The organism is Sulfitobacter sp., from assembly GCF_039977885.1.
Taxonomy (GTDB): Bacteria; Pseudomonadota; Alphaproteobacteria; order Rhodobacterales; family Rhodobacteraceae; genus Sulfitobacter.
In genome coordinates, this window is record NZ_JBDWCI010000020.1 from 223269 (window position 1) to 278713 (window position 55445).

Here is a 55445-nt window from a genome sequence, read left to right on the forward strand (position 1 = left end):
GCACCTCTTTGAGCAGAATATTCTTCTCACGCAGGCTATCTTCCTGCCGCGCCTCATCTTGCAGGATCGAATTTGCCATACCGCGGAACGATCTTTCCATCGCCACGATTTCCACCGGAAGGTTCTCTCCCAAAGGTTTGCGCGGCAAGGTCCGGTTCAGGGCAAAATGGCGCATTTGCCGCCCAAGCTTGCGAATATGCGCGATTGCAAGCCGGTTCAGCGCCCAAAAGGCAACAACAAGGCTCGCGACCCACATCGCAATGGGCAGAAAAGACGACAGCCGCCCAGTAAAATCTGTTTCAAGAATGGGCGTGTCCATTGGCCAGATGCTCATGGCATAAACCATATCAGGCACAATCATTGTCACGGCATAGACACGCTCAACGCCCTGCGCATTGGTCCCCGAAAAGACATGACGCCCCTGCGCCGGAAGATCGCGCAGCGCAACATCCGTCGGCAGCTCGTCATTGGTCACCGTATCCGATTGCTCGGTACTGATGATGTCGCCATTGGCATTAAAGGTAATCAACGAAAGGGGCATCACATTCGGCTCGTCCGCCTTGGGCTCGGGTGTTTCCAACGCCGCCCGATCAATCGATATAAATACAAATCCGCTTTTTTCGTGCTGGTACGTGACAGGTACGGTCACAACAACAACGCGCGCGCCCGTAATGGGCCCACGCTCTAGCGCGTTAATCGTACGCTCACCTTTTTCCAGAGCATTTTGCGCGATTGCCGAACCGCTCATGTCGAAGACTTCGTCGCGCGACGAACATTGCAAGATGCTGTCTGCTTGCACAAACCCCACCAGACGGTATCGGCTCACTTCATGCTGGTAGCGGTCGAGGAAACTTGAACATTCCTCTGCGTTTTCCCGCACCAATGTCACGACAGACGCCAGCGCACGCCCCGCCCCCAGTGCTTCTTGCAGCATTGTCCGTTCAATTGCCGCCGATTGATCCGTCACACCCAGCAACGAAAGCTCTGCCGCGCTTTTACTTTGCTTCGCAATCTGCTGGGTCTGGATGAATGCAACCAGCCCGATCGGCAACAGCGTCAGGGACAAAAACAAAAGCACGCGAAAAGCGAGCCCACCAAACAGGCTATGGCGTAAAAAACCCGACGTCATAGCCTAGAAACTTGACCCTCTGGAGGCCGACAGAACAGACATTGTTGCATCATCGGTCATCTCCATGGCCTCGTCATCGTTCAGTCCCATCAGTTCTGCAATCTGTGCACGCGCCCGGTTGGTCCGGCTTTTGATCGTCCCCACCGCAACACCGCACATTTCCGCCGCTTCCTCATAAGAGAAACCCGAAGCGCCGATCAACATCAATGCTTCGCGTTGCTCGTCTTTCAATTTGCCCAGCGCATCGCGAAAATCATTCATCTGCAAATGCCCGTCATGGGCGGGCTTCTCTGCCAATGCCTCGGTAAAAACGCCGTCCACATCCGCCACTTCGCGCTTTGCCTTCCGGCGGGAAGAGTAATACGTGTTACGCAAGATCGTGAACAACCATGCGCGCATGTTTGACCCTACCTCGAATTTCTCGATGTTTGTCCATGCTTTGACCAATGTATCCTGCACCATATCATCTGCAGTCGCGCTGTTGCGTGTCAATGATATTGCAAACGCACGCATGGCCGGAAGGTGTTCGACCAACTCGTCGCGTGGATCCTGATTATCCATTAGGATTTTTCCTGACCACTGTCTTGCTGTTTTAGCTGCTCAAGAAGGTTTTTAAAGCGATCCGGAATCCCTTCATCTACCGACTCTTGGAAAACACGACGGAGGTTTTCATCGATTACTCCTTCGCGATCTTTGCTTTGGTCCTGTCTCGACATAGAATCCCAATCACACAATATTCAAATAAGTTGTTCACGTTGGGAACCTAACGCATCGCAAAAGCGTTTGGTTCCAGAATAAGTCAGAGAAAGAGGAAAATCTCTTATGAGCGATACAGAAGCTGCCACGCCCGTCAGCGACCAGATCGGCGCAGTCATCCCATACCTGCGCCGCTACGCACGGGCACTGACAGGAAGCCAGACCAGCGGCGACACTTTTGCGGCCACCACCCTAGAGGCAGTTCTTGCAGATCGCTCAGCTCTTGAAGGGACAGATGTCAAAACCGGCCTTTTCCGCATTCTCTACGGAATCTGGGCCAGCGCCGGTGCCCCCGTCGAAGAAGGAGAGCAAGGTGCCAAGGCCAAGGCACAACGCCATCTTGCCAAGTTGACAAGCAACAGCCGCGAAGCGCTGCTGCTTTATACGATCGAAGGCTTCACCTATAGCGACATCGCGACAATCATGAGCACAGACGCCACCGAAGCCGAAGAGCTGGTCGCCGTCGCGCGCCGCGAAATGGCCGATAGCGTCACGGGTTCTGTGATGATCATCGAAGACGAAGCAATCATCGCAATGGATATCGAAAGCATCGTTGCAGACATGGGCCACCGCGTCACCGGCATCGCCCGGACCCGCGATGAAGCCGTTGAACTGGCCCGCGCCGATGTGCCTGACCTGATCCTTGCGGATATCCAGCTGGCTGATAACTCTTCCGGCATTGATGCCGTCAACGACATCCTGACCGAACTCGGCATCCGTCCTGTGATTTTCATCACTGCCTTCCCCGAGCGTCTGTTGACCGGCGACAAGCCTGAACCGGCCTTCCTGATCTCCAAACCCTACACCGAAGATCAGGTAATCTCGGCTGTGAGCCAAGCGATGTTCTTTTCGTCGACCGAAACATTGCACAGCTGACCCTTCGGCAAAAGCTACACCTCGAAGGCCTCGCAAGACTTGCGGGGCCTTCTTTGTTTGGGAACTTAGTCTGCGCTGCGCGCGTTATAGTTGTGAATGAAATAACGAAGGAGACAGTAGCATGACCAAATCATCAGGCCTGAACATCATCAAAGACAAAAACGTAACCGTAGAAGACCTGTCCGCGCAGATCGAAACACTCAAGAACGATCTGTCCGCACTCACGTCGAGCCTGTCGGAATACGGCGTAGGCAAAGCAGCCAAAGCCAAAGAAACAGCACAAGACCGCGCCGAAGCGCTGAAATCAGCCGCAAGCGACAAGGCACTCGAGGCGCAGTTGCATACTGAAGAATTCGTAAAAACCCAGCCCGCAACGGCGCTTGGCCTTGCAGCAGGTCTGGGCTTTCTTGTTGGCCTCGTAACGGCGCGTCGCTAGCATGTTCGACAGTCTCATCAGGCAAGCCCGCAATACCGCGCGCCGCTCTGCCCGAACAGCAGCCATTGGCCTTGGCGCATCCATTGCGCTGGCCGTTGGTCTGGCCTTCTGGACGGCAGCCGGCTGGTTCTTTTTGCTAACCCAGACCACAGCGCTCAACGCCGCTGTCATCATGGGCGCGCTCTACACAGGTGCCGGCCTTATCGGCTTTGCCGTGGTATCCATGCGCGGCAGCAAACCGCCTGAACCCGTCACAGCCCCACCGCAAAGCGCACCGACCGTAGAAAACCTTATCGCGGCGTTTATATCGGGAATGAATGCAGGGTCGCGCACGCGGTCTTGATACCGTCTGGCAACGCGGGCGGTGAAGACACCACAGCCCGTGTGCCCCCCCATCAGCTCCATTTACAACGGCAGCGTCAAGCGTTGCTGCAAATGGCGCATATACCCTTTGCAGCGCCAATAGACCGGCCACAATTACCGCCCCCACCCTACTCTACCCGATAAAACCGCGCGCAAATTGTCTGCAACTCATATCGGCAACTTCACAGGCATTACCTCTAATCTCAATAAGTTACGGCACATCGAAAGCATTGTTTTAAATGTCGACCCAATGTAAATATTGCCCGCTTAACCGAAAAGACGCCTTTGTCGATCTCACCCCCTCCGAAATCGACTTTATGCAGAAATTCAAAGTAGCCGAGCATAGCATCGACGCTGGCGAACCTATTTTGATCCAAGGCTCGGACGCGCCCCAGCTGTTTACCGTGCTCTCCGGTCTCGCCATCCGCGAACGCCACCTTCAGGGTGGAAAAAGACAGGTAATCAGCTTTGTCTTTCCGGGGGATTTCATCGGCCTGCAGTCAGGGTTTGCGGCTCAAATGGGCCACTCCGTCATAGCACGCACACCCATGCGCCTATGCGTTTTCAATCGAAGCGAGCTATGGAATTTCTTCAAATCCTACCCTGAACGCGCCTTTGACATCACATGGCACGCAGCCATCGAAGAAAGCTTCCTCGGCGAAAGCCTCGCCACATTGGGCCAACGCTCTGCGCTGTCTTCTGTTGCCTGGGCAATGGTCAAGATTTTCCAACGTGGTCAGACGCTCGGGATGACACAGGACAACAGCATAAGCCTGCCCTTTACACAACGCGACATCGCAGACGCCATGGGCCTGTCACTGGTCCATACAAACAAAACCCTCAACAAGCTCAAACACCAACAGCTCGCATCATGGTCCGACGGCGTTCTCCAGATAAACAACATCAAAGCCTTGGCCGACGTCGCCATGACCGAATTGCACGACCAGCCCAAGCGCCCGCTGATCTGATCTACGGCAGCGGGCTGGCCGGTGTCTCGTCGACGACATCTTCAGGGGTCGCCACAGGGCTTTCTTCAAAGGGTGACGCCCCCTCAGGGGTGCTTAGCCCATAAAAGTGCTTTTCCACCTGCGCGTTCACAACGGCACCCAACAGGATCAGAAAACTACTCAGCCAAAGCCAAACCAACATCGCGATAACCGCACCGATAGAGCCGTAAACCTGATTATAATTCCCGAAATTCGTCACGTAATAGGAAAACGCAATCGACAGGCAAACCCATGATGCCACGGCCACCAAGGCTCCCGCCTTTATGGAACGGCGCTGCGGCTTGCCGCGATTGGGCCCGAACCGGTAAAGCACGCTCACCCCACCCAGCAGAACCGAAACCGCAACCGCCCAACGCACCCCGTCGGCAAAAATCCCAGCCACCCCGCCAAGCGGAAAAAACGCCAGAACAATCGGCGCGACCACCAATGTAATTACCGACACAATACCCACTCCGACAAGCGCGAGCGTCAATAGCAGTGCCCGCAAGTAATGCGAGGCCGTTGCACGGTTCTTTTCTCCGTGCACAGCATTCAAACCCGTCATCATCGCCGCAACACCCGCCCGCGCCGACCAAAGCGCCGCAAGGATCGAAATCACACCCGCCCAGCCCAAAGTCTCCGAACGCGCCGTCACAAGGCTGGTGATCTGCGCGTTGACGATGTCATAGACGTCACGCGGCAAAATCCCCCGCATCTGTTCAAGCTGGGACAAAACAACATCAGGGTCCGCCACAAGGCTTAACAACGCGATCAACGCCGCAAGCGCAGGAAACAATGACAGCATCGCGAAAAAACCGACCCCTGCCGAAACAAGCGCAAGGCTGGTATCCCCGATCTGTCCGAAACCGCCGCGCAGCGCGCGCCAGACTTTGACAAATCCGCTTGTTTGTACCGCCACGGCGTCCGCTTGTGTCATATGCACTCCCTACTTGTGCTCAACGTCATCGCGCACCTGCCCCCAAGCTACCAGTGTAAATATCATCGTCCCTCCGATGATGTTGCCAACCAGCACCGGCAAAAAGAACCCGAACACCGCCGCCCCAAGCCCTAATGAACCCTGCAGCATCAAAACTGCCATCTCGACCGACCCTGCGACGATATGGGTAAAATCACCTGCCGCAATCAACCACGTGAATAAAACAATAATGAAAAGCCCCGACTCGTCGGCCTGCGGCATCATCCAGACAATCAGCGCCACAATGATCCCCGCAGGGATCGCACGCCAGAACCCCTCCCAAGCGGAAAACCCCATCGCATGTTCCGACAAAGACGTGAGCGACAGCATCAAATCCGCCGAAATTGCAGGCGTGAACACAAACAGCGATGACGCGGCAAAAGCCCCGACAACATTCGCCCCCAGCACAACGCCCCACAACCGCAACATGGCAACCAGCGATGCAGATGACCGCTCCAGAGTGACAGGCAAAACAGTGGTGATGGTGTTTTCCGTAAACAATTGCATCCGGCCCATGATCACAGCGACAAAACCCAAGGAATATCCCAAATTCTCAATAAGATAACTGCCCGGCACATCCGGCAGATAAGTCCGGAAAATCGCCTCACCCAGAACCGACAGGCTGATCAACATCCCCGCAGCAGTCCCCGACCAGAACAACGACCGGTTGCTGCGCGCCAGCTCCTCCTCGCCCTCCCGCCGGATGACCTCATAGATCATATGCGGTGCCAATGCCGCGGCCTGATTGACGCTATCTTCTTCGGCCACACTATGCGCGATGCTCGATCTGGTACCGGATTTGCTCATTTTTCATTCCCTACATTGGACGCGCCCATGGCCGCTCTATTCAAGCCTTGCACTTGATGCCCGTTCCGCAATGATGGAGACGAAAACACTCACGCTGGCGTGACCTAACGCGCGAACTGGCTCTTTCGTTCAATAAAGGATGCCCGATGCACAGCCCCCTTTCCGCAGCTATCACGGCAAAGCGCGACGATCTGATCGCATTGACCCAGGATCTGATCCGCATTCCGACCCTCAATCCCCCGGGTCAGGATTACCGCACAATCTGCGAATACCTCGACACCCGCCTCAAGGCGCATGGCTTTGAAACACAGCTGATCCGCGCCCACGGCACCCCGGGCGACAGCACGAAATATCCACGCTGGAACATCATTGCCCGCCGCACAGGCACCCGCGCCGGCGACTGCGTGCATTTCAACAGCCACACCGACGTCGTCGAAGTCGGCCGCGGCTGGACCTTCGACCCCTTCGCCGCCACCTTGCACAATGGCCGCATCTATGGCCGCGGTGCCTGCGATATGAAAGGCGGCCTCGCCAGCTCGATCATCGCCGCCGAAGCCTTTATCGAAACCCACCCCGACTTCGCCGGTGCCATCGAAATTTCCGGCACCGCCGATGAGGAATCCGGCGGCTACGGCGGCGTCGCCTACCTTGCCGAACACGGCTACTTCAACCCTGCCCGCGTTCAGCACGTCATCATCCCCGAACCACTGAACAAAGACCGCATTTGCCTTGGCCACCGGGGCGGCTGGTGGGCCGAGATCGAAACCAAAGGCGAAATCGCCCACGGCTCCATGCCCTTCCTTGGCGATTGCGCCGTGCGCCACATGGGTGCAGTCCTCAGCGAATTCGAAAACAAACTCTTCCCCGCCATGGCCAGCCGCACCACCGACATGCCCGTTGTGCCCGAAGGCGCACGCAGCTCAACCATGAACATCAACTCAATTCACGGCGGCCAGAAAGAACAGGATGATGACTTTACCGGCCTGCCCGCCCATTGCGTCCCTGACAGCTGCCGCATCACCATTGACCGCCGCTTCCTCGTCGAAGAACCCCTTGATCAGGTCCGCGGCGAAGTCACCGCCCTGCTCGAAGGCCTGCGCACCACCCGCCCCGACTTCGCATATGAACTGACCGAACTAAACGCGGTCCTTCCCTCCATGACCGACTGCGAAGCACCCATCGTGCAAACAGTCTCGCGTGCCATCAAAGACGTCATCGGAAAACAGGCCGAATATGTCGCCTCCCCCGGCACCTACGACCAAAAACACATCGACCGCATCGGCAAGCTGAAAAACTGCATCGCCTACGGGCCCGGCGTGCTCGAGCTGGCCCATAAACCGGACGAATGGATCGGCGTCGATGACATGATCGACAGCGCCTGCGTGATGGGTGCAGCCCTTGAAACACTCCTGCTGCCGCAGCCTTGACCCCTATTTTCTCTAGCCCGAAATACTCCGGGGGAATTGGCCCCATGGGCCAAGGGGGCAGCGCCCCCATGTCCCGCGTCAGGTAAACGCCTCCTCGGCGGCCAATCCCAACCCGTCCACAATCGCCGTCAGCGCCGCACCTGCATGCACCTGCGCCTGCGGGAACACAATGCCCAACGCATCGCGCGTGACCTGCATCAAGCTCGAGCCGCCAACAAAAACCAAATGCGTCACCGCCTGCGGTTCCAATTTCGCCTGCGCAACACATTCAAGCGCGGCCTGCCCCATCTGCGCGGTCAGCGGCGACAGCAGCACCTCAACCGCACCGGCATTGAGATCGACCTCCAGACCGCGCTCGACCACGGCCAGATCAATCTGCCCTGCACCGCTGTTGTTGGCCGCAATCTTGCCCGTCTCCACGGCAAAGGCGATGTCATGGCCCAGCTCGTCATCCAGAACCGAAACCAACCGCCCCAGCTTTTCCGGCTCCACCGCATATTTCGCCAGATCAGCCGCCAAACGCCTACTATCGGGCGCATAAAGAAACGGGATTTTCTGCCATGTGGCCAGATCGTTGAAAATCGTCGAAGGCGCCGCGTGGGTCTCGCCGCCAAAGGCATGTTTGATCTGACTGCCTCGCCCCAACAGCGGCATCACTGTCTCGATGCTCAGATGCCGGTCAAAATCCGTCCCGCCCAGCCGCACACCGTGGCTGGCCAGAATATCAATGCCCTCCGCCCCGTTGCGAAACAGCGTAAAGTCGGACGTACCCCCGCCAATATCCACGACCAGCCCCAGATCACCGGCCCTCAGCACCGCCCGATTGGCCAATGCAGCCGCCTCCGGCTCATACATAAATGCCACATCCTCGAACCCTGCACGCATATAGGCTTCGCGCAGATCCACCTCTGCCTGCGCATTGCGCGCCTCGTCAGGGTGAAACCGCACAGGCCGCCCCGACAGCGCATAGGTGAATGTCTCCCCGGCCTGAGCCTCGGCCGCTTTTTTCAGCCGCGTCAAAAATCGCGCCACAATGTCGATGAAATCCAGCTTTTCACCCAATATCATGCGCCGCTCACGCATCAGGGGTGCTCCCAGCAGGCTTTTGAGCGCACGCATATAGCGCCCCTCATCGCCCGCCAACAACGCCTTGCCCGCGGCCGAGCCAATGCGCATGACCTTCTCATCGAAATCAAAGAAAACCGCCGTCGGCAGCGTTTCGCCCCCCGATTCAAGCGCAATGCGCAAGGGCACACCCTCCCGCGACACCGCCGCAGCCGAGTTCGACGTGCCAAAATCTATGCCCAATACCGCCATCACCTGCCCCTTTGTGCATCAAAGTGACGCCCCTACCCCAGCAACATGACTGCCGCAAGCTTTCTCCTAGCCAACTCAAGGGAGCTCGCCTAATCTTTTTTCAACACAACCGAGGAAGCCTCTGATGATCCATCTTTCCCGCCTGTTTACCGCCTCTGCAACCGCTGTTCTGTTGGCCAGTGCCGCCAGCGCCAAAGACGATCTTACCCTCGCCATGCAGCTTGAGCCGCCACATCTCGACCCTACCAGCGCCGCCGCCGGTGCGATTGATTCCGTGCTTTATGCAAACGTCTTTGAGGGGCTGACCCGATTTGACAGGAACGGCGCAGTGATCCCCGGCCTCGCCAAAAGCTGGGAAATCTCTCAGGACGGGCTGACCTATACCTTCACGTTGAACGCGGGCGTGACCTTCCATGACGGCACAACCATGGACGCAGAGGACGTCAAATTCACCCTCGACCGGATCGGCGCACAGGAAAGCGCCAATGCGCAAAAAGCACTCTATGCCGCGATTGATCAGGTCACCGTCATCGACCCCACCACGGTCGAGGTAAAACTGTCCGAGCCCAACGGCAACATGCTGTTCAACCTCGCATGGGGGGATGCGGTGATCGTGGCCTCCGAGAGCATCGCAAACATCAAACAAAGCCCTATCGGCACGGGCGCGTTCAAATTCGACAACTGGACCCAAGGCGACAAGATCGAGCTGACCCGCAACGACGATTACTGGGGCACCCCAGCCAAGCTGACAGCGGTCACATTCAAATTCATCTCTGATCCCACTGCCGCCTTTTCGGCCATGATGGCCGAAGACATTGATGTATTTTCCGGCTTCCCCGCCCCCGAAAACCTGCCCCAATTCGAGGCCGATCCACGTTTTCAGGTGCTCGTCGGCTCCTCCGAAGGAGAGACGATCCTATCCACCAACAACAAACAGCCGCCCTTTGACAATGTTCTTGTCCGCGAGGCTCTGGCCCATGCCATCGACCGTCAGGCCATCATCGACGGCGCGATGTTCGGCTATGGCACGCCCATCGGCACGCATTTTGCGCCCCATAATCCCGATTATGTAGACCTGATCGGTCTCAGCACCTATGATCCCGAAAAATCCAAGGCCCTCTTGGCCGAGGCAGGCCTGCCCGACGGTTTCGAGACAACACTGTTCCTGCCACCCCCCTCTTACGCGCGCCGTGGTGGTGAAATCATTGCCGCGCAACTGGCCCAAGTGGGCATCACGGCGAAAATCACAAACGTCGAATGGGCGCAGTGGCTGGAATCGGTTTTCAAAGGCAAAAACTTTGGCCTGACCATCGTCAGCCATACCGAACCGATGGACATCGGTATTTACGCCAACCCTGACTATTACTTCCAATATGACAATGCCGAGGTCCAAGAGCTGATTGCGAAATTCAACGTGGAATCCGACCCTGAAATGCGCAGCACGATCTTGGGCGACGCCCAGCGCAAGATTTCAGAGGATTACGTGAACGGCTATCTCTTCCAGCTGGCCTTCCCAACGGTTGCAAAAGCAGGTGTAGAAGGCTTGTGGGAAAACCAGCCGACCCAAGCAAACGACCTGACGGCGGTCAGCTGGTCTGAATAAAACTGGTTAATAATTTGGGAAAACTGCCCCAAAATGACCCAACAAAGGCCCCGCCACGCGGGGCTTTTATGCGTTAAACTAAGTTTACTCAAACTCTCAGCGGACGTCATTTGATGATCTTCCTTGCCATAGCCCTTTGCTATTTCGTCCTGATCAACTGGCTGACCTATAGCGCCTTTGCCGTCGACAAACGCCGCGCCATCGCTAAGGAATGGCGGATACCGGAACGGCGGCTATTGGGTTGGGCAGCCATGGGCGGGTGGTTTGGCGCAAAATACGCGCAGCAGAAATTACGGCATAAATCCTACAAACAGCCCTTTGGTCGCCATCTGAACGAAATCGGGTTTATCCAAGGCATCACCGCTGCGACTTTGACCGCTGTTTTTGCTGCGTTGCTTATTATCCCGCTGCTCTTTCCCGCTACACCTGCCGCAGTTCAGGCCGCACAGATCGCCGCGCCAGCAGCGCAACCCGATCCCGTACCGCCGCTGAAATCTCTGCGCCCTCCTGTGGGCTATCGCGCAGGGTCGTGAACCAATGGGCGGGCGGGTTGCGCCCACGGCGGTTTCCCTCGAACGTCAGTGCGCGCAGCACGTCTTGCGCATCGCGTGTCACCGGACCACTGGGATCATAGCCATTCAAAATCCCCCAAATGCCGGCCCACATGCGCCCGACCGTCCACGGATTATAGCCACCGCCTCCCAGTACCAGCAGACGCGGCGCGCCCAGCGCCATAATCCCGCGCAGTACATCAAAATGGGCGTTATTGCTGAGCGAAAGATGCGCTTGAGGGTCGTCCTCTACCCCGTCAGCCCCGCAAAGCAGCACAATTGCGTCAGGCTCGAACTCGGCCACCTTGGGCAGGATCAACGCATCGCACACATGGGCCATCTCGGCATCATGAAACCCGCGCGGCACGGGCAGGTTGATCGCACTGCCGCCTGCGTCATCCCCCAACAGGCCCGTACGCGGCCAAAGCCCTTCTTCATGCACCGAAATCATCAGGCAGTCAGGATCGCCGTGAAACCCCTCGGCCACCCCGTCGCAATGGTGCGCATCAATATCGACAAAGGCAATCCGCCGCACGCCGTGGTGGCGCAGCGATAGCATGGCCAACACCGGATCGTTCAAATAACAAAACCCGTTGGCACGGGCAGGCATCCCGTGGTGCGTGCCCCCTGCGGGATTATAAACCACCCCACCCTGCGCCAACAGCTCTCCGGCAAGGATCGAACCGCCCGCCGCCGTGGCCGGACGACGAAAAATCTCTCCGAAAACCGGATTTGTGACCGTGCCGATGCCGAACCGCTCGCGGTCACCCGGCTCAATCGCCTGCGCGGCCTCGATCCGTTGCAACGCGGCGACATAGGCGGGGTCGTGCCACGCATGAAGCGCCTTGGGCTTGGCGCGGGGTGAGGTGATAAACCGGCGTTGCGGTAGCCACCCCATAGCGCGGCTCAGATCTATCGCCGTCGAGACACGCGGCACCCGCAACGGGTGATGCGCCCCATAGCTGGAGGTGCGAAAAATCTCATGTCCGATGAAAAGCGGCAGCTGCATGCCCTAACTCTAGCCGTGCCCCCCCGAAAGAAAAGACCCACCCCCAAATCGCGCTGGACCGCTTACCGTGCAGCCCCTAACCTCTGTGTAATGCTCCGCTATATCCTCAAAAGATTTCTGTCGCTGGTGATCAGCCTTGCCATCGCGTCGCTGGTGATTTTCGCCGTGATCGAGATCGCCCCCGGCGATCCGGCGACCTTCATGCTGGGCCTGAATGCGCAGCCCGAAACATTGGCCGCGCTGCGCAGCGAACTGGGCCTCGATATGTCCAAACCGCACCGCTACCTCGCATGGGTCAGCGGCATGATGACGGGCGATTTCGGCACGTCCTACACCTACCGCACGCCGGTTGCGGATATGGTGGCACAACGTCTGTGGGTTTCGCTGCCGCTGGCGGCTTATGCGCTGGCGCTGTCTACGCTCATCGCCTTTCCCGTAGGCATCTATGCCGCCGCACGGCGCGGGCGGCTGGGTGATATGGGCGTGATGGGCGCAACGCAACTGGGTGTTGCGGTCCCCAACTTCTGGTTTGCGATGATACTCGTGCTGCTTTTCGCGATCAAACTACGCTGGTTCCCCGCTGGCGGTTTTGTAGGCTGGGAGGATGGCCTGCGTGCCGGTCTGCATTCGCTCACCCTGCCTGCCATCGCCCTTGCCCTGCCGCAGGCGGCAATCCTTGCCCGGGTCATGCGATCGGCGCTGTTGGATGTGCTGGGCGAGGATTTCATGCGCACCGCCCGCGCCAAAGGCCTGACCCCGCGCCAGACACTTTGGCAGCACGGGCTGCGCAACGCGATGATCCCTGTTCTGACCATCATCGGGCTGCAATTCTCGTTCCTGCTGGCCGGCGCGATTATCATCGAACAGGTCTTCTTCCTCCCCGGTTTGGGAAGTCTGATTTTCCAATCCATCTCGGCCCGTGACCTGATCGTGGTGGAGAGCGTGACAATGATACTTGTCTTTGCAGTGATCTTTGTGAATTTTTGCGTCGATCTGGCCTATGCTGCGGTTGATCCACGGCTGAGGACGCGCCGATGATGCGCAATCTGATCCTTGGTGGCGCGCTTACCGCGCTGTTTATCGGCGCGGCGGTGCTGTCGTTTTTCTATACCCCCTATGATTACGCGGGGCTCAGCATCCCTGACCGCCTACAACCGCCGAACCTGACGCACCTGCTGGGGACCGATCACTTTGGCCGCGATATCCTGAGCCTGCTGATGGTCGGCGCGCGCACCTCGCTTGCGGTGGCGCTGGTGGCGGTGGGGATTGGCATGGGCTTTGGCATTCCGCTGGGGCTGTGGGCGGCTGCCCGGCGCGGGAGCCTTGTTGATGAGGTGATCATGCGTGCCAACGATCTGGTGTTCGCTTTTCCCAGCCTTGTCATCGCGATCCTGATCACGGCTGTTTTTGGCGCAGGTGCCGTCAATGCGATCATTGCCATCGGCATTTTCAACATCCCCGTTTTTGCCCGCATCACCCGCGGCGCGGCCCTGTCTTTATGGGAGCGTGAATTCATTCTTGCCGCCCGTGTCGCGGGCAAATCCGCCTTGCGCATCTCGGTCGAACATATCCTGCCCAACCTCGCCAACCTGCTGATCGTGCAGGCCACCATCCAGTTCAGCCTTGGTATTCTTGCCGAAGCGGGGCTGAGCTATGTCGGCCTTGGCGCGCAACCGCCCACGCCGTCATGGGGCCGGATGCTGGCGGATGCGCAAACCATGGTCAGCTTTGCGCCGCATATGGCCCTGATGCCCGGTTGTGCGATTATTCTGGCCGTGCTGGGCCTTAACCTGACGGGCGACGGGCTGCGCGATTATCTTGATCCACGCCTGCGAAGGACACGGACATGAGCCCGCTTCTCACCGTTCAGAACCTGTCCTTGACGATCCATGGGGATGAAATCCTCAAAGGTATTTCCTTTGCCATCGAGCAAGGCGAGATTGTCGCCATCACCGGCGAGAGCGGCTCGGGCAAGTCGATGACAGCACTGGCCGCGATGCAATTGTTACCCCAAGGCGCACAGACCAGCGGCGCGATCATGCTGCGCGGTTGCGACCTTACCGGTCTTGATGAAACCGCCCTTTGTGCACTGCGCGGCAATGACATCGGCATGGTGTTTCAAGAACCGATGACCGCGCTCAACCCCGTGCAAACCATCGGCGATCAAGTGGCCGAGACAATCGCGATCCACGAGAAAGCCAGCAAGGCAGATGCCCGCATCCGCGCGGCCGAAACGCTGGCGCGCGTGGGGCTGCCCCAGTCGCAATTCCCGCTGTCACGCTATCCGCACGAGCTATCGGGAGGCCAACGCCAGCGGGTGGTGATTGCCATGGCCATCGCCCAGCGCCCCCGCCTGCTTATCGCGGATGAGCCGACCACCGCGCTGGATGTGACCACACAGGCGCAGATCCTCGAGCTGCTGACACGGCTTGCACGCGAGGATGGCATGGGGTTGATGATGATAACCCATGACCTTGCCGTGGTGGCGGGCATGGCTGACCGGATACTGGTCATGCGCCACGGCGAAATTGTCGAACAAGGCCCGACACTAATGCTGCTTGGCGCGCCTGCGCATCCCTACACCCGCATGCTTTTTGCGGCATCCTCGCACAGCGTCACCCTCCCCGACACCACCGCTGCCGCACCGCTGCTCGAGGTCAACGGCATAAGCCGCGACTACCTGACGCCGCGCAAGACGCTGCTTGGCCCGCCGGGCAGGTTCCGCGCGGTGGATAACGTCAGCTTGACCTTGCACAAGGGTGAGCGCCTTGGCCTTGTGGGCGAAAGTGGCTGTGGCAAATCCACCCTCACCCGCGCCCTGCTGGGACTAGAGCCGGTGCAGGAAGGCAGCATCACATTGAACGGTCAGCCGGTTTTCTCTGAAGGACGCGCCAATATGCAGGTCCGCCGCCAAATGCAGGTGGTTTTCCAAGACCCCTTTGGCAGCTTTAACCCCCGCCACAAGGTCGCCCGCCTGATCGCCGAGCCGTTTCACCTGCTGGAATACCCGCCAACGGGGGATGCCCGTCGTGACGCCATCGCGCAGGCTCTGACCGCTGTCGGTCTGCATCCCGACGATGCTGATAAATATATCCACGAATTTTCCGGCGGTCAGCGCCAGCGCATCGCGATTGCCCGCGCGTTGATCATTCGGCCCGCCTTGATCATCTTTGATGAAGCGGTCAGCGCCTTGGATGTTTCTGTACGCGCGCAAATCCTTGATCTGCTGGCGCAGCTATGCACAGCTTACGACCTAAGCTACCTTTTTATCTCCCATGACCTACATGTGGTGCGGACCATCACCGACCGCGTATTGGTGATGAAAGCAGGCCGGATCGTTGAACAAGGCCCGACCAGCAAGGTTTTTGCCCAGCCGACCCATGCCTATACAAAATCGCTTATCAAAGCCGCCCCGGTGCTACCTGACCTGAAAGGTCCTACGCCATGAAAACCGTGAACCTGACCGAAAAACTATCCAAGATCACCACCCATTGGGACCCCCATGTGGTCGCCGATTATAACGATAACGATGTGATGGTTGTGAAATTTTCGGGCGAATTTCCCTACCACCTGCATGAAGATACCGATGATTTCTTTTATGTGCTTCTGGGTGAGATGACGATAGACGTCGAAGAAACCAGCCACACCGTAAAGACAGGCGAGCTGTTCGTCGTGCCGCGCGGTGTCTCCCACCGGCCCCGTTCGGTAAGTGAATGCCATGTTCTATTGATCGAACCAAAAGGCACCCCCAACACCGGCGATACCGAAACAGCTAGCGCCAAACCAAGGATATAACCAGATGCGTGTTGGCCCCACAAACAGCCTGTGTGACATCGCCGGCCTGCGGGTTGGCAATGCGCAGGACCCTGCGCTGAAATCCGGCACCACAGTGGTGGTGGGTGATGCGCCATTTGTCGCGTCGGTTGCTGTGATGGGCGGTGCCCCCGGCACCCGGGAGACTGACCTGCTGGCCCCTGACAAAACCGTAGCCGAAGTGGATGCGCTGGTCCTGTCGGGGGGATCTGCCTTTGGGTTGGATGCCTGTTCGGGCGTCATGGACGGGCTGCGGCGCGACGGGCGCGGGTTCCGCGTAGGCGATGCGCAAATCCCGCTGGTGCCCGGTGCGATCCTGTTTGATCTGCTCAACGGCGGCAACAAGGACTGGACTGAGAACCCATATCGCGCACTGGGGCTTGCCGCTTATGATGCTGCGGGCACAAACTTCGATATCGGGAGTATCGGCGCAGGGACAGGAGCGCTGACCGCGATGCTGAAAGGCGGGCTTGGCACAGCGTCGCTGATGTTGCCCGATGGCAGCACGGTCGCAGCACTGGTCGCGGCCAATCCGGTGGGAGCCGTGACCACGCCGGGGGATCGCCATTTCTACGCCGCCCCCTTTGAGATGGGAGAGGAATTTGGCGGGCTTGGCCCCGATACCGCCAGTGGCCTTGGCCTGAACCTTGAAAGCCGGAAGATGAGCGCGCTTGCCCCGCGCGCCAACACCACCATCGCTATCGTTGCCACCGATGCGACCCTGACCAAAGCGCAATGCCACCGCGTGGCCACCGCCGCCCATGATGGTATCGCGCGGGCCTGCGTCCCTGCCCATACCCCCAATGACGGCGATCTGGTGTTTGCCTTGACCACAGGTGCCAAGCCTGCGGCAGATGTGGTGCTGACGGGCCATGCCGCTGCATTATGCCTAAGCCGTGCCATCGCCCGCGCGATTTATGCAGCCACCCCCGCTGATGGTGATCTCATGCCTTGTTGGAGCACCGCCAATGCCGGTACTTGAGCATAGCGGCATCGCCCAGCATTACGAAATTTCAGGGACAGGCCCGCCCCTATTGATGATCGCGGGCATGATCAGCGACAGTGCAAGCTGGGCGCCGATGATCCCATTGTTAGAGCCGCATTTCACCCTGATCCGCCCCGACAACCGGACCACCGGACGCACCACGCCTTTGGATGCGCCTGCCACGGTCGCGCTATTTGCAGCCGATTGCGCGGCATTGCTTGATGCGCTGGGTTTGGGGCCTGCGCATGTGTTGGGGCATTCACTTGGCGGGATGATCGGGATGCAGCTGGCCATTGCGCAGCCCCGGCTCGTCCGAACCCTTACGCTGGCGGCCTCTGCTCCGCTGGCGCTTAAACGAAATGTTGCCATGTTCCGCAACTTGCTGGCGATCCGGCACAGCGATGCCTCGGCTGACACATGGTGGAACGCGCTGTTCCTATGGCTGTTTTCGCCCGACATCTACCAAACCTCAAATGCAGCGCGATACGCGGTGGCGGGGGCGCTTACCTATCGGCACGCGCAAACGGTCCAAGCGATGGCGCTTCAGATTGATGCATTGGAGGCCTATCAACCCGACACGATCGAGCAGGTCCACATCCCCGTGCAGGCGGTGCTGGGGACGGGTGACATTCTGCTGCCCAGCGCATTGGCGGTGCCAGCATTAGGGCAGACCCCGATCCGCCACATTGACGGTGCCGGCCATTCAATCCATTGGGACGCGCCTGATGTTTTGGCAAAACACCTGCGGGAATTCACCGCGCTTCATGAAGCGCCCAAGGACCGGTAACGCGGCGAAGCGCCCCCGCGCCTGCCCCCCCGTTGCAGCATCCCCCCTTCCCGTCTAGGCTGAACCTGCAAAACGGATCAGGAGCACAGGGTGAGCACACAATGGTATTATGCAGTCGAAGGCGCTTCTGTCGGCCCTGTGGATCAGGTCGAGTTTGACGGGCTGGTTGCCGCAGGCACGATCCGGAGAGAAACCCTGGTGTGGCAAGAAGGCATGGACGACTGGCTGCCCTATGGGCGCGTAAGCATGCCTGCAATGCAGGCCCCGCCAACTGCGCCACCGCCGTTCCTGAACGGCAGCACAGACCCCGCCCGTGCGGACGCAAATAGCTTTATCGGCGCGCTCAAAGACGGGTTTTCGCGCTATGTGGATTTCAAAACCCGCTCGACCCGCTCGCAATTCTGGTGGTGGGTTCTGTGGTCAATGCTGATCAATCTTGTTTCCGGCATATTGGATATCTCGCTGGGCATGGGCGAGCTCGGGCCGATCAATATCCTGACATCTTTGGCCATGTTCCTGCCAACACTGGCCCTATCCATCCGCCGCCTGCATGATATCGGGCGCAGTGGTTGGTGGTATCTGATTGTGCTGGTCCCGCTTGTCGGCTTGATCGTTCTGATCGTATTCTTCTGTACCAAGACGCAAGAAGAGACAAACCGCTGGGGCGTACCTCCGCGGCGGTGAGGCGCCTGGCGGGCGGGTTGGGGGCTTTGCACCCTTGGCCCATAGGGCCAATTCCCCCAGAGTATTTTTAGCTAGAAGAAATAGGGATCAGGCACTTGGGCCGATGGTGAGGGTGAACTCTGCAATACCATCGACGCCGCCTGTTACGGTATCGCCCGCAGCGAGGGCCGCAACCCCCGCAGGTGTGCCTGTCATGACCAGATCGCCGGGCGCGAGCGCCATGCCTTCGCTTAGCGTTGCGATGTGATCGACCACAGGCCAGATCAGATCGGCAATATCACCGTCCTGGCGGATTTCTCCATTCACGGCGAGCCAGATACGGCCCTGTGTCAGGCTTGGAACAGCCGCGATCGGCTTGATCGGCGCGATGGGTGCGGACAGATCAAATGCCTTAGACCAATCCCACGGGCGGCGGGTCTTTTTGGCTTCGGCCTGCAAATCACGGCGGGTAAGGTCGATACCTACCGAAGCCCCCCAAATGTGATCCATGACGTTGGTCGGGGCGATATTGCTGCCGCCCTTGCCGATGGCGATGACCAGCTCGATCTCGTGGTGCAGATCATTGGTAAGCGTCGGATAGGGGATTGTGCAGGGTGTGTCACAGACCGCATCAGCGGGTTTGGTGAAAAAGAATGGCGGCTCGCGGTCGGGATCATTGCCCATCTCGCGGGCGTGGGCCTCGTAATTGCGGCCCACACAGAATATCCGCCGCACCGGAAAGCGCGCATCGCTGCCTTGCACCGCAAGACTGGCCTGAGGCGGGGCGGGAAAAACATAGGCCATGGGAAAACCTTTCACAGTGAAACGACGGTTTCGCGACGAAACAAGTAATTGTATTTAAATGATAATTTTAACTATCCGTTAATACCGATAGCCTGTTTTCAATCGCCCAGTTTTGCGTGCACCTCGTCGAGATCAATCTCCCCCACGGGCATTTTATTGGCGGGGTTTTCAAAGTCATATTTGAACAGGTTAAAGTCGCGTTTGTAGATCTCGTAGACCAGATGCATTGACAGGTCGTCAAAATAATCCTCAACCGGATGGGCGCGCTTGGGGCCGTGGCCCTCACTTTCGTTGAAACGCGGAATTTTGGTGAGGTCGATCGCATGGGGTGTTTCCACCGCATCAAGCACCTCGCGCATCCCGTCGTTAAAGCTCTCGGTCCAGATGATTTTGTCGTATTTCCCGCCGTTTACGATGAACGTGCTGACATGGCCCGACATGGCGGACCAATGGATGTCAGGATCCATCGGGCGGTGCCAGCGAATAGTGTCACGGGCAAACAACAAGAAACGGCGGAAGCTGGCGATCTGGTCAAACTCTTGCTGCCCATCGTCGCCACCGACCTCGATCCCGTATTTCTGCACCAGCAACGGGACCAAATTACCACGGTAGCGCCGGCCATTCCGCTGAATGCCGCAAATTTTATCAAAAAACGAACTCAGGATACGGGTGTAGGGATTGCGCACACAGGTGAAGGCATACGACTGGTGATTTTGCACATTGCGCGCAATCGGTTCCTGACTTTCATCAAGCGCCCATTTATGCATACCCGACTTGGCGTCATGGATATCACCGTCAAAAAACGCCCCATGATCAGAGTAATACATGATCTGCCCGATTGTGGAGCAGGCACATTTGGGCACAACGCGGTACACCACGCTTTCACTCGTCGTCATCCAGGTTCCGGGGAATCCCATGTCACAGTACTCCTGCTCAAACGCTACCATATTTCTATTACGGTCAGCTTTAGTGCTACAAAAGCAAATAATTGCGGTTTATTCAATGAGTGTTCACGACTAACTATATAAACAATACTCCATATTCGCGGTGAATGGTTCCTGAATGGCAAAAATTGCCTATATCCTTTTGTGTCACAAAGACCCTGATGCCATTATCAAGCAGGCAGAACGGCTGACAGCTGTGGGCGACTATATGTCTATCCACTTTGACGCCAGCGCGGACCCCGCGCATTACCGTGCAATCCGCGAGGCGCTCAAAAGCAACCCCAATGTCACCTTTGCCGCCAAACGCATCCGCTGTGGTTGGGGGGAATGGTCATTGGTTCAGGCGACCCTTTATGCGGTCGAAGCGGCCGCAGAAGCGTTTAGTCGGGCGACCCATTTCTACATGCTGTCAGGCGATTGCATGGCCATCAAATCGGCGGAGTATACCCATAATTTCCTCGATAATAACGATGCCGATTTTATCGAAAGCTTTGATTATTTTGAAAGCGACTGGATCAAGACCGGCTGGACCGAAGAGCGGCTGATTTACCGCCACTGGTTCAACGAGCGCACGCAGAAAAAATTGTTTTACGGGATGTTCAACATCCAGAAACGATTTGGCCTGACGCGGAAAATCCCCGACGATATTCAGGTGCAAATCGGCAGCCAATGGTGGTGCCTGCGCCGCCAAACCATCGAAATGCTGTTGGAGTTCAGCAAAAAGCGGCGCGATGTGATGCGTTTTTTCCGCACCACATGGATCCCCGATGAGACGTTTTTCCAAACGCTGGTGCGCCATCTGATTCCCGAGAACGAGATCCGTTCGCGTACGTTGACGTTTTTGATGTTCACCGATTACGGCATGCCGGTGACCTTTTATAACGACCATTACGACCTGCTGCTTAGTCAGGATTATTTGTTTGCCCGCAAGATCAGCCCGGATGCCGCCGACCTCAAGCGGCGGCTGGGCCTGCTTTATGCCGCCGAAGGGGTCCGGTTCCAAATCAGCAATGAAGGGCGCAGCCTGTTCAAGTTTCTATCGGGGCGCGGGCGGATCGGGCGGCGGTTCTCGACCCGTTTTTGGGAAACCGAGAGCACGCTGGGCCGCGAGCGTGAATTGCTGATTGTGGTCTGCAAGAAATGGCATGTGGCCAAACGGGTGCTGGAGCGTATTCGCCAGACCACCAATGTGCCCGCCATCGAATATGTGTTTAACGAAGAAGACACCCCCCTGCCCGCACTTGGCGGGATTGAAAAGACATTGGGCAAACGCACGCGCCACCGCCGTGCGCTGATGCGGATGCTGTTCGATTACTTCGAGACCGACCGCCTGATCGTGTGCATGGACCCAAGCAACATTGACCTGCTGGAGGATTTCGCCTCTGACCGTTCGGTGACCCGTATCCTCGAGATCGAGTGCAACTTTTCCGATGATTACCTGATCGGCCATGCCATGCGCGTGGGGCTCGCAGGCGAGCAAACATCGCAAGAAACATTGGACCGGCTGCTGCCCACCATCCGCAACGACATGGTATTCGAGAGCGACGCCATCCGCGATGCGCAATTCGAGAACCACAGCCGCATGCGCGAGGGTTCCTCGAGCGAGGAAAACGCCGAAGAGCTGGCCAAGTTCCTTGGCGTGAATACCGACAAAGCCAAAGAAATCACCTCAACCGATTACCTGTTTGCCGATTAAGGAAGCGCCCCATGGCTTATGCCTATGACGATCAAAACATCTTTGCCAAAATTTTGCGCGGCGAGATTCCCAACACCACAGTGCTGGAAACCGCCCATAGCCTCGCGTTTCGCGACCTTTATCCGCAGGCACCGACCCATGTTCTGGTGATCCCCAAGGGGCCTTATGTGAGCTATGACCACTTCGCCACCGAGGCCTCGGATGCCGAGATCATCGACTACACCCGCGCCATCGGCGAGGTCTGCCGCATGGAGGGTGTAACGCTGGACGGCAATGAAGGCTTTCGCATGATCAGCAACGCAGGCCCCCATGGCGTGCAAGAAGTGCCACACCTGCATGTGCATATTCTGGGCGGCCGGGACATGGGCCGGATGGTCGAGAAACCCGCCTGATCCACGGACATGATTTAACAAAAGGGCCGGAGGTTAAAACTCCGGCCCTTTTTGCATCACATTCAGCTCTTTTTGCGCCACGAACCCAGCCAGTTTTTGAAACTGCCCGAGGCATCGGCGATATCATCCTCGATCGCCTCAAGTGTAGGATCAATCCGCGACTTGCGGAACCGGCGCCAGCGCACCCAGATGGCATAAGTCACCAGCGCAAACAGCGTCAGGATGATGATATTCACCCATGGGATTCCCTTGGAAGCTTCCGGCCCGTCCACCGCCCGCACAGAAATCGCGTTTGGAAAGATCGTCAGAAATTCATTGCGCCAGCCGTAATGTTTGATCGCCGCATAGCGCGGATTGGCCTCGGTCGAGATCAGATCACCTGCTTCGGCCTGCAGGTTCGACGTGTCGAATTTGAAATACGGCGGCCATCCCCAGCCGGTATCTTCATTGCGGTAGACCATCACATCGCCATCCACACGGCGGGTCTGGATGAAAAACACATCGCGGTTGATCATTGCCCCATCTGTGCCGGTATCTGCCTGCGCCCAAAAGATCGAGTTCTCCCCGAAATCCTGCCGCTTTTCATAGGTGTTGGTGATCCGCACGATATCCACCTGCGGCAGCGTGTAATGAAAGAACGCGGCAACCAGCGCCCAGACTGTGATCCAGAACGTCCAACGGATAAGACCAAACATGAGAGCTCCTCAGGCGAAATTAGTAAGATAGATGACCAGTGACACAAGGATCACCGGAATAACATAGACCGACAGGATCATTTTACGACGCAGGGAGTTGTCATATTCCTCCAACCCCTCGTCCAGAAACTCTTCCAATGTCTGTTCTTGGGCACCTTCCTGCCACTCGCGCCGCAACTTCCCCCTGCGCACCGCGCGGGAATAAAGCGACAGGCAGACGTAAATCACCGTTAAAACAATAAACCCGACAATCATCAGGCGCGCCAACGCAAACATATCTATCTTCCCTTCGCCCCCGCCCCATGGGCCCTTTGGTTTTGCCCCTTTGGGCACATGCCCGAACAACGCATCGCGCACACCGGCCTTATCCCTAAGGTACTCGGCCTCCAGAAACTCCGCAACACAGGGCTCGAGCAACTGCACAATCGTGTCGGGCTTGGCCGACAGATGCATGCCGCTACAGGCCCGCTTTATTTAAGTCCAAGCAGCGCCTTGATCATCGCACTATCCGGATCGGTCAGATCGTCGATGATATCGAAATGGTGCTTTCCCTCTTCGACAATCTTGCGCGCGCCCCATGTGCGGGCCAACTGCCCTGCCTGCTCGAGAAATGCAGGGCGTTCATCCGCGCCAACCCAGATGGATACATCCAACCCGTGCGGCGGCTGCATATTCACTGGGCTTTCGGCCTCGGCCTCTGCGGCATCAATGCCCAAGATCTCATTCATCGAGGTCTCCATCAGCGGGGCCAGATCCCCCACCGGCGAGAGCGCCACAACCGAGGTGAGCCGGTCCCGAATTTCAGAAGGCAGGATCAGCGGATCAGTCATGCGGCACACCAGATGCCCGCCCGCCGAATGCCCGACCAATGCCAGCTTGCCGAATGTGCGCTCGGAAATGCGGGTGACGGCGGCGGCGATCTGTCGGGTGATATCGGTGATGCGCACATCGGGGCACAAATCATAGCTTGGCATTGCCACGGCCCAGCCACGCGCCATAGCGCCCGCCGCCAGATGCGACCACGTCGAGGCATCAAACGCCTTCCAATAGCCGCCATGCACAAATATTACAGTTCCACGTGAAACACCTTCGGGCGCGAAAAGGTCAAACGCCTGCCGCTCGGACGGACCATATGAGACACGCGATTGGGCACGCGCGCCAAGGCTGTCGCGAAAGGCCGCAGCCTGTGCCTGCCAGCGCGGCGGATAGGCTTTAGCCCCCTCGATATAGGCAGCATTTGCATAAGCATCATCCAGCTTCATCGCGCAGTTCCTTTCAGAGTGATCTGGACAATCATATCCAGACTTGCTTTGGGTTCCCAGACCATTTCAAGGAGACGCCAGATGACTGCACAGACAACTGACCTGAAATCCATGCTAAATGACCCGACCCTATTGGAAACACGCGCCTATATCGGCGGCAAGTGGGTAGACGGTGATGACGGTACTTTCGACGTCACAAATCCCGCGCGCGGCGATGTTGTGGCCAAAGTTGCCGATTTAAGCCGCGCACAGGTTGCAGGTGCCATCGCGCAGGCCGAAGCGGCGCAAAAAGAATGGGCCGCATGGACCGGCAAAGAGCGCGCAGGCGTGCTGCGTAAATGGTTCGACCTGATGATGGAAAATCAGGACGATCTTGGCATTATCCTGACCGCGGAACAGGGCAAGCCATTGGCCGAGGCCAAGGGCGAAGTTGCCTATGGGGCGTCCTTCATCGAATTCTTCGGCGAGCAGGCCAAACGCGTCTACGGCGAGACAATCCCCGGTCACCAGCGTGACAAACGCATCACCGTGATCAAACAACCCATCGGCGTTGCCGCCTCGATCACGCCGTGGAACTTTCCCAACGCGATGATCACCCGCAAGGCAGCGCCCGCGCTGGCCGCTGGCTGTGCCTTTGTGGCGCGCCCCGCAGCCGAGACACCGCTAAGCGCTATCGTGATGGGCGTGCTGGCCGAACGCGCGGGCATCCCTGCGGGCGTGTTCAACGTGCTGCCTTCGTCGTCTTCCTCGGAAGTGGGTAAGGAATTCTGCGAGAACCCCGCCGTGCGCAAGCTCACCTTCACCGGTTCCACCGAAGTGGGCCGTATCCTGATGAAACAGGCCGCGGATCAGGTGATGAAATGCTCGATGGAGCTGGGCGGTAACGCGCCGTTCATCGTGTTTGACGATGCCGATCTGGATGCCGCTGTCGAAGGCGCGATCCTGTGTAAGTTCCGCAACAACGGCCAGACCTGCGTTTGCGCCAACCGGATTTACGTACAGGCGGGTGTCTACGATGCCTTTGCCGAAAAGCTCAAAGCGGCGGTTCAAAAGCTCAAAGTCGGCGACGGGTTTGAAGAAGGCGTGGCCCTTGGCCCGCTGATCAACCCCGAGGCGGGCGAGAAGGTGCATGAGCACATCAAGGACGCCAAATCCAAAGGTGCGACAGTGCTGCTGGGCAAAGATGGCGCAATGGATGGCAATTTCCTTGATCCCGTCATCATGACCGGCGTCACGCAGGATATGAAGGTCGCCACCGAAGAGACATTCGGCCCGCTGGCGGCACTGTTCAAGTTCGACACCGTGGATGATGTGATCGCCATGGCCAATGACACGATCTTTGGCCTTGCCAGCTACTTCTACGCCAAAGACCTGAGCCGCGTGTACAAAGTGGCCGAGGCGCTGGAATACGGCATCGTTGGCGTGAACACCGGCATCATCTCAACCGAGGTCGCGCCCTTTGGCGGGGTCAAGCAATCCGGCCTTGGCCGCGAAGGCAGCCACCACGGCATGGATGACTACCTCGAGATGAAATACATCTGCATGTCGGTCTGATTGACATCGCTGCCAGCGGTCCCCCTGCTGGCAGCACCCCTATTCGACAAAGACCTGCGCCATCTGCGCGTCAAACCGCTCCCATGACATGCTCGCCTTGTTACCCGCATAGCCCGCGTAATGCGACCGGCCCGTGTCATTGGGCAGCCCTGCCCATATCTTTGCCAGATTGTTCATGAACGCGCGGCGGCTCAACCTGCCGGCCTTGATCTCGTGATAGCCGGCCTCGGCCAATAGCACATCGGCCAGTTGATCCTGTAGCGCGGGCGAGAAACGCTGTGAGGGATGCGCGCCGACTTTCTTCATCACGCGGCGCAATGTCATGGGGATGAACTGATAGCGGCCAATGGCGTGTGGCTGGCCCGGTGTGGCTTCGATCCACTCGTAAATCTCGGCCACAGTCATCTGTGTCGGCTTGCGTGCGGGTTTGATCCGCGCGCCATGCTGAACCGCGTCATAGCCATCGCGCCGCGACTCTGCCTGCTCAATGATCTGGCGGATGACGTGGACTGCACTGCTTTGCAGGCCGCGCGCCGTGCCCTGTAACAAGGTCGATTTGCGGGCATAGGGTTCGAACAGACTGCCGCCCTGACGCCCGACAAAAAGGCTGGCTTGGGGGGGCGCATCCGGCCTTGGCGCAGATTTTGCGACAGCAGCCTTATCCGTGATCAACGCCGCCCGTGGCGCATGACGCCCGTCCAGCAACGTTACCGCCCCGGCACAAAGGCTTGTCGCTGTGAGGCCCCCACATAAAACACCGACAACCCATGACCAACTCCTCATTCTGCAACTCTCCTCAACGGTGGTGTCGCAGGCAACATGGCGTCAACAAGTTGATAAATCGTGAGGTCCCGGACGTAAAAAAGCCCGGCACATCACTGCACCGGGCCAAAACTCGTTACGAAAAATTACTGCCGTTAGTTTACAGCAGATGCATCCACCACATCCTTGCCCAGACGCGTTGTATCCGAAGCAATCTGGATCTGGCGGGGTTTCAGCGCATCAGGCACCTGACGCTCCAATTCGATGTGCAACATGCCGTTCGCATGGGTCGCACCGGTGATCACAACATGATCGGCCAGATGGAAGCGGCGTTCAAACGCGCGGGTGGCGATGCCGCGATGCAGATAGGTTTTGTCCGTATCCTCATCAGCCTTGCGGGCGGATACAATCAGCGCCTTCTCACGCACCTCAACGCTCAGATCAGCATCGGTGAAACCGGCAACCGCGATGGAAATGCGGTAGGCCTCATCGTCGAGCTTTTCGATGTTGTAGGGCGGATACGTCGGCTGGGACGTTTCAGTGGTCAGCACACGGTCCATCAGATTGGCGATCTGGTCAAAACCAACAGTGGAGCGGTAAAGCGGTGCAAAATCATAAGTACGCATAAGGTCATCCTCATCTTTGAGCGATTATTTTATGGACCTTCCACAATCGGACAGGCCCGTCAGTTACACACCGGAACCCTGTCTAGGCATCCCGATGACTGCAATGTGGGGATTGGTTTTAGGGTTTCAAGACCCACCGGGGCGGACGAATTTTGCCCCGCCTGCCGTCGTGCGCGTGCCGACACCGATCCGTTTGATCCGTGCAGGTGGCGGCGCGCCTTCGGCAACCATCTTGCGTTTCAGGGCAGTCACAAGCGTAGGCAGCTCCATGCCCGTGGTGTACTGCACCCCGTTAAACGACGCCGTACCCGAAATAATGGATGCAATCCTGATCCGCTCCCCGTCGCGTCGGAACACCGGCGCACCGGACGAGCCAAAGGTCACGTTGCAATCCATCGCCATCACACCCTGAAAACTGCGCAAGACAGAACAGGTATCCTGAAACGACGGTAAATCCTCACGCCCCCGACCATAGGAAACCACACTCACCTCACCCTCCCGCAGGAGGCGCGGTTCAACCACAAAAGGGCTGATGACATGGGTCGCGATCGGGATGCTTAGCCGCAGCAGCGCCACATCATTGGCAATGCGTGTGATGGCCTCCCCCCCATCATATTGATAGGCCTCTGGTCGCGCGATCTGAATCACATTCCGCTCTGCTTCGGCCCGTCCCTCGCGGAACCCCGCCCGAAACGTGAGCTCTTTTGCGGCAACAGCTGTGCCATCCTCGCGGTAGGTGCAATGCGCCGCAGTCAGCACCAAATCCGGCGCGATTAACGTCGCGGTGCAAAACCCGCCGCCATTGTCCAAACGGCCAACGGCCTTCCACGGCGAGGCCTGTTCAATCCGCGTCAGACCGACCAACCCGCTGTTATCCGCTGCCGCAGGCAACGCCCACAGCAGGGCAGCGGCAAGGGCATTACGGAGAAACAAACTTGGCTCCCGTGCCTGCCCGCTCACCCACGCGCACGCGGCGCTCGCCCTGTTTGCCGCTCAGATATGTCGCGCGGCCTGCAACCAATTCGGCCTTAAGCTCTGCCAGAGGCTGACCCAGCGCCGTGCCCAACGACACCTGCTCACCGCGCACTTCGGCCTTGGCCGATACAACCGATACGATCTGGGCCTCACCCTCGTGAAACACAAAAATCGGCGCGCCGCTGGAGCCGAAATCAACCGAACAGGACGTGATCAACACACCATCCTGACGCGCCAGCACCGCACAAACCTCTTGCAGCGAAGGGGCCTCGGAACGGTCAAGCGCATAGCTCACCACGCCCACGCTGTCGCCCGTGCGCGGACGCGCAGCCGTCTGGAACGGCTTGATTGATGCATTGCGAATGGGCTGCTCCAGCTCCAACAGCGCCAAATCGTTGCGCACGCGGTCCGATGATACTTTTTCGTGGTAAACATATTGGGGATGCACAACCACACGGGCCACGTCGCGATATGCGTCTGCACGGCCATTGCGCCACCCTGCCAGAAACTCGATATGGCCCTCGTCGATCGGCTGACCGGTATCGGTGTCAAACAGGCAATGCGCCGCCGTAAGCACCAGCTTTGGCGCGATCAACGCACCCGTGCAAAAGCCTTTGCCGTCTATATCCAGACGACCGACAGCTTCCCACGCCTTGGCATCATCCCCGCTATCAAGACGTTTCAGACGTGCGTCATCCGCAGCCGCACCAGAAGCGAACATCACACCCGCCATCGCCAAAGCAATCCAACGTCTCAAAAACCGGCCCCCGAAAGCACTACTAGTTAAGTATACCGTGCTAATGCCGAGATAAGGCAAAAATGGGGCAGCCCGCTAACGAAGTCGTGGAATGTTGTCTTTTGGTTGCGCTCCTGCATCAAGTGCCGGCGGCTTTGGTCCACCCCACGCCCAATCCAGCAATTCCACCGAATGCACAATCGGCACATTCGCAGCCGAGCCGATCTGCATCATGCAACCGATGTTACCGGCGGCGATGATATCAGGGTTCTTTGCCTCTAACGTCTTGACCTTACGTTCCTTTAACTGCCCCGAAATTTCGGGCTGCATCAGGTTATAGGTCCCTGCGGAGCCGCAACACAGATGCGGATCAGCTGGCTCGACGATGGTGAAACCCGCCTTTTTCAACAGGGTTTTCGGATGGGTTTTGATCTGCTGGCCATGCTGTAGGGAACATGCGGCGTGATAGGCCACCACCATGCCCTCGGCCGGATGATCCGGTGTTACTGCAATCTTGCTGCTGGCCGGTTGCCACGGGTTGCCCTCGGCATCGGTGCCCGTAAGCTCCATCAACACCTCGGAGACATCGCGCGCAATGCCTGCGACCCGTGCGGCATCTTCGGCCAGCGGATCATTGCGGAACATATGGCCGTAATCCTTGACCGTTGTGCCACAGCCGGAGGTGTTGATCACAATCGCATCCAGCCCCTCGGCGTCCATCTCTCGTGTCCAGGCACGGATGTTTTTGGCCGCACTTGCATGGCTTTCATCGGTTTTGCCCATGTGATGTGTGAGCGCGCCACAACATCCTGCGCCCTCGGCGACAACCACTTCGGCCCCCAAGCGGGTGAGCAGCCGGATGGTCGCATCATTGATATCCGTGTTCAGCGCCTTTTGCGCACAGCCTGTCATCAACGCCACGCGCATCCGCTTGGTTGTTTTGGGCAAAAAGCTTTGCGGATCGTCATTGCGGCTGACCGGGGGGATGGTCTTTGGTGCCATTTCCAGCATCGCGCGCAGTCGGGCATCCGGCATGAACCGCGCAAAGGGGCGGCCAATCTTGGCCCCTAACAACGCCACACGGAACCGGTCTGGATAAGGCAGAATCCGCGCCAGAATCCACCGCAAGGCACGATCGGTAAAGGGGCGTTTATAGCGTTGTTCGATATAGTCGCGGGCGTGATCCACCAGATGCATGTAATGAACCCCTGACGGGCAGGTTGTCATACAGGCCAGACAGCTCAGACAGCGGTCGATATGTTTGACGGTTTTTGCATCCGGCTCCCGCTCGTTCTCGAGCATGTCCTTGATCAGATAGATCCGTCCCCGCGGGCTATCCAATTCATCGCCTAACACCTGATAGGTCGGACACGTCGCTGTGCAGAAGCCGCAATGCACACAGGCGCGCAGGATCTCGTTTGCGCGGCTGGTGCCCGGATCTTTGAGCTGGTCTTCGGTAAATGTCGTTTGCATATCGTTCCCTCAGGTTGCCAGCAGATTGGCGCTGGCCAAACCAAACCACGGCACAGTCGTGCCCATTGCGCCCAAAGCAGCGGTCCAACGGCGCATCCGGCCGCCTTGATCCCGTCGCCGTAGCGCCTGTGTTCCATAGGCCAGAACGCCGATCCAGCCTCCCCAGATGAATGCAAGCCCACCACCTGTCACCAATAGATTATGCCCCCACAGATCGGCAAAACCATAGCGCAGCGTCAGCCCCGTGGCCGCGAGCAAAGCCGTGAACAATGCCAGCCGTCTGAACGCCTCGGGCGACGGGCCAGCACGGGTCAGCGCCCGAAACGCCAGCGGCCCGCCGATAAAGACAATCACAAAAAGCGCCGCATAGCTCATCCCATGAGCCCTGCATTCAACACGCCACGCGGATCAAACCGCGCCCGCACAGCCGCAGTCAATCGCGCCACGCCCGCAGTCTCGGGCTCGAACCGCGGCTGGCCACTGCCGCGGATCAATGTCGCATGGCCGTCATAACTGCCCAAGGCCCCGCGCAGGTCATAGCCCACGTCCGTCAACAACCAGATCAGCCCCCCCGCCCAGTCATAGCGCACCCGCTGCGCGCCTGATTTCGCCACCAACGCAGGCGCATCTGACGGCTTGCACGACACCCGCCACACATCGCCCTGCGCACCGGCAAATACCTCGACATCCCGCCACGCAGTCCAGCGGTCGCCCTCGCCCTGCTCGACGGTGATCTCCCCGCCCAGCAAAGCCTTGAGCTCTGCAACACGGTAAGCAACCGACGCCTCGAATCCCTCAACCCGCAGCAATGTCTCACCGGCTTCGGGATCATGGGCCGCCGCGGTCACCTCGAACGGGCTGCCCAGCGCACGGGCCAAAGCCGCCACCGCAGCCGTATCATCCAACCCATGCAGGATCAGCGTTGTCTCTGTTTCGGGGCGGGGCAGCGATTTGAGCGAGACTTCGGTCAGCACGCCCAAGGTGCCATGCGCCCCCGACATCAGTTTCACCAGATCATAACCGGTGACATTCTTCATCACGCGGCCACCGTTTTTCACAATATTGCCCGCGCCATCGACAAACCGCACACCCAACAGAAAGTCCCGCGCAGCGCCCACGGAAATGCGCCGTGGCCCGCTGATGTTGGCCGCCATCACGCCCCCGATCGTAGGCTCGCCCTGCGTGCCCATCAGCGCGCGGTGATCCATCGGCTCAAAGGCAAGGCGCTGGTTTTCCGCCGCCAACACCGCCTCGATCTGCGCAACAGGCGTGCCGGCCTGCGCCACCACCGTCATCGCACCGGGTTCATACAGGGTAATACCGCTCAGCCCTGCCGTGCCCAGCGGGGTGCCATCTGTTGCAATCCCGCGCGTGCCACCGCCGCGAATGCTCAACGGCGTGGTGGCCGCCACAATCTGCTCGGCCAGTTCCGCCTCGCTCGCGGGCGTCATCATATCTTTGGGGGTCATAGAACCTCGGAACTAAGCGTTGATAATTATTCGGCGGCCACGGCCAGATGCCTGCGCGCATCCGAGGCATCCAACGGGAATACCTTGGCCGGATTAAGCAACCACTTCTCGTCAAACACATCCTTGATCACCATCTGCGCCTCAAGGTCCGCAGGCGCATATTGCACATGCATCAGATCCCGCTTTTCGATGCCGACACCGTGCTCGCCGGTCAAACAGCCGCCAACCTCGACGCAAAGCTTGAGGATATCTGCGCCAAAAGCCTCGCAGCGCTCAAGATCGCCGGGTTTATTGGCATCAAACAGGATCAGCGGGTGCATATTGCCATCACCCGCATGGAACACATTACCCACCTTCAACCCGCACTCTTCGGACATCTCGCCAATACGGCGCAAAACATAAGGCAGGCTGGTCACAGGGATCGTGCCATCAAGACACATGTAATCGTTGATCTGCCCCATCGCCCCAAAGGCCGATTTGCGGCCCAACCAGATCGCCGCACTTTCCTCGGCTGATTTGCTCTGACGCAGCTCGACCGGATTATGCCGCGCGGCAATCTCCATGATCAGCTCAAGCTGGTGATCAATCTCTGCGTCCGAGCCTTCAACCTCAACGATCAACAACGCCTCGCACATGGGGTATCCCGCATGGGCAAACGCCTCTGTCGCCTCGATGCAGGGGCGGTCCATGAACTCGATCGCAACAGGCAATACGCCCGCTTTGATGATGTCGCTCACACAGGCACCCGCGACCTCATTATCGTCAAAACCCATCAGCACAGGGCGCGCGCCCTCGGGCTTGTGCAGGATGCGCAATGTCGCCTCGGTCACGACGCCCAACTGCCCTTCGGAGCCACAAATCACGCCGAGCAGGTCCAGACCGCCCGCATCCAGATGCGAACCGCCGATGTCGACAATCTCACCATCCATCAGGACCATCTTGACGCCCATCAGGTTGTTCGTGGTCACGCCGTATTTCAAACAATGCGCGCCACCGGAATTCATCGCGATATTACCCGCAATCGCACAGGCCAGCTGGCTGGAGGGATCGGGCGCATAGAAAAACCCGTCTTCCTCAACCGCGCCGGTCACGCTCAGGTTGGTGCGCCCCGTCTGCACGCGGATGATCCGGTTTTCATAATCGGTCTCCAACACGTCACTCATCCGCGCCACGCCAAGGATCACACAATCCGCCGTCGGCAATGCGCCCCCCGCCAAGGAAGTGCCAGAGCCGCGCGGCACGACGGGCACGCCTTCCTCATGGCAAATGCGCAGCACATCCGACACTTCCCGGGTCGTCGCAGGCAGCACCGCAACCATGGGCGGGCAGCGATAAGCCGTCAGCGCATCACATTCATAGGCCCGCGTTTCCCGTTCGTCATGGATCACCGCATCCGCCGGCAAAACAGCACTCAGGCGTTCAACCACACGAGCCTTACGCGCAAGAATCGTCGGATCAGGGGTAGGCATCTGCATGGAAACACTCCGCAATCGTCATCATGAGTATTATTGGTAAGATTATATTACCAATTCTTGAAATTAACGCAAGCCACCCCTGATAAAGAAATGAAACACCCCCCTGTCGAGAACGGCCTGCGCGCTCTGGATTATCATGCGCCAAGGCCCTAATGATTGCCCTATGATATCACTTGAGAACCTCGCCCTGTTTACCCCGATGGATCTGGCAGCCCTGATAACGCTGATCCTGTTGTGGTGCATCATTGGCTGGCGCGTGGAGCACCCAAGCGCCAAAGCGCCCTCAACCTCGATGATCATGTCCGAATACCGTCGCCAATGGATGCTCCAGATGATTGCGCGCGAGGTTCGCATCTTTGACTCGCAGACCATCAGCACCTTACGGCAAGGCACCTCGTTTTTCGCCTCGACCAGCGTCATCGCCATCGGCGGCACGCTGGCGCTGATTGGCAATGCCGATCAGATTGCAGGCGTCGCCAAAGACCTCACAGAAACCAGCCCTCCCGAGATCGTTTGGGAAATCAAGCTGATGACCATTGTCGCCCTCCTGACCAGCGCCTTTTTGAAATTCGTCTGGTCCAACCGTCTGTTTGGCTATTGCTCGGTCATGGTGGGGGCCGCGCCCAACCGCCACGCGGCCGGCACATCCGAATCCTTCGCCCATAAAGCAGCCGAACTGAACATCGCAGCCGCCCGCAGCTTTAACCGCGGCCTGCGCGCCATGTATTTTGCGCTGGCAGCTGTGGCATGGCTGGCCGGAGCTGCGCCCTTAATGGGCGCAGCCATTATTACGTTCATTGTCATCTGGAGAAGAGAGTTCGCTTCACAGTCCCGTAAGGTCCTCTTGGAAGAAACCCCTTAGCGCGCTATATGGTTCTTAAACCAGCTGGATAGAGCACATGATCAAACAAACCCTCGCACTCGTCGCCCTTATTGCCGCCCCGACACTCGCCATGGCTGATCCTGCCTCGGTGCAGCACGTAAAGGTATCCCAATCAGGCGATACGTTTTCATTTGACGTCACGATCCGTCACAAGGATACCGGCTGGGACGACTATGCCGATATCTGGCGCATCAAGGACCAAAACGGCAATGTTCTGGCCCAGCGCAAGCTGGCCCACCCCCATGTCAACGAACAGCCCTTCACGCGCAGCCTTTCCAACGTCAAAGTCCCCGCTGGCGCGAAAAACGTGATCGTCGAAGTCCATGACACGGTGACAGGCTGGGCCGCTCAGACAAAAACTGTGCCGCTGTACTAAACCCGGTGGTACGGCCCGCCCGACAGGATAGAGGCCGCGCGGTATAACTGCTCGGCCAGCATCACGCGCACCATCATATGCGGCCAGACCATCGCCCCGAAAGACAGCAGATGATCGGCCTCGGCACGCAAGCCGGGGTCAATGCCGTCGGCCCCTCCGATCACAAATGTAAGGTCGCTATGCCCCGCATCGCGCCATTTCTCGATTCGGCGGGCGAATTTTGGCGATGTCTCGACGGTGCCACGCTCATCCAACGCACAGATCAACGCCCCTTGCGGGATCGCACGGCGCAACAACGGGGCTTGTGCTGCCATGCCACCACTTTTTCGGTCGTCGACTTCCAAAACAGAAACCGGCCCAAGGGAAAGCCCTCGGCCGGTTTTATCAAAGCGGGATAGGTAGTCGTCAATCAGGGTCTTTTCAGGCCCCGCGCGCAACCGCCCCACGGCACATATCTGTACCTTCATGGTCCAGCCTCAGGAGGCGGCGTCGCCTTGCGGCAGCCACATCTTTTCAAGCTGATAGAATTCGCGCACCTCTGGACGGAAGACGTGAACAATCACATCCCCTGTGTCGATCAGAACCCAGTCCCCTGAATCCTTACCTTCGACTTTTGCCAGATAGCCGTATTCATCCTTGATCCGCTGCGCCAGTCTCTCGGACATGGCGGCAACCTGACGGGTCGAACGGCCCGAGCAGATGACCATATGATCACCGATCTCGGTTTTGCCGCGCAGATCGATCTGCACGATGTCTTCGGCTTTATCGTCGTTCAGGGAAGAAAGAACAGTCTCCAGCAGCAGATCGCTGGTTGCTTGCGTTTGGCCGGCCATTATGACCGCACCGTTTTGCGCAGGCGACCCTGCGTGAGTATGTGTAGACAGGACATTGTCCTCCTTTGAGCGCGCCGACAGGCCCCCGGCACTGGGGAATGCCTTAAATTAGCAATGCCGGAGGCCGAATTCAATGACCCGAGCGCCCTAAGCGGTTACCAGCCATCTTCTGTGATGATTTTGTCCGCATCCGCCCCCAGATCCGTCAGCGCATCGCGCACATCATTCACAAACCCCTCTGGCCCGCACAGATAGAATGTCTGGTCAAAGCGGCTCAAATGCGCGCTCAAAAAGGCTTTATCCACCTTTTCCTCCTCCACATCCGTGCCGCTCTGGTCGGTCACGGTAAAGACAGTCTTTAGCCCCTGCATCTTTTCCCACTTGTCGCGCAGGATGATATCCGCCTCCGAGGCATTGGTGAAAATCAGCGTGCAATCCATACATCCCTTGGCGTCATGCTTTTCGAGAATCGGGATAAACGGCGTGATCCCCGCCCCTGCGGCGATAAACACCCCCGGCCCGTGATCCGTAATCGCGCCGAAAGGCGCGTCAATCTGCACCTTCTCCCCCGGCTCCAGCATGGCCAATTGCTCGGTCACGCCGTCATGGTCGGGATAGCTTTTGATCACAAACTCCAACGCGTCCTCGTCGGGCATCGAGGTAAACGTAAACGGCCGCGCCTCGTCGCGCCAACCGTCTTTCAACAAGGTAAGCTCGGTCGCCTGCCCCGGCTCGAAATCAAGGTTCGCAGGCCTGTCGAACACATAGCGGTGCGTGTCCGGCGTTAGTTTCTCTTTGCAGCGTAGGGTCAATTCATGTGTCATGTTGTATCTCCTTCAACAACACAACGAAGCAGGGCCGCCTCATGTTCCCTTAACGATCGTCCAGCATTTTGACTTCGCGCTGCGGGAAGGGAATCGAGATCTCGTTTTCCTTGAACGTATCCCACAACGCCAGATACACATTCCCCCGAATATTGGTCAGCCCGCCTGTCGGGTCCTTGATCCAGAAACGCAGGATATAATCGACCGAACTGTCGCCAAACCCCACCACATGACACACCGGAGCCTTATAGCTCAGAACGCGGTCCACGGACGAGGCCGCCGCAACCGCCAGCCTACGCACCTCATGGGGATCATCGCTGTAGGCCGTGCCAAAGAAAATATCGAGCCGCACAAAATCGTTTGAATGCGACCAGTTGACCACCTGACCGGTGATCAAATCCTCATTCGGGATCAGATATTCCTTACCGTCCCGCGTCACCACCGAAGCATAGCGCGCGCCCAGCGTCTGGATCCAGCCAAAGGTCTCGCCCAGTGAAATCACATCGCCGGGCTTGATCGACTTATCCAGCAGAATAATCACGCCCGACACAAGGTTCGACACGACCTTTTGCAGACCGAAACCAAGGCCCACACCAATCGCACCCGACAAAACCGCAAGCCCCGTCAGATCAATGCCAACCGCCTTGACCCCCATGTAAAAGGCAAAGCCGTACATCGCCAATTGTACGCCCTTGACGGCCAACACCTGCATCGACGGGCTGATGTCATCATTGCGCCGGATCGTGCCGGTTGCGGCCTGCGCGCCAATGCGGGCCAGCGTCAGCAGAACGCCGATCACCACAATAGAGGTCAAAAGCGTCAGGACAGACAGCCGGAATTCCCCGATCTCGATCGCCACACCATCCAGAAACCCCGCCACATAATCGGCGACATTCAACAAATACAGCGTCGCGTAAATCCACAACGCCCATGTCACAATCCGCCGCAAAGGACGGTTGCGCACCATCCGCGCCGCAAAGGCGATCCCGACCCAAACAATCGACAATGTCGCCGCCAGCCCAAGCAGATAGGAACGCGATGGCCATGTGGTATTCTGCATGACGATATAGACGCCGTAACACATGACAAAGAACCAGATCAGGCCAAGCCGCCGCTTGATCTGCACCACCCAGCGCAGCTGCCATTTCTGCCAACCCTCGCGCGAGCGGACCCAATTTTGCAATATGGCCCCGCTGGGGTGGTGCAGGCACCACGCCACAAATGCCAGAACAACAATGATTATGACCTGATTTTGCCGCCACCCCGGCTGGATTACTCCGGACAGAAAACTCAGCGCACTCGTCCAAAGCCCCTGTAGCGTAACAATAAATTCAGCAAATGGGTCGGCGGACGGGTCCATAAACACTCCTGTTTATCCAAATCGTCGCACGGCCCGCATTCCAGCGCAACCACAGCACAAACCGCTGGCGCTTGCAGCAACGGCAACAGGCGTGTATCTGGAGCGCATGATACCTGTATTCGATCAAACAGACCGCGCCCGCCTGGGCGAACGTTTCTTCGGTGCCACGCATACCGTGCTGGCCCGACTATAAACCTGCGCGCTCTGTAAATCTGCGCGCGCTCTGCGCAGTCAAATACATCTATACCCAATTTCGCTCTACACCCTTAGGGAGAGGTCCCCAAAATGTCCCCCAAAACGCTCTATGATAAAATCTGGGATGCGCACGTAGCCCATGAAGCCGAAGACGGCACCTGCTTGCTCTATATCGACCGCCACCTCGTGCACGAGGTCACAAGCCCGCAAGCCTTTGAAGGTCTGCGCATGGCGGGCCGTTCCGTCCACGCACCAGATAAAACCATCGCTGTGCCGGACCACAACGTGCCCACCACGCTGGACCGCGCCAATGCGGCCACCATGACCGAAGACAGCCGTATTCAGGTCGAGGCGCTGGACAAAAACGCCAAAGACTTTGGCATCAACTATTATCCCGTGTCTGACATCCGTCAGGGCATCGTGCACATCGTTGGCCCCGAACAGGGTTGGACCCTTCCGGGCATGACCGTTGTGTGCGGCGACAGCCACACCGCCACCCACGGCGCGTTCGGCGCGCTGGCCCATGGCATCGGCACCTCCGAGGTTGAGCACGTTCTGGCCACGCAAACGCTGATCCAGAAGAAATCCAAAAACATGAAGGTCGAAATCACCGGCAAACTTGCCCCCGGTGTGACGGCAAAAGACATAGTGCTGACCATCATCGGCGAAACCGGCACCGCAGGCGGCACCGGCTATGTCATCGAATATTGCGGTGAAGCCATTCGTGACCTCTCCATGGAAGGCCGCATGACCATCTGTAACATGGCCATTGAAGGCGGCGCACGCGCTGGCCTGATCGCGCCCGATGACACCACCTATGAATACTGCAAAGGCCGCCCTCACGCCCCCAAAGGCGCACAATGGGAAGCCGCCCTTGATTGGTGGAAAACGCTCTACTCCGACGATGACGCAGCGTGGGACAAGGTGCTGACCATCAAAGGCGAAGACATCGCGCCATCCGTCACATGGGGCACCTCCCCCGAGGACGTTCTGCCGATCACCGCAAACGTACCTGCCCCCTCGACCTTCACCGGCGGCAAGGTCGAGGCCGCGCAGCGTTCGCTCGACTATATGGGTCTGACCGCAGGCACGCCTTTGGCCGATGTTGAAATCGACACCGTCTTTATCGGTTCCTGCACCAACGGCCGCATCGAAGATCTGCGCGCCGCTGCTGCCGTGCTGAAAGGCAAGAAAATCGCCGTCAAACGGGCGATGGTTGTACCGGGCTCCGGCCTTGTGCGTGCGCAAGCCGAAGAAGAAGGCCTTGCCGACATCTTCAAAGAGGCCGGTTTTGAATGGCGTCTTGCGGGTTGCTCCATGTGTCTGGCGATGAACCCCGATCAGCTCAAACCCGGTGAGCGTTGTGCCGCAACCTCCAACCGTAACTTCGAGGGCCGCCAAGGCCGCGGCGGTCGCACGCACCTGATGTCACCAGCGATGGCTGCCGCTGCGGCGATCACCGGCAAGCTCACCGATGTGCGTGAATTGATGTGACCCGCTCCGCCCGCCTATGCGCATCACCCCGCACAGGCGGGCGGGCTCTTGATATCATTGCCGCATCTGCACGCCCTGTGCACGCGCGGTGCACATTGTGTGACATTTAACAGACGCTTAAGCCCACTAGATATAGTGGCCCGAAATTAGGACACCGTTAACATGCAAAAGTTTACGACCCTCAGCGGCATCGCCGCCCCCATGCCCCTGATCAACATCGACACGGACATGATCATCCCCAAGCAGTTTCTCAAAACCATCAAGCGCTCCGGCCTTGGCGTGAACCTGTTTGACGAAATGCGCTATGACGACGACCGCAACGAAATCCCTGATTTTGTGCTGAATAAACCGCAATACCGCGATGCGCAGATCATCGTGGCGGGCGACAACTTCGGCTGCGGCTCCTCACGCGAACACGCGCCTTGGGCGATTGCCGATTTCGGCATTACCTGCGTCATCGCACCCAGCTATGCGGACATCTTCTATAACAACTGCTTCAAGAACGGCATCCTGCCCATCGTACTGCCACAAGAGCAGGTAGATGTGTTGATGAAAGACGCAGAAAAGGGCGCAAATGCCCGAATCGAGATCGATTTGGAGAACCAGTCGATCACGTCCTCCGATGGCGAAGTCTTTAACTTTGAGGTTGATCCATTCAAAAAGCACTGCCTTATGAATGGCTTGGACGATATCGGCCTGACCATGGAAAAAGCAGAATCGATCAGCACCTTCGAGACCGCGGCCGCACAAAGCCGTCCATGGGTTTAACCGTTAGTTAAACTATCTGCGAATTAACCTGAATTTCTTGTGGGCGCTGTCACGGCGCCCACAACATCTTGCGACTGCCTTATTTCCGCCCCCGAAATGATGCAAGAACGCACCACCCTCACCCTCAAAACGCCCCATCCCTCCAGTCTTCTTCAGCAATAGTCTTGAGAACTAAGGCGAAAGAAGGCACGATTGTGACAACAATGAGGCAGTCCTTCTCGACCCGAAGGCATCAAGTTGGGCCAAGCATGCGACAAACGCGGCTGACCAGTTTGAAAGGGATAGAACGTTGATAGTACGTATGACCAGCGCCGTGGCGCGTGGACTTTTGGTTGCGACCCTGATCATGACGCCGGCACTTGTGTTGCCCGGTCTCTCCAGTGATTCGACACAAATTGTGCTGCTGGTCGCCCTGCTGGCTGCCGTGCTGACGTTTGTTGAGTATAACTCCACCTTCCCCAGCATTGTAGAATTCCGCGACGCTGCCCCGTTCAACCGCCTTCGCTTTGCTGCGTTGCTGAGCACGGTTTTCCTGCTCAGCGCGATCCTGAAAGGCATCACATCGCCGACAGTGCTGACCAATGCCCTAACCTCTATTGGTATCATCGTAGGCAACGCCATTGATTTCCCCTATTCGCCCGTCCGCCTTGTGGTGCTGATGCTGCCCGCTGACGCCGGCTTTGAGACCGTTAGCTTTGTACGCACCGCGGCCGGGCTAGCTTATCTTATCTCCCTGATCGCGATGACCGCGTTCCTCGTTCTTGTGCGCATCCTGAACTGGCCTGCACGTTCTGGTGCGTTCAATGTGTGGGTGAACCTGCCCCTGTTTGACCCGACCGCTGGCGGCGACGTTCTGGAACGGTTGCAGCGCGATGCACGGATTAACATCGCTTTGGGTTTTCTACTGCCATTCCTGGTCCCCGCAGTAGTCAAACTGGCCGCTGATCTGATAGACCCGATCACATTGCAGAACCCGCAAACCCTTATCTGGACAATTTCGGCATGGGCCTTCCTTCCCGCAAGCATCATCATGCGCGGCATCGCCATGGGCAAAATTGCCGACATGATCGGCGAGAAACGCCGCCGCGCCTATGCGGAAGCCGCAGAAGACACGCGCCAAGGTTATCAACCAGCCTAAAGCTAACGCTTGGCGCGCTTGCGCTTATCCTTGCCTGCATCGCTGCCCCTTTGCAGGCAAAAACCCTGCGCATCGCCACCTTCAATGCGGAACTGATCCGCAAGGGCCCGGGCCTGTTGCTTCGGGATATTTTGCGTGGCGATGACCCCCAGATTGCGGCCTTTCGTGCCCTGATGCTTGAGGTAAAGCCGGACATCATTGCGCTGCAGGGAATCGATCATGATCTGCGCGGGACAGCCCTGCGGGCACTAAATGACGATCTAGGCGCAGCGGGCCTCTCCTATCCGCACATGTACACGGCCACCAGCAATGCGGGACAGGACAGCGGGCTGGACCTGAATGGGAATGGCAAATTGGGCGACGCGGATGATTCCCACGGCTATGGGCGCTTCAGCGGGATGGGGGCGATGGCGATCCTGTCGCGCTATCCCGTTTTGTCAGACGAGATCGCAGATTACACATCCCTTCTGTGGAAAGACCTTGCGGGGAACATCTACCCCATGAACGACGGCCACCCCTTTGGCGGCCCTGCGGTTTTTGACGCCCATCGCCTGTCTTCGCGGGGACATTGGGTGGTCCCAGTGCAAACGCCTATGGGAAAACTGCGGGTCATGACGTTTCACGCCACGCCGCCACTGTATGATGGGGATGAGGACCGCAATGGCAGGCGCAACCATGACGAGACCGCCTTTTGGCTCGACTACCTCGACCGCAATCCGACCGCTGGCCCCTTTGCCCTTATGGGCACGGTCAATACCGATCCCGAACGCGGCAACGGACGACCCGAGGCCATAAACGCGCTGTTGGCCGATCCGCGCCTGCAGAACCCCTTTGACAGCTCCCCCACCGCCGACTTTGATGAACCGCTACCGGGCGATCTGCGCGTCGACTACCTGCTGCCATCGGCCGGGTTGCGCGTGATCGCGCGGGGGCGCGCGACGGATATCAACGCCAGCCGTCACAGCCTGCTTTGGGTAGATATCACCCTGCCGCGTCCTTGACGCCTCGCCCCCTGCACGCTAGGCCCTGAGCACGCAATTTCAGGAGTGAATCCCATGGCAAATCCGACCCTTTTGATCCTCGCCGGTGACGGCATCGGCCCCGAGGTCATGGGCCAAGTCACCCGTATCATCGACTGGTTCGGCGCAAAGCGCGATCTGACCTTTGATGTTGAGCATGATCTGGTAGGCGGCGCGGCTTATGACAAGCACGGCACGCCTCTGCATGACGATACAATGGCTAAAGCACTGGAAGCCGACGCTGTGCTTCTGGGCGCTGTTGGCGGCCCCGCCTATGACGATCTGGATTTCTCGGTTAAGCCCGAGCGCGGCCTGCTGCGCCTGCGCAAGGAAATGGATCTGTTTTCAAACCTGCGCCCTGCGCAGTGCTTTGACGCGCTGGCCGATTTCTCGTCGCTCAAGCCCGAACTGGTGTCCGGCCTTGATATCATGATCGTACGCGAACTGACGTCCGGCGTCTATTTCGGCGAGCCGCGCGGCATTTTCGAAGAAGGCAACGAGCGCGTTGGCATTAACACCCAGCGCTATACCGAATCCGAGATCGACCGCGTTGCGCGCTCTGCCTTCGAGCTGGCCCGTCGTCGCGGCAACAAGGTCTGTTCGATGGAGAAGGCCAACGTGATGGAAAGCGGCATCCTGTGGCGTGAAGTTGTCCAAAAGGTGCACGACGAGGACTACCCCGATGTCGAGCTGTCCCACATGTACGCCGACAACGGCGCGATGCAGCTGGTGCGCGCCCCCAAGCAGTTTGACGTGATCGTCACCGATAACCTGTTCGGCGACATCCTGTCTGATTGTGCGGCGATGCTGACCGGCTCCCTTGGCATGTTGCCATCCGCCTCGCTTGGTGCGCCAAACGCCGATGGCCGCCCGAAGGCAATGTATGAGCCTGTGCACGGCTCTGCCCCTGATATTGCCGGCCAAGGTAAGGCAAACCCGATCGCCTGTATCCTCAGCTTTGCCATGGCGCTGCGCTATTCGTTCGATCAGGGCGAAGAAGCCACCCGCCTCGAAACCGCTGTGGAAAAAGTTCTTGCTGGTGGGGCACGCACCGCCGATCTGATGGGCGAAGAAGGCGGCACGCCGATTTCGACCTCGCAGATGGGCGATGCCATCCTTGAGGCGCTTGACGCCAGCCTGTAAAATTCAGGCCGATACAATACCGGTGCGCGCGTCCATCTGATATGTGGCGAGCGCATCCATCGCCCCATCCGCCATACATGAGATGCGCCAGATATCGGCGCGGCGGGTGGGGCGCACCGCAAGGACACGGCCACACTGAAAGCCGTTCATCACGACCAATTCAGCAGTGAGTGCTTTCATTTCGGTACCGGTCTGCTCTGCCGCCGTTTTCACGATACTGCGGGCCATTTTTCGGTGTGTCGAACTAGTCATAGCGCACCTCCTTGTTGCAAATTCCAGCCTTCGCTTGAATTGAGGCAAGAATGGGGCGGGGCTCTGCAGAAAGGGGCCGCCATGCAAAAGCTCGCAGGATTTGCGGCATCAATGACACAAGAACCCACAATCCGGCAGTCAGCAAAAGTTTGCCGGCAAGCTGACTAGCCCTGTTCCTTTTGCAGGGCGACATAACGCAGTTCACGGTAAAGCTTGATCGAGGGGCGCAGGCCAAAAAAGACCGAACCGATCAAAAACAGCCATGTACCAATATTTGTCGTAGCCTCTTTGAAAAACAAAATTGAACCTACCACAAACAGAGCCGCTGCTAGGAAATCGACGACGGTATAGGCGATCTCACAGGCCATAAAGACCTCTTTGTGAGCGGGGCTTTGGTTATGCTTATCAGGATCAAAAAGCGTCATAATATCCTCGGGAGCTGTAGAAATCTTGCCCTTCCTTATCAACAAGAGCATCTGAAATCCCTTAGAAATGACAGGCTGCGCAATATTTCCGGACAGTGCAGCCCGATCACGATCACGCCCTCGGGCCCGGTGACATTTCTGTGAGGGAGCGCGGGGGTTTGATTGTAAATCCCCAAGAAGGGATGCATCATGCCTGCGACCTTGAGACATCTATTTTGCAGTCCGACATACGAAATGGATAAAGCACTCCATGGAATGTCCGAAATGAGCCGCAAGCGCCCCAACGCCCCTGTTCGTGAAAACCGGTGCAGTTCACTGTCGGGATACCGCAGGTTATATTTTTCATGCGCCAGCCTGTACATGCGTCGAAACCAAGCGTAGCGCATCGGGATGGATACCAAACCGCCCTTGCCTGTCTCGCGCGCTGACCGTGCGAAGACAATTTTGTCCCGTCTTGTGGCGCTGGTAATTTTTGCAGCAGCGATTTGGGCGATCCGGCATCTCGTCGATGAGATTGATTTTGGTGAGGTCATGCATCTGGTGCGCGGCACGCCGCCACATATCGTTGCCATTGCTTTTGTATCCATGCTGGGGAGCTATTGTGCGATGACGGGCTATGACTGGTCTGCGCTGCGGTATCTGGGCAAAACGCTCCCGTTGCGGGTCAGCATGGCAGGAGCGTTCTTGGGTTTTGCGATCGCGGCGAACATCGGCGGCGGACCGGTGGCCAGTGGTGCCGTTCGGTACCGGATCTACGCCCCTTATGGTCTATCGCTGCGCCATATCGCCTCTATTGCCGCCTTTGGTTCGATCGCATTCGGCCTTGGCATGACTGTGATCGGCACGGGTGCTTTGGCCATCCACCCCCGCGCGCTAAGTATGATGACGTCCTTCTCGCCCGAGATCATTCGCTGGACGTCGATTACCGTCTTTCTGGTTTGCGTATTTGGCGTCGGTGCGCTGGCAGTTTTTCGGGCAAGGATCACCTTCCGAAAGATAACCATCCGCGCGCCATCTCTGGGTCTGGTTTCCGCCCAGCTGGTGATTACAGCCGTTGATTTTCTGCTGGCGGCGGCCACGCTTTATTTGCTGTTGCCCTCCAATGACATCGGTGTGCTGCCCTTTCTCGCGGTGTTTACCGCTGCTGTTACGGTCAGCGTCATCAGCCATGTCCCCGGCGGCGTCGGCGTGTTCGAGATGATGATCCTCGCCTCGATTCCCGCTAATATCCCACTAGAATCAGCCGCCGCAGGATTGCTTTTGTTTAGAGTGATTTATTACTTTGCCCCCTTCATCATCGCGCTTGTCACTTTGAGCATTATCGAAATCGTCAGGATGCGCCGCAGATCCCGCCCGCAAGGCTAGGTCAATTTTCCTTTTGCTGCCAAAGAATAACAGCACAAACACCGCCATCCCAGAAGCCTCTGATTTGCCCTTATGTCACCCTACCCCGGTCAGTTTTTCAAACGAACAGGCTTATTGCACGAGCCCCTTTCGGTCGGTGCCGTCCCTTGTCATAAGGGGCGTCAGGAAATCACTAAAGGATTGGTCCGCTGATCAGCGTTCTGAACATATTTTTCAAGGCATCAGGGACAAAGCCTCTCCTTGTGCTTGTGTGCCTTTTTCTTGGCGGTGTTGCGCAAGGGGTCGGATTGGCCAGCTTGCTGCCTACGTTATCTCTGGCTCTGGGCAGCCCCGGCGATGACCCAAGCCCCTCGGTCGCGAAAGTGACCGAATATCTTGGCTATTTCGGCATTGAGCCAAATATTGTCATGCTTGTCGGGTTTGCCGTTTTCACGGTCGTCATCAAAAACGCGATGACCATGATCGCCATGACCTACGTCGGGTATACCGTCGCCGATATTACAACCAACATGCGCCGCGACCTGTTCAACGCGCTGTTATTGGTGCGCTGGGGCTTTTTCACCAAACAGCCCATCGGCAAGATCACCAATGCCCTAAGCTCGGAAGCGACCCGCGCGGGTGCAGCCTATCTGGCGTCGGCAAATTTGCTGGTCTACGGCATACAGGTCATTGTCTATACGGTTGTCGCCTTCTTTATTTCGTGGGAAGCGGCGGTTGCGGCGCTGGTTGTCGGCGGTATCGTGGCCCTGTCTTTGGGATTTTTGATCCGCAGTGCGCGCCGTGCGGGCCTGAAACAGACCAAACACGCCAAGACATTCATCGCAAACCTCAGCGATACGCTAAACAACATCAAACCGCTCAAGGCGATGGCGCGGCAGACCGATTTCGCCCGCCTGATGGATCGAAACATTTCAAAGCTGCGCAGCGCCTTGCGCCAACAGGTTCTCGCCAAAGAAGCGCTTAGCGCCTCGAACGAGACATTGGCGGCCTTGGTGCTGGGCATCGGGATTGCATCGGCGATCACCTACTGGGGCTTTCCACCGGCCGAGCTTGCTGTGATGGGTCTGGCGCTGACCCAATTGGTCAAGACCTTTAACAAGATGCAAAACGAGTATCAGAAGGCCGCCATCGCCGAGAGCGCCTATTACTCGGTTCTAGAACAGATCGCAGAAACCGAAGCCGAAGAAGAGGCCGACCCCTCGATCGAGATCCCCAAATTCGAGCACAGCATCGAATTCGTTGATGTCCATTTCGCGCATCCGCGCAGCCCAGTTTTACAAGGGCTGACATTAGAGCTGCCCAAGAATGCCACAACTGTGCTGACCGGTCCGTCAGGTTCGGGCAAGACAACGATTACGGATATTCTGTTGGGATTCTACACAGCCGATTCAGGGCAGGTGTTGATCGACGGACGCCCGCTGAGCGATTTTTCGTTCCGTGAATGGCGTTCTATGGTGGGCTATGTGCCACAAGAGCCTATTCTGCTGCATGACAGCATCTTTTCCAACATCACCCTTGGCAATCCCGATATCAGTGAAGAGGACGTTCACAAGGCGCTCACCCTTGCGGGGGCTGCCGAATTTGTCTCGACAATGCCTTTGGGGATTCACACCGAAGTAGGTGAAAAGGGCGGCATGATTTCAGGGGGCCAGCGCCAGCGGATCGCCTTGGCGCGGGCGCTTGTGTGCAACCCGAGCCTGCTGATCCTTGACGAGGTGACCAGCGCGCTTGATCCTCATTCAGAGCAGGAGATCGTGCAGAACATTCACGGTCTGGCGGGACAGGTCACTGTCATCGCCATCACCCACAGACCCGCATTTGTTGGCATTGCTGACCGTGTCTATCATCTGCTGGATGGTAAAGTTCTGTCACTTGAAGAAGACGTTGCCAAAACCAGCTGAAGGCGGCCTGCTGCTGCCTTCCTCCTGCTTTTGAGCCTTCCCCGAACCTGCCCAATCCGGTAGGTTCGGGATTTGATCAGCAGGGTTTATGTGTGTCTCCAGAAATAGAAACAGGTGCAAGCATCCGCGCAGCAGACAAGCCGCTTGTTTGGGTTTTGCAAGGACACCGCGCAGGTGACAATATCCAATTGCAGGTATTGGCGGACGGGTTAGGCTGGCCCTTTCACATCAAAAATCTGACATGGCAAAAGAACCGCCTGAAGCGCCTGCCGCTATGGACACCATTCTATGGCAGATCGGCCAGCTTGCAGCATTTGACACCTACAACCAGAGAGACATTTTGCGCGCCTTGGCCAGACGTGGTGCTGTCGGTGGGCTGGCGCAGTGTTCCTGTTGCACGCTGGATCAAGGCGCAATGCGGAGCAAAGCTGGTCCATGTGGGACGCCCCCGCGCGCCTTTGAGCGCGTTTGATCTGGTGCTCACGACACCTCAATACGGGCTGCCCCCCGCAGGCAATGCTGTGCAGTTGACCGGCCCGATGACCACCACACCCGCACAGAACGATGCCGCGACCCTCAAAACGTGGGAGGCCCGCCTTGGCCATCTGCCCCGACCCTGGACCGCTGTATTGGTAGGCGGGGACACGCCCGTGTTGAAGTTTCCGACCTCTGCGGCAACCCATCTGGCAAACAACGCCAAGGCCGCCCTTGCGGCCAACGGCGGATCACTGCTGGTGCTGACAAGCCCTCGCACACCGCCCGCGGTGTCCGAAACCCTGCGCAGCGCGCTGCCACCTTCGGCTTTCTTTCACCCTTGGTCGAAAAGCGCCGACAATCCCTATAGCGCCGTATTGACGCTTGCTGACCGGTTCATCGTTACAAACGACAGTATCTCCATGACCCATGAGGCCGCTCTGACGGGGCGACCCTTGGATATCTTTCCCTTGCACGTCAAAAGCGGCAAAATTGATCGCGCGCTGTTTTCCCTTCATGAAAAGCTGCGCCATTCCGATACGGCCATAGGCCGGGCTTATCTTGATTTGATCCGCAGCGGGGTGATCTATCCGCCTAAATCGGCCAGTGATTATTTCAAACAACTGGCGAATGACGAAAAATCCGCCCCGCTTATCCCTCAAGCGCCTCGGGCTGTCAGCGCCGTGCGGGCGCTTTTTGAAACGGGCGACAAACAAGCGTGAAAGTTAAGCTGAATTGGCTTATACGCTTTCGGCCGCTTATTTACTGCTTCACTTTTGCAACAACTTGTGAGTATGAACCAACCGCTCCATCTGGTCTGTAGGCGGAGAAAATGTAACGACCTACTGATACCATTATTCTGCAAATGAACGCGCATATGCGGAAACCGGTTGATGGCACTATGAACGAACAAGGAAGCGATGGCTTGACCAAGATTGAGACACCCACCCCAACCGACCGGGGCATTCCGTTCAAAGCCGCAGGCTTTCGGTCTTTTGCCGAGGCATTGGATTACGCTGCCGAAGGTAACACCGGGGTCAATTTCTTCTCTGGTAGAGGCGAAATTGTCGAGGTTCTGCCCTACAGTGATCTGCGCACGCAATCGCTGGTATTGGCGCAACAGCTGATTTCTGCAGGCCTGCAAACCGGCGACCGCGTCGCGATCATCGCCGAAAGTGATGGCGATTTTCTGCGGGTTTTTGCGGCGTGCCAATACGCCAGCCTGATCCCGATGCCCCTGCCCCTGCCTGCCGCCTTCCGGGGCCGCGCAGGTTACGTAGACCAGACCCGTCGCATGATTGCCGCCGCCGGTGCTGCTGCTGCCTTTGGCCCTAGTGAGATGCAAAGCATGCTGGTCGAGGCAACCGCCGAGCTGGGCCTGAAGTTCACCGGAACAGTTGCCGACATGCCGGCGCTACAGGACACGATTACCCTGCCCGAGCTGCACACAAACGGGCTGTCTTATCTACAGTTTTCCTCGGGTAGTACCCGCGCGCCCACGGGCGTTGCCGTGACGCATGAGGCGTTTATCGCCAACACCGCGGCCATTTCCCTGTCCGGCATGACCATTCAAGCCGAAGACAGATGCACCACATGGTTGCCGTTCTATCACGATCTGGGTCTCGTGGGCTGTTTGCTGACGCCAATCGTCACGCAAATGTCCATCGACATCATCCCGACCCGTGATTTCGCAAAACGTCCCATGACGTGGCTGAACACGATCAGTGCCCATGGTGGCACCCTGTCGTTTGGCCCGACCTTCGGCTACGAGCTTTGCGTCAGGCGCGCGCTGCGCACCAAACCGTCCGAAGATCTGGACCTGTCCACATGGCGTGCCGCGGGCATCGGTGGGGACATGGTGCGCCCATCGGTTCTGCGTAACTTTGCCGAGACATTCAAAGACTACGGTTTCCGTGCCAGCTCGTTTTCGCCTAGCTACGGCATGGCCGAGGCCGTTGTTGCGATCAGCTTCCATGAGCCCGGCAAGGGGTTGGTTGTTGATACAGTCGATCTGGACCGCATTGAAGGCGATGGCCATGTTGTCGCCGCCTCGGACGATACTGCGCGGGCGCGGTCGTTTGTCAGATGCGGTAAGGTCCTGCCGGGCCACGAACTGGAAGTGCGCGACGGCGATGGCAATGTCCTGCCCGACATGCGCGTTGGCTGCTTCTTCTTACGCGGGCCAAGCCTGATGGAAGGCTATTACGGCCTGCCCGAAGACACCGCCGCTGTGATGGGCGAGGACGGCTTTCTGAACACCGGCGATCTGGGCTATCTATGTGACGGCGAAATCGTAATCACCGGCCGCGCCAAAGATCTGATCATCATGAACGGCCGCAACATCTGGCCACAGGATCTGGAATGGTCGGTCGAGCGCGAAGTCGAAGCCTGCCGCACCGGAGATGTGGCTGCGTTTTCGGTGGCTGAAAATGATGACGAGCATATTGTCCTGCTTGTCCAGTGCCGCGCAACCGATGAAGAAACCCGCGAGGCCCTGCGCGCCGAAACCGAACAGGTGATCAGCGCCGCGCATGGGGTACAGTGCAAAGTCGTGCTTGTCCCTCACAACAGCCTTTTGCGAACATCCTCTGGTAAGTTGAGCCGCGCCCGTACGCGCCTGTCCTATCTTGACGGCACATTGACAGGGCAGCCGGTCACGAGCGCCAAGTGAACACCCCAAAAGACGGCCATCAAAGGATTGCTGCAGTCACGGGTGGCACAGGGTTTCTGGGCCGTTTCATTGTCGCAGCACTGACCAAAGCGGGCTGGAAGGTCCGCTTGTTGGTGCGCAGCGAACCGCTGCATCCGCTTGTTCCCGAACTGGATGCGGAAATCATCCTTGGCGACCTGTCGGATCAAGCCGCGCTGGAAAAGCTGTGTCTGGGTGCCGATGCGGTCATCCACGCCGCCGGATTGATCAAGGCAAAAAGCCGCGAAGCGTTTTACCGCGTCAACGAACATGGCAGTGCGAATTTGGCCAAAGCCAGTGCAAAAGTGGCCCCCAACGCCCGGCTGGTGATGGTGTCTTCCTTTGCTGCACGCGCGCCAGAGCTGTCTGATTACGCCGCGAGCAAGCGTGCCGGCGAAGAGATCCTGTTGAAAAATGCTGCATCACCGGTCGCTATATTGAGACCATCGGCAATTTACGGCCGATGGGACAAAGAAACATTTCCACTATTTCAGATGGCCGCAAAAGGCGCTATTTTCAGCCCAGGATCGGACAGTGACCGAATTTGTCTTGTGTGCGCGGATGACGTGGCACAGGCCGTTGTCGCTTTTTCCTGCAACCCTGAGGTGAACGGCGTTTTTGAGATCTCAGACGCGAATGTTGATGGCTACACATGGTCACAAATCGCTAAAGCAGCCGGAAAATCCCTAAAAACAACTCCCAAGCTTGTAAAAATCCCTTCTCCATTGCTTAGAATTGTCGCATTGGCGACCCAGGCAATATCTAGAATAACGGGAAACACACCTATTTTAACGCAAGGCAAGGTGCGGGAAATCCTGCACGGGGATTGGAGCTCTTCCCCGCAAAAACAGCCACCTCAGGCCGTGTGGCAACCGCAGGTCGATATCGAACAGGGCTTTATTCAAACGGCAGAATGGTACCAAAAGCACGATTGGCTTTGAAACATTCGGACGCAATTCTTTACAGCCTGTAAGGGCGTGAAACCTTTCTAACAGGGGTCATTGTAATTAATATACTGCACAGAGGTTACAGCAACGTAACCGGGAACAATTGAGCGCAGTGGAAATTAACAACATGACGGGCACAGACGTAGAAGCAGTGATCATCAGAGAACTGCAAAAGCTCGCGAGCGGTTCAGTCGGGATAAAAGCCGACACCAACATCGTCAGAGAACTCAACCTGCCGTCACTTGATGTGATGGAGTTGGTGATGGCTCTTGAAGACGAATACGACATTTCGATCCCGCTGGATCGTATTGCCGATGTTGAAACTGTTCACGAACTTGCCGAACTGGTTCGGTCATTAAATAAAAAGGCGGACGTATAATGGGTATTCTGGATAAATTCAAAGATCTCAACGCGGCATATGATGACATCAAATCTGCCGGTGCTGATCCTTTTTCCGTTCGGTTCGACGAAATGCTTTCTTCGACCGAAGCCGTTGTCGGAGGAAAGAAAACCATTTTGTTCGGGACCAACAACTACCTTGGTCTGACCTTTGATCAACACAGCGTCGAGCAGGCGGTAACCGCCCTGCGCGAAAACGGCACCGGTACGACCGGCTCACGGATTGCCAACGGCTCTTACGGCTGGCACCAGCGCCTCGAGACAGAGCTGGCCGAATTCTTTGGCCGCCGTCACGCCATGACATTCACCACCGGCTATCAGGCCAACCTTGGTATCATTTCCACGCTGGCAGGCCGCGATGACCATCTGGTTATCGACGCGGATTCTCACGCCTGTATCTATGACGCCTGCAAGCTGACCAGCGCGCAAGTCACGCGGTTCAAGCACAATGACTTTAACGATCTGCGCAAACGCCTGAGCCGTCTTGAAGACAAAGGTGGCAATATCATCGTTGTGACCGAAGGCATTTACAGCATGTTGGGCGATAAGGCCCCGCTGAAAGAAATCGCAGCCGTGACCAAAGAATTCGGCGGCTACCTTGTTGTGGACGAAGCCCACTCCATGGGTGTTCTGGGTGCCAATGGCCGCGGTCTGGCCGAAGAGCAGGGCGTTGAGGATCAGGTTGATTTCATCGTCGGCACCTTCAGCAAAAGCCTGGGCGCGGTTGGTGGTTTCTGTGTTTCTAACGTGGATGATTTCGATCTGCTGCGCGTGGCCTGCCGCCCGTATATGTTCACCGCTTCCCTGCCTTGTTCGGTTGTGGCCTCGGTTGTGACTTCGCTGGAAAAGGTCAAGAACGGCCAGTTCCTGCGCGAGAAGCTGATGAACAACGCCCAGCGCCTGTATGACGGTCTGCGCAATGCAGGCTTTGACGTTGGCCCCGATGTGAGCCCCGTTGTTGCGATCCAACTGACCTCGCCTGATCTGGCTGTCGCCTTCTGGAACGCCCTGCTGGAAGAAGGTCTTTATGTGAACCTTGCACTGCCGCCCGCGACCCCGATGGGTCAGGCTTTGCTGCGCAGCAGTGTCAGCGCCGTGCATTCACAAAAGCAGATCGACAACGCCATCGCGCTTTTCACTAAAGTCGGTCGCGAATTCGGGGCAATCACCCCCGAGCGTATTGCAAGCGCAAGCTAAACCAACAAAACACAGCGCGTGGCGTCAGCGGATTGATCCCTGACGCCACAGCTTCCACAATATCCACGGAGCCGCGATCAGCAGGTGGCGTTTTTGAAACGCACTAAGCTCCAAAGGCTTGCCTGTGTGGCGCTCGATTTTCCACTGCACATATTCGACCTTCTGATCAAAGGTGAAGGTTGCTTTGATCAAGCGGCTGATGTTGTAGACCTTTCCCACAAACCTTTTGCGCTTCCACGCTGGCGCGTAATCTGTCGAGGGCGTGGTGCTCCACCCTTTCAGATGCTGCTTGCCCTCGGCATGCTCAAGCGCCGGCAGTAACATTTCGTCGAAATAATCTGCGGCCTGTTCATAGATCTCGTTGCCACGATCACTACCGTCTTCCACCCGAAGCTCGGCACCGTAGGTATTGCGGAAAAGCGCTGTCCACAGCTCAGAAGCTGTGCCGCCTTGGGGGCCAAGCCGCCGGGCCCAGACAGCACCTGTTGCAACACCGTCAGCAACAGCTTTTGCCACCGCATCCGCTGCCTGCTCATCGCGCGCATAAAGCAGCGCGGAGGGCTGACAAAAGCGGGCCCACATCGTCGTGTCGTTGCTGGAGGGGCGCATTCTGGCGGCGAAAGAATCAAGCGTGATCACAGCAATCTTTGCGCGCGCATCCTCACCGGGTCTGTATTGCACCGTCGGCGGCAGCAGGGCATTTGCCACCGCCCCCAGACGCGATGCGTGATAATCACTGTAATTCTCCAGCAGGATATAGAAATCCAGCACCCCTTCGGCGGTTTGGTTGCGCAGGCAAGAACCATAAAACAGGATCGCCAAGACCGCGCTTCCGCTTTCTGCGGCCAGAGTATTCGCCAATTCGCGGGCCTCGGGGGGAACCGAACGGTCCAGCTGCGCACGCACGATATCTGTCAAAGCTTGGGTCATTCGCTCACAAACCTGATGAGTTGGGATGCCGAGACATGAACATGCCCATGCGGGTCATACAGCTCTCCGTCCAGAACAAATGGCGCGTCGAACTTGATATCGAGCACTTCTGCGCGGCCGCTTGCGTAGCCGCCCTGCTCCATCCAAAGCTTGCGCTTGCCCAGCGCCAGCGACATCAAGCCCCTAAAGACCCGCTTGGGCGGGGCCGAAATATCGAGCCAGTTGAGCGGGCCGGTCCCTTGATCCCAGAACGGTCGCATTCCCATGGTCAAACGGTCGATCGTGCTGACCACCACCAGAAAGTGACGGCTTGCATCTGTTGCAGCGCCATCCACCAAAACCTGTCCCGGATCGCCTGATGTCGCGCGCTTTTTCGCGCCCGGCATCAAATTACGGTACAACACGCTGCCAATAGCAATCGCCACGGCAAGGCCTTTGGCTATGCCCATCGGGTGCAGTTTTTCCTCGGCGATGTGTTTGCCTTCGGCAAAGGCTGCAAACCCCATGAGAAAGCCGCGCTGCATGGGCAAATCTTTGAGCGGCCATGTCACCTCAAGGGCTACGCATTTCTTCTCAACGCGCCCAAGCCTGCCTCCGGCGCGCAATGACAGGACCCGCTGCCAACCTGCTTCGCCTATGTCAAAATGCCCGACCTCGCCCGCGATGACATTGGTTTTGCCCGAAGGGATGATCGAAAATGCGGGCCATGTGCCGGTATAGGCCTCATCAATGCAGCTGACGACGTCACGCACTGTCCCGTCGCCCCCGTCCACCACGATAAGCTCAACCCCGGCCTCGGCAAACCGCTTGAGGTCCTCCAAAAGCTGATCATGCGTGCGCGGTTGGGACACAAAAGTATCCGCGGTTTCGGCCACATTTGCCGCGATGCCCCCGCTTTTGCGATTGGCACGGCTAAGCGGGTTACTGACAAGCCCGATCTTCAACGGTCAAGCCACGATGTCAGAGGTTTAGTTGCCTTCGCCGCCTGCGCAATTTGCACGCTATGCAGCACCAATGAGACAGCCGTCCAAAGCGCTACAGCAATCAGCCCTTCCGCAGGCAGGCCAACCAAAGCAAAGACCGTCAGCAGCGCAAGATTGGGATTGCGACGCGCCACAACCAGCCGGTACAGGCTGTCAAAACGACGCCAAATGTGCATTTCCATATTGAAGGCCTTGATAAAGATACCTTCCTGCACACGCTGGAGCACATAGCCCACGACCGTAATCCAGAACGCCCATGTTAGGTCAGGCGGCGTGTCGACCGTGGCGACCACCCCCACAACCCATGCCCAATACCAGAACGGCGGGTGTATCAGGTCGATCCCATGGTCAAACACATTGCCGAATTTGGTTGAGGTCACAGTCACCCGCGCCAGCTTGCCATCTACAGTATCAAGAAAGGTCATCAACCAAGCCGAGATCAGGCCGGTGATAAAAAACCCGTTCCAGAACAGCCACATGGCTGCCAGAACCAGAACCAGACT

General features: G+C 57.8%; 60 protein-coding genes (2 of these 60 cut by a window edge). 31 read left to right on the forward strand and 29 right to left on the reverse strand.

Going from position 1 to position 55445, the window contains the following annotated elements; translation table 11 throughout:
* The 3 genes in view from ABJM03_RS14715 to ABJM03_RS14725 are tightly spaced (at most 3 nt apart) and all read right to left on the reverse strand, a layout consistent with a single transcriptional unit that may run on beyond the window.
* On the reverse strand, window positions 1–1129 hold the 5' portion of the coding sequence (locus ABJM03_RS14715; protein WP_348418603.1) for a sensor histidine kinase. It extends 599 nt beyond the left edge of the window; the window shows 1129 of its 1728 coding nt (coding positions 1–1129); the start codon lies at window positions 1127–1129; its stop codon lies off the left edge, out of view.
* A 3-nt stretch (window positions 1130–1132) separates the two neighbouring features.
* On the reverse strand, window positions 1133–1690 hold the full coding sequence (locus ABJM03_RS14720; RefSeq protein ID WP_348418604.1) for an RNA polymerase sigma factor: 558 nt from the start codon (window positions 1688–1690) through the stop codon (window positions 1133–1135).
* Window positions 1690–1845, reverse strand: coding sequence for a NepR family anti-sigma factor (locus ABJM03_RS14725; RefSeq protein WP_348418605.1), 156 nt, complete (start codon window positions 1843–1845; stop codon window positions 1690–1692). Before ABJM03_RS14725 ends, ABJM03_RS14720 begins: the two co-directional genes overlap by 1 nt.
* A 106-nt stretch (window positions 1846–1951) precedes the next feature.
* Between ABJM03_RS14725 and ABJM03_RS14730 the strand changes: the two genes are divergently transcribed.
* The 4 genes from ABJM03_RS14730 to ABJM03_RS14745 all read left to right on the forward strand — a co-directional run bounded on the left by ABJM03_RS14730 (window position 1952) and on the right by ABJM03_RS14745 (window position 4528).
* Window positions 1952–2761, forward strand: coding sequence for a response regulator (locus tag ABJM03_RS14730; RefSeq protein ID WP_348418606.1), 810 nt, complete (start codon window positions 1952–1954; stop codon window positions 2759–2761).
* Window positions 2762–2882: 121 nt separating this feature from the next.
* Complete coding sequence (locus ABJM03_RS14735; RefSeq protein ID WP_348418607.1) at window positions 2883–3197, forward strand: DUF883 domain-containing protein; 315 nt, start codon at window positions 2883–2885, stop codon at window positions 3195–3197.
* 1 nt (window position 3198) lies between these two features.
* Window positions 3199–3540 carry a hypothetical protein gene (locus ABJM03_RS14740; RefSeq protein WP_348418608.1) on the forward strand — a complete coding sequence of 114 codons (342 nt, stop codon included), beginning with the start codon at window positions 3199–3201 and terminating at the stop codon, window positions 3538–3540.
* Window positions 3541–3799: 259 nt separating this feature from the next.
* A complete protein-coding gene (locus ABJM03_RS14745) occupies window positions 3800–4528 on the forward strand; it encodes a Crp/Fnr family transcriptional regulator (RefSeq protein WP_348418609.1) in 729 nt (242 codons plus the stop codon).
* A gap of 1 nt (window position 4529) precedes the next feature.
* Here the strand turns inward: ABJM03_RS14745 and ABJM03_RS14750 are convergent, their stop codons facing one another.
* A complete protein-coding gene (locus ABJM03_RS14750; protein WP_348418610.1) occupies window positions 4530–5483 on the reverse strand; it encodes a YihY/virulence factor BrkB family protein in 954 nt (317 codons plus the stop codon).
* Between the two features lie 9 nt (window positions 5484–5492).
* On the reverse strand, window positions 5493–6329 hold the full coding sequence (locus ABJM03_RS14755) for a formate/nitrite transporter family protein (RefSeq protein ID WP_348418611.1): 837 nt from the start codon (window positions 6327–6329) through the stop codon (window positions 5493–5495).
* A gap of 146 nt (window positions 6330–6475) precedes the next feature.
* On the opposite strand from ABJM03_RS14755, the gene ABJM03_RS14760 reads away from it, so the two are divergent.
* On the forward strand, window positions 6476–7756 hold the full coding sequence (locus tag ABJM03_RS14760; protein ID WP_348418612.1) for an acetylornithine deacetylase/succinyl-diaminopimelate desuccinylase family protein: 1281 nt from the start codon (window positions 6476–6478) through the stop codon (window positions 7754–7756).
* 78 nt (window positions 7757–7834) lie between these two features.
* Here the strand turns inward: ABJM03_RS14760 and ABJM03_RS14765 are convergent, their stop codons facing one another.
* Window positions 7835–9073, reverse strand: a complete 1239-nt coding sequence (locus ABJM03_RS14765; protein WP_348418613.1) for an Hsp70 family protein — start codon at window positions 9071–9073, stop codon at window positions 7835–7837.
* Window positions 9074–9197: 124 nt separating this feature from the next.
* Here ABJM03_RS14765 and ABJM03_RS14770 point away from each other — a divergent pair, with 124 nt between their 5' ends.
* Complete coding sequence (locus ABJM03_RS14770) at window positions 9198–10676, forward strand: ABC transporter substrate-binding protein (protein ID WP_348418614.1); 1479 nt, start codon at window positions 9198–9200, stop codon at window positions 10674–10676.
* Between the two features lie 113 nt (window positions 10677–10789).
* Window positions 10790–11209: a DUF1294 domain-containing protein gene (locus ABJM03_RS14775; protein ID WP_348418615.1), complete on the forward strand. Its 420-nt coding sequence runs from the start codon at window positions 10790–10792 to the stop codon at window positions 11207–11209.
* Here the strand turns inward: ABJM03_RS14775 and ABJM03_RS14780 are convergent.
* Window positions 11097–12236, reverse strand: coding sequence for an acetoin utilization protein AcuC (locus tag ABJM03_RS14780; RefSeq protein ID WP_348418616.1), 1140 nt, complete (start codon window positions 12234–12236; stop codon window positions 11097–11099). The two genes, ABJM03_RS14775 and ABJM03_RS14780, sit on opposite strands and share 113 nt — an antisense overlap.
* A 90-nt stretch (window positions 12237–12326) precedes the next feature.
* On the opposite strand from ABJM03_RS14780, the gene ABJM03_RS14785 reads away from it, so the two are divergent.
* The 7 genes from ABJM03_RS14785 to ABJM03_RS14815 all read left to right on the forward strand — a co-directional run bounded on the left by ABJM03_RS14785 (window position 12327) and on the right by ABJM03_RS14815 (window position 18505).
* On the forward strand, window positions 12327–13274 hold the full coding sequence (locus ABJM03_RS14785) for an ABC transporter permease (RefSeq protein ID WP_348418617.1): 948 nt from the start codon (window positions 12327–12329) through the stop codon (window positions 13272–13274).
* Window positions 13271–14086 (forward strand): ABC transporter permease, encoded by an 816-nt coding sequence (locus ABJM03_RS14790; protein ID WP_348418618.1) that lies wholly within the window; start codon window positions 13271–13273, stop codon window positions 14084–14086. Before ABJM03_RS14785 ends, ABJM03_RS14790 begins: the two co-directional genes overlap by 4 nt.
* On the forward strand, window positions 14083–15684 hold the full coding sequence (locus ABJM03_RS14795; protein ID WP_348418619.1) for a dipeptide ABC transporter ATP-binding protein: 1602 nt from the start codon (window positions 14083–14085) through the stop codon (window positions 15682–15684). Before ABJM03_RS14790 ends, ABJM03_RS14795 begins: the two co-directional genes overlap by 4 nt.
* Complete coding sequence (locus tag ABJM03_RS14800) at window positions 15681–16031, forward strand: cupin domain-containing protein (RefSeq protein ID WP_348418620.1); 351 nt, start codon at window positions 15681–15683, stop codon at window positions 16029–16031. Before ABJM03_RS14795 ends, ABJM03_RS14800 begins: the two co-directional genes overlap by 4 nt.
* Before the next feature lie 4 nt (window positions 16032–16035).
* Window positions 16036–17031, forward strand: coding sequence for a P1 family peptidase (locus ABJM03_RS14805; protein WP_348418621.1), 996 nt, complete (start codon window positions 16036–16038; stop codon window positions 17029–17031).
* Window positions 17018–17821, forward strand: coding sequence for an alpha/beta hydrolase (locus ABJM03_RS14810; protein ID WP_348418622.1), 804 nt, complete (start codon window positions 17018–17020; stop codon window positions 17819–17821). Before ABJM03_RS14805 ends, ABJM03_RS14810 begins: the two co-directional genes overlap by 14 nt.
* A 90-nt stretch (window positions 17822–17911) precedes the next feature.
* Complete coding sequence (locus ABJM03_RS14815) at window positions 17912–18505, forward strand: DUF805 domain-containing protein (protein ID WP_348418623.1); 594 nt, start codon at window positions 17912–17914, stop codon at window positions 18503–18505.
* An 87-nt stretch (window positions 18506–18592) separates the two neighbouring features.
* On the opposite strand, the gene ABJM03_RS14820 is transcribed toward ABJM03_RS14815, so the two are convergent.
* Together ABJM03_RS14820 and ABJM03_RS14825 are read right to left on the reverse strand one after the other, a co-directional pair.
* Window positions 18593–19288 carry a fumarylacetoacetate hydrolase family protein gene (locus ABJM03_RS14820; protein WP_348418624.1) on the reverse strand — a complete coding sequence of 232 codons (696 nt, stop codon included), beginning with the start codon at window positions 19286–19288 and terminating at the stop codon, window positions 18593–18595.
* Window positions 19289–19386: 98 nt separating this feature from the next.
* On the reverse strand, window positions 19387–20205 hold the full coding sequence (locus tag ABJM03_RS14825) for a sulfotransferase family protein (RefSeq protein WP_348418625.1): 819 nt from the start codon (window positions 20203–20205) through the stop codon (window positions 19387–19389).
* Between the two features lie 145 nt (window positions 20206–20350).
* Between ABJM03_RS14825 and ABJM03_RS14830 the strand changes: the two genes are divergently transcribed.
* Both ABJM03_RS14830 and ABJM03_RS14835 read left to right on the forward strand, forming a co-directional pair.
* Window positions 20351–21928 (forward strand): DUF5928 domain-containing protein, encoded by a 1578-nt coding sequence (locus tag ABJM03_RS14830; protein WP_348418626.1) that lies wholly within the window; start codon window positions 20351–20353, stop codon window positions 21926–21928.
* A gap of 11 nt (window positions 21929–21939) precedes the next feature.
* Window positions 21940–22320 (forward strand): HIT domain-containing protein, encoded by a 381-nt coding sequence (locus ABJM03_RS14835; RefSeq protein ID WP_348418627.1) that lies wholly within the window; start codon window positions 21940–21942, stop codon window positions 22318–22320.
* A 62-nt stretch (window positions 22321–22382) separates the two neighbouring features.
* On the opposite strand, the gene ABJM03_RS14840 is transcribed toward ABJM03_RS14835, so the two are convergent.
* The 3 genes from ABJM03_RS14840 to ABJM03_RS14850 are packed head-to-tail and all read right to left on the reverse strand — an operon-like array spanning window position 22383 to window position 24277.
* A complete protein-coding gene (locus ABJM03_RS14840; RefSeq protein ID WP_348418628.1) occupies window positions 22383–23015 on the reverse strand; it encodes a DUF1523 family protein in 633 nt (210 codons plus the stop codon).
* Window positions 23016–23024: 9 nt separating this feature from the next.
* Window positions 23025–23468: a hypothetical protein gene (locus ABJM03_RS14845; protein ID WP_348418629.1), complete on the reverse strand. Its 444-nt coding sequence runs from the start codon at window positions 23466–23468 to the stop codon at window positions 23025–23027.
* Between the two features lie 17 nt (window positions 23469–23485).
* Window positions 23486–24277 (reverse strand): alpha/beta hydrolase, encoded by a 792-nt coding sequence (locus tag ABJM03_RS14850; protein WP_348418630.1) that lies wholly within the window; start codon window positions 24275–24277, stop codon window positions 23486–23488.
* An 81-nt stretch (window positions 24278–24358) separates the two neighbouring features.
* Between ABJM03_RS14850 and ABJM03_RS14855 the strand changes: the two genes are divergently transcribed.
* Window positions 24359–25831, forward strand: coding sequence for an NAD-dependent succinate-semialdehyde dehydrogenase (locus tag ABJM03_RS14855; RefSeq protein ID WP_348418631.1), 1473 nt, complete (start codon window positions 24359–24361; stop codon window positions 25829–25831).
* Window positions 25832–25870: 39 nt separating this feature from the next.
* On the opposite strand, the gene ABJM03_RS14860 is transcribed toward ABJM03_RS14855, so the two are convergent.
* The 8 genes from ABJM03_RS14860 to ABJM03_RS14895 form a co-directional block, all read right to left on the reverse strand.
* Window positions 25871–26614 (reverse strand): hypothetical protein, encoded by a 744-nt coding sequence (locus ABJM03_RS14860; RefSeq protein WP_348418632.1) that lies wholly within the window; start codon window positions 26612–26614, stop codon window positions 25871–25873.
* Between the two features lie 134 nt (window positions 26615–26748).
* On the reverse strand, window positions 26749–27219 hold the full coding sequence (locus ABJM03_RS14865) for an Hsp20 family protein (RefSeq protein ID WP_348418633.1): 471 nt from the start codon (window positions 27217–27219) through the stop codon (window positions 26749–26751).
* Between the two features lie 126 nt (window positions 27220–27345).
* Window positions 27346–28152 (reverse strand): trypsin-like serine protease, encoded by an 807-nt coding sequence (locus ABJM03_RS14870; protein WP_348418634.1) that lies wholly within the window; start codon window positions 28150–28152, stop codon window positions 27346–27348.
* On the reverse strand, window positions 28139–28915 hold the full coding sequence (locus ABJM03_RS14875) for a trypsin-like serine protease (protein ID WP_348419142.1): 777 nt from the start codon (window positions 28913–28915) through the stop codon (window positions 28139–28141). Before ABJM03_RS14875 ends, ABJM03_RS14870 begins: the two co-directional genes overlap by 14 nt.
* A 111-nt stretch (window positions 28916–29026) precedes the next feature.
* On the reverse strand, window positions 29027–30403 hold the full coding sequence (glcF, locus tag ABJM03_RS14880; RefSeq protein ID WP_348418635.1) for a glycolate oxidase subunit GlcF: 1377 nt from the start codon (window positions 30401–30403) through the stop codon (window positions 29027–29029).
* A gap of 9 nt (window positions 30404–30412) precedes the next feature.
* Window positions 30413–30778 (reverse strand): hypothetical protein, encoded by a 366-nt coding sequence (locus ABJM03_RS14885; protein ID WP_348418636.1) that lies wholly within the window; start codon window positions 30776–30778, stop codon window positions 30413–30415.
* Window positions 30775–31854 carry an FAD-binding protein gene (locus tag ABJM03_RS14890; protein ID WP_348419143.1) on the reverse strand — a complete coding sequence of 360 codons (1080 nt, stop codon included), beginning with the start codon at window positions 31852–31854 and terminating at the stop codon, window positions 30775–30777. The genes ABJM03_RS14885 and ABJM03_RS14890 overlap by 4 nt, the downstream gene beginning before the upstream one ends.
* Window positions 31855–31898: 44 nt before the next feature.
* Window positions 31899–33347: an FAD-linked oxidase C-terminal domain-containing protein gene (locus ABJM03_RS14895; RefSeq protein WP_348418637.1), complete on the reverse strand. Its 1449-nt coding sequence runs from the start codon at window positions 33345–33347 to the stop codon at window positions 31899–31901.
* 163 nt (window positions 33348–33510) lie between these two features.
* Here ABJM03_RS14895 and ABJM03_RS14900 point away from each other — a divergent pair, with 163 nt between their 5' ends.
* The gene (locus ABJM03_RS14900; protein ID WP_348418638.1) at window positions 33511–34209 is read left to right on the forward strand and encodes a DUF599 domain-containing protein; all 699 of its coding nucleotides are present in this window, start codon (window positions 33511–33513) and stop codon (window positions 34207–34209) included.
* A 37-nt stretch (window positions 34210–34246) separates the two neighbouring features.
* Entirely contained in the window at window positions 34247–34606 is a 360-nt protein-coding gene (locus tag ABJM03_RS14905; protein ID WP_348418639.1) for a hypothetical protein, read from the forward strand.
* Here the strand turns inward: ABJM03_RS14905 and rlmH are convergent.
* The 4 genes from rlmH to ABJM03_RS14925 form a co-directional block, all read right to left on the reverse strand.
* Complete coding sequence (rlmH, locus tag ABJM03_RS14910) at window positions 34603–35073, reverse strand: 23S rRNA (pseudouridine(1915)-N(3))-methyltransferase RlmH (RefSeq protein WP_348418640.1); 471 nt, start codon at window positions 35071–35073, stop codon at window positions 34603–34605. The genes ABJM03_RS14905 and rlmH overlap by 4 nt on opposite strands.
* 9 nt (window positions 35074–35082) lie before the next feature.
* Window positions 35083–35439 carry a ribosome silencing factor gene (rsfS, locus tag ABJM03_RS14915; protein ID WP_348418641.1) on the reverse strand — a complete coding sequence of 119 codons (357 nt, stop codon included), beginning with the start codon at window positions 35437–35439 and terminating at the stop codon, window positions 35083–35085.
* Between the two features lie 155 nt (window positions 35440–35594).
* Complete coding sequence (locus ABJM03_RS14920; RefSeq protein WP_348418642.1) at window positions 35595–36263, reverse strand: FAD-binding oxidoreductase; 669 nt, start codon at window positions 36261–36263, stop codon at window positions 35595–35597.
* 49 nt (window positions 36264–36312) lie between these two features.
* Window positions 36313–37623: a mechanosensitive ion channel domain-containing protein gene (locus ABJM03_RS14925; RefSeq protein WP_348418643.1), complete on the reverse strand. Its 1311-nt coding sequence runs from the start codon at window positions 37621–37623 to the stop codon at window positions 36313–36315.
* Window positions 37624–37908: 285 nt separating this feature from the next.
* Here ABJM03_RS14925 and leuC point away from each other — a divergent pair, with 285 nt between their 5' ends.
* From leuC to leuB, 5 genes are all read left to right on the forward strand, one after another.
* Window positions 37909–39312: a 3-isopropylmalate dehydratase large subunit gene (gene leuC / locus ABJM03_RS14930; RefSeq protein WP_348418644.1), complete on the forward strand. Its 1404-nt coding sequence runs from the start codon at window positions 37909–37911 to the stop codon at window positions 39310–39312.
* Between the two features lie 162 nt (window positions 39313–39474).
* The gene (gene leuD / locus ABJM03_RS14935; protein WP_348418645.1) at window positions 39475–40080 is read left to right on the forward strand and encodes a 3-isopropylmalate dehydratase small subunit; all 606 of its coding nucleotides are present in this window, start codon (window positions 39475–39477) and stop codon (window positions 40078–40080) included.
* Between the two features lie 289 nt (window positions 40081–40369).
* On the forward strand, window positions 40370–41218 hold the full coding sequence (locus tag ABJM03_RS14940; protein ID WP_348418646.1) for a hypothetical protein: 849 nt from the start codon (window positions 40370–40372) through the stop codon (window positions 41216–41218).
* Window positions 41219–41268: 50 nt separating this feature from the next.
* Window positions 41269–42219 (forward strand): endonuclease/exonuclease/phosphatase family protein, encoded by a 951-nt coding sequence (locus ABJM03_RS14945; RefSeq protein ID WP_348418647.1) that lies wholly within the window; start codon window positions 41269–41271, stop codon window positions 42217–42219.
* Window positions 42220–42273: 54 nt separating this feature from the next.
* A complete protein-coding gene (leuB, locus tag ABJM03_RS14950) occupies window positions 42274–43380 on the forward strand; it encodes a 3-isopropylmalate dehydrogenase (RefSeq protein WP_348418648.1) in 1107 nt (368 codons plus the stop codon).
* A gap of 3 nt (window positions 43381–43383) precedes the next feature.
* Here the strand turns inward: leuB and ABJM03_RS14955 are convergent, their stop codons facing one another.
* Window positions 43384–43632 carry a hypothetical protein gene (locus tag ABJM03_RS14955; protein ID WP_348418649.1) on the reverse strand — a complete coding sequence of 83 codons (249 nt, stop codon included), beginning with the start codon at window positions 43630–43632 and terminating at the stop codon, window positions 43384–43386.
* A gap of 164 nt (window positions 43633–43796) precedes the next feature.
* Window positions 43797–44108: a YrhK family protein gene (locus ABJM03_RS14960; protein WP_348418650.1), complete on the reverse strand. Its 312-nt coding sequence runs from the start codon at window positions 44106–44108 to the stop codon at window positions 43797–43799.
* Window positions 44109–44447: 339 nt separating this feature from the next.
* On the opposite strand from ABJM03_RS14960, the gene ABJM03_RS14965 reads away from it, so the two are divergent.
* The 7 genes from ABJM03_RS14965 (at window position 44448) to ABJM03_RS14995 (ending at window position 53029) form a co-directional block, all read left to right on the forward strand.
* A complete protein-coding gene (locus tag ABJM03_RS14965; protein ID WP_348418651.1) occupies window positions 44448–45422 on the forward strand; it encodes a lysylphosphatidylglycerol synthase domain-containing protein in 975 nt (324 codons plus the stop codon).
* A gap of 287 nt (window positions 45423–45709) precedes the next feature.
* Window positions 45710–47323, forward strand: coding sequence for an ABC transporter ATP-binding protein (locus ABJM03_RS14970; protein WP_348418652.1), 1614 nt, complete (start codon window positions 45710–45712; stop codon window positions 47321–47323).
* 92 nt (window positions 47324–47415) lie between these two features.
* On the forward strand, window positions 47416–48519 hold the full coding sequence (locus ABJM03_RS14975) for an ELM1/GtrOC1 family putative glycosyltransferase (protein ID WP_348418653.1): 1104 nt from the start codon (window positions 47416–47418) through the stop codon (window positions 48517–48519).
* Window positions 48520–48674: 155 nt separating this feature from the next.
* Window positions 48675–50468, forward strand: a complete 1794-nt coding sequence (locus ABJM03_RS14980; RefSeq protein ID WP_348418654.1) for a fatty acyl-AMP ligase — start codon at window positions 48675–48677, stop codon at window positions 50466–50468.
* A complete protein-coding gene (locus ABJM03_RS14985) occupies window positions 50465–51427 on the forward strand; it encodes an SDR family NAD(P)-dependent oxidoreductase (RefSeq protein ID WP_348418655.1) in 963 nt (320 codons plus the stop codon). The genes ABJM03_RS14980 and ABJM03_RS14985 overlap by 4 nt, the downstream gene beginning before the upstream one ends.
* A 133-nt stretch (window positions 51428–51560) precedes the next feature.
* Window positions 51561–51812, forward strand: coding sequence for a phosphopantetheine-binding protein (locus tag ABJM03_RS14990; RefSeq protein ID WP_348418656.1), 252 nt, complete (start codon window positions 51561–51563; stop codon window positions 51810–51812).
* Window positions 51812–53029: a pyridoxal phosphate-dependent aminotransferase family protein gene (locus tag ABJM03_RS14995; protein ID WP_348418657.1), complete on the forward strand. Its 1218-nt coding sequence runs from the start codon at window positions 51812–51814 to the stop codon at window positions 53027–53029. The genes ABJM03_RS14990 and ABJM03_RS14995 overlap by 1 nt, the downstream gene beginning before the upstream one ends.
* 24 nt (window positions 53030–53053) lie before the next feature.
* Here the strand turns inward: ABJM03_RS14995 and ABJM03_RS15000 are convergent, their stop codons facing one another.
* The 3 genes in view from ABJM03_RS15000 to ABJM03_RS15010 are tightly spaced (each overlapping or abutting the next) and all read right to left on the reverse strand, a layout consistent with a single transcriptional unit that may run on beyond the window.
* Window positions 53054–53959 carry a hypothetical protein gene (locus tag ABJM03_RS15000; protein WP_348418658.1) on the reverse strand — a complete coding sequence of 302 codons (906 nt, stop codon included), beginning with the start codon at window positions 53957–53959 and terminating at the stop codon, window positions 53054–53056.
* Window positions 53956–54903 carry a diacylglycerol kinase family protein gene (locus tag ABJM03_RS15005; RefSeq protein ID WP_348418659.1) on the reverse strand — a complete coding sequence of 316 codons (948 nt, stop codon included), beginning with the start codon at window positions 54901–54903 and terminating at the stop codon, window positions 53956–53958. The genes ABJM03_RS15000 and ABJM03_RS15005 overlap by 4 nt, the downstream gene beginning before the upstream one ends.
* On the reverse strand, window positions 54900–55445 hold the 3' end of the coding sequence (locus ABJM03_RS15010; RefSeq protein WP_348418660.1) for a CDP-alcohol phosphatidyltransferase family protein. The gene runs 591 nt beyond the window's last position; the window shows 546 of its 1137 coding nt (coding positions 592–1137); the start codon falls outside the window, past its right edge; its stop codon occupies window positions 54900–54902. Before ABJM03_RS15010 ends, ABJM03_RS15005 begins: the two co-directional genes overlap by 4 nt.

What these genes read in the sequence shown, in the direction of transcription:
- ABJM03_RS14720 (WP_348418604.1), bottom strand. Translation starts at nt 1,690, where the DNA reads ATGGATAATCAGGATCCACGCGACGAGTTGGTCGAACACCTTCCGGCC.
- ABJM03_RS14725 (WP_348418605.1), bottom strand. Translation starts at nt 1,845, where the DNA reads ATGTCGAGACAGGACCAAAGCAAAGATCGCGAAGGAGTAATCGATGAA.
- ABJM03_RS14730 (WP_348418606.1), top strand. Translation starts at nt 1,952, where the DNA reads ATGAGCGATACAGAAGCTGCCACGCCCGTCAGCGACCAGATCGGCGCA.
- ABJM03_RS14735 (WP_348418607.1), top strand. Translation starts at nt 2,883, where the DNA reads ATGACCAAATCATCAGGCCTGAACATCATCAAAGACAAAAACGTAACC.
- ABJM03_RS14740 (WP_348418608.1), top strand. Translation starts at nt 3,199, where the DNA reads ATGTTCGACAGTCTCATCAGGCAAGCCCGCAATACCGCGCGCCGCTCT.
- ABJM03_RS14745 (WP_348418609.1), top strand. Translation starts at nt 3,800, where the DNA reads ATGTCGACCCAATGTAAATATTGCCCGCTTAACCGAAAAGACGCCTTT.
- ABJM03_RS14750 (WP_348418610.1), bottom strand. Translation starts at nt 5,483, where the DNA reads ATGACACAAGCGGACGCCGTGGCGGTACAAACAAGCGGATTTGTCAAA.
- ABJM03_RS14755 (WP_348418611.1), bottom strand. Translation starts at nt 6,329, where the DNA reads ATGAGCAAATCCGGTACCAGATCGAGCATCGCGCATAGTGTGGCCGAA.
- ABJM03_RS14760 (WP_348418612.1), top strand. Translation starts at nt 6,476, where the DNA reads ATGCACAGCCCCCTTTCCGCAGCTATCACGGCAAAGCGCGACGATCTG.
- ABJM03_RS14765 (WP_348418613.1), bottom strand. Translation starts at nt 9,073, where the DNA reads ATGGCGGTATTGGGCATAGATTTTGGCACGTCGAACTCGGCTGCGGCG.
- ABJM03_RS14770 (WP_348418614.1), top strand. Translation starts at nt 9,198, where the DNA reads ATGATCCATCTTTCCCGCCTGTTTACCGCCTCTGCAACCGCTGTTCTG.
- ABJM03_RS14775 (WP_348418615.1), top strand. Translation starts at nt 10,790, where the DNA reads ATGATCTTCCTTGCCATAGCCCTTTGCTATTTCGTCCTGATCAACTGG.
- ABJM03_RS14780 (WP_348418616.1), bottom strand. Translation starts at nt 12,236, where the DNA reads ATGCAGCTGCCGCTTTTCATCGGACATGAGATTTTTCGCACCTCCAGC.
- ABJM03_RS14785 (WP_348418617.1), top strand. Translation starts at nt 12,327, where the DNA reads ATGCTCCGCTATATCCTCAAAAGATTTCTGTCGCTGGTGATCAGCCTT.
- ABJM03_RS14790 (WP_348418618.1), top strand. Translation starts at nt 13,271, where the DNA reads ATGATGCGCAATCTGATCCTTGGTGGCGCGCTTACCGCGCTGTTTATC.
- ABJM03_RS14795 (WP_348418619.1), top strand. Translation starts at nt 14,083, where the DNA reads ATGAGCCCGCTTCTCACCGTTCAGAACCTGTCCTTGACGATCCATGGG.
- ABJM03_RS14800 (WP_348418620.1), top strand. Translation starts at nt 15,681, where the DNA reads ATGAAAACCGTGAACCTGACCGAAAAACTATCCAAGATCACCACCCAT.
- ABJM03_RS14805 (WP_348418621.1), top strand. Translation starts at nt 16,036, where the DNA reads ATGCGTGTTGGCCCCACAAACAGCCTGTGTGACATCGCCGGCCTGCGG.
- ABJM03_RS14810 (WP_348418622.1), top strand. Translation starts at nt 17,018, where the DNA reads ATGCCGGTACTTGAGCATAGCGGCATCGCCCAGCATTACGAAATTTCA.
- ABJM03_RS14820 (WP_348418624.1), bottom strand. Translation starts at nt 19,288, where the DNA reads ATGGCCTATGTTTTTCCCGCCCCGCCTCAGGCCAGTCTTGCGGTGCAA.
- ABJM03_RS14825 (WP_348418625.1), bottom strand. Translation starts at nt 20,205, where the DNA reads ATGGGATTCCCCGGAACCTGGATGACGACGAGTGAAAGCGTGGTGTAC.
- ABJM03_RS14830 (WP_348418626.1), top strand. Translation starts at nt 20,351, where the DNA reads ATGGCAAAAATTGCCTATATCCTTTTGTGTCACAAAGACCCTGATGCC.
- ABJM03_RS14835 (WP_348418627.1), top strand. Translation starts at nt 21,940, where the DNA reads ATGGCTTATGCCTATGACGATCAAAACATCTTTGCCAAAATTTTGCGC.
- ABJM03_RS14840 (WP_348418628.1), bottom strand. Translation starts at nt 23,015, where the DNA reads ATGTTTGGTCTTATCCGTTGGACGTTCTGGATCACAGTCTGGGCGCTG.
- ABJM03_RS14845 (WP_348418629.1), bottom strand. Translation starts at nt 23,468, where the DNA reads ATGCATCTGTCGGCCAAGCCCGACACGATTGTGCAGTTGCTCGAGCCC.
- ABJM03_RS14850 (WP_348418630.1), bottom strand. Translation starts at nt 24,277, where the DNA reads ATGAAGCTGGATGATGCTTATGCAAATGCTGCCTATATCGAGGGGGCT.
- ABJM03_RS14855 (WP_348418631.1), top strand. Translation starts at nt 24,359, where the DNA reads ATGACTGCACAGACAACTGACCTGAAATCCATGCTAAATGACCCGACC.
- ABJM03_RS14860 (WP_348418632.1), bottom strand. Translation starts at nt 26,614, where the DNA reads ATGAGGAGTTGGTCATGGGTTGTCGGTGTTTTATGTGGGGGCCTCACA.
- ABJM03_RS14865 (WP_348418633.1), bottom strand. Translation starts at nt 27,219, where the DNA reads ATGCGTACTTATGATTTTGCACCGCTTTACCGCTCCACTGTTGGTTTT.
- ABJM03_RS14875 (WP_348419142.1), bottom strand. Translation starts at nt 28,915, where the DNA reads ATGTTCGCTTCTGGTGCGGCTGCGGATGACGCACGTCTGAAACGTCTT.
- glcF (WP_348418635.1), bottom strand. Translation starts at nt 30,403, where the DNA reads ATGCAAACGACATTTACCGAAGACCAGCTCAAAGATCCGGGCACCAGC.
- ABJM03_RS14885 (WP_348418636.1), bottom strand. Translation starts at nt 30,778, where the DNA reads ATGAGCTATGCGGCGCTTTTTGTGATTGTCTTTATCGGCGGGCCGCTG.
- ABJM03_RS14890 (WP_348419143.1), bottom strand. Translation starts at nt 31,854, where the DNA reads ATGACGCCCGCGAGCGAGGCGGAACTGGCCGAGCAGATTGTGGCGGCC.
- ABJM03_RS14895 (WP_348418637.1), bottom strand. Translation starts at nt 33,347, where the DNA reads ATGCAGATGCCTACCCCTGATCCGACGATTCTTGCGCGTAAGGCTCGT.
- ABJM03_RS14900 (WP_348418638.1), top strand. Translation starts at nt 33,511, where the DNA reads ATGATATCACTTGAGAACCTCGCCCTGTTTACCCCGATGGATCTGGCA.
- ABJM03_RS14905 (WP_348418639.1), top strand. Translation starts at nt 34,247, where the DNA reads ATGATCAAACAAACCCTCGCACTCGTCGCCCTTATTGCCGCCCCGACA.
- rlmH (WP_348418640.1), bottom strand. Translation starts at nt 35,073, where the DNA reads ATGAAGGTACAGATATGTGCCGTGGGGCGGTTGCGCGCGGGGCCTGAA.
- rsfS (WP_348418641.1), bottom strand. Translation starts at nt 35,439, where the DNA reads ATGGCCGGCCAAACGCAAGCAACCAGCGATCTGCTGCTGGAGACTGTT.
- ABJM03_RS14920 (WP_348418642.1), bottom strand. Translation starts at nt 36,263, where the DNA reads ATGACACATGAATTGACCCTACGCTGCAAAGAGAAACTAACGCCGGAC.
- ABJM03_RS14925 (WP_348418643.1), bottom strand. Translation starts at nt 37,623, where the DNA reads ATGGACCCGTCCGCCGACCCATTTGCTGAATTTATTGTTACGCTACAG.
- leuC (WP_348418644.1), top strand. Translation starts at nt 37,909, where the DNA reads ATGTCCCCCAAAACGCTCTATGATAAAATCTGGGATGCGCACGTAGCC.
- leuD (WP_348418645.1), top strand. Translation starts at nt 39,475, where the DNA reads ATGCAAAAGTTTACGACCCTCAGCGGCATCGCCGCCCCCATGCCCCTG.
- leuB (WP_348418648.1), top strand. Translation starts at nt 42,274, where the DNA reads ATGGCAAATCCGACCCTTTTGATCCTCGCCGGTGACGGCATCGGCCCC.
- ABJM03_RS14955 (WP_348418649.1), bottom strand. Translation starts at nt 43,632, where the DNA reads ATGACTAGTTCGACACACCGAAAAATGGCCCGCAGTATCGTGAAAACG.
- ABJM03_RS14960 (WP_348418650.1), bottom strand. Translation starts at nt 44,108, where the DNA reads ATGCTCTTGTTGATAAGGAAGGGCAAGATTTCTACAGCTCCCGAGGAT.
- ABJM03_RS14965 (WP_348418651.1), top strand. Translation starts at nt 44,448, where the DNA reads ATGGATACCAAACCGCCCTTGCCTGTCTCGCGCGCTGACCGTGCGAAG.
- ABJM03_RS14980 (WP_348418654.1), top strand. Translation starts at nt 48,675, where the DNA reads ATGCGGAAACCGGTTGATGGCACTATGAACGAACAAGGAAGCGATGGC.
- ABJM03_RS14990 (WP_348418656.1), top strand. Translation starts at nt 51,561, where the DNA reads ATGACGGGCACAGACGTAGAAGCAGTGATCATCAGAGAACTGCAAAAG.
- ABJM03_RS14995 (WP_348418657.1), top strand. Translation starts at nt 51,812, where the DNA reads ATGGGTATTCTGGATAAATTCAAAGATCTCAACGCGGCATATGATGAC.
- ABJM03_RS15000 (WP_348418658.1), bottom strand. Translation starts at nt 53,959, where the DNA reads ATGACCCAAGCTTTGACAGATATCGTGCGTGCGCAGCTGGACCGTTCG.